General features: G+C 54.6%; 49 protein-coding genes, 3 pseudogenes and 1 riboswitch (1 of these 53 only partly in view). Of the genes and pseudogenes, 31 read left to right on the top strand and 21 right to left on the bottom strand.

Annotated elements, in window-relative coordinates:
* The 5 genes from hscA to sseB form a co-directional block, all read left to right on the top strand.
* Positions 1 to 459, top strand: the 3' end of a protein-coding gene (gene hscA / locus DPA2511_RS14100) for a Fe-S protein assembly chaperone HscA (RefSeq protein WP_015854429.1). 1,392 nt of this gene lie to the left of the window's left edge; the window shows 459 of its 1,851 coding nt (coding positions 1,393-1,851); its start codon lies beyond the left edge, outside the window; it ends in the stop codon at positions 457 to 459.
* A 2-nt stretch (positions 460 to 461) separates the two neighbouring features.
* Positions 462 to 797, top strand: a complete 336-nt coding sequence (gene fdx, locus DPA2511_RS14095; RefSeq protein ID WP_015854428.1) for an ISC system 2Fe-2S type ferredoxin — start codon at positions 462 to 464, stop codon at positions 795 to 797.
* 10 nt (positions 798 to 807) lie between these two features.
* The gene (iscX, locus tag DPA2511_RS14090; protein ID WP_015854427.1) at positions 808 to 1,008 is read left to right on the top strand and encodes a Fe-S cluster assembly protein IscX; all 201 of its coding nucleotides are present in this window, start codon (positions 808 to 810) and stop codon (positions 1,006 to 1,008) included.
* Between the two features lie 92 nt (positions 1,009 to 1,100).
* Positions 1,101 to 2,396, top strand: a complete 1,296-nt coding sequence (gene pepB, locus DPA2511_RS14085) for an aminopeptidase PepB (protein ID WP_015854426.1) — start codon at positions 1,101 to 1,103, stop codon at positions 2,394 to 2,396.
* 179 nt (positions 2,397 to 2,575) lie between these two features.
* Positions 2,576 to 3,370 carry an enhanced serine sensitivity protein SseB gene (sseB, locus tag DPA2511_RS14080; RefSeq protein ID WP_015854425.1) on the top strand — a complete coding sequence of 265 codons (795 nt, stop codon included), beginning with the start codon at positions 2,576 to 2,578 and terminating at the stop codon, positions 3,368 to 3,370.
* A gap of 183 nt (positions 3,371 to 3,553) precedes the next feature.
* Here the strand turns inward: sseB and sseA are convergent, their stop codons facing one another.
* Positions 3,554 to 4,408: a 3-mercaptopyruvate sulfurtransferase gene (gene sseA / locus DPA2511_RS14075; protein ID WP_015854424.1), complete on the bottom strand. Its 855-nt coding sequence runs from the start codon at positions 4,406 to 4,408 to the stop codon at positions 3,554 to 3,556.
* A 431-nt stretch (positions 4,409 to 4,839) separates the two neighbouring features.
* Between sseA and ndk the strand changes: the two genes are divergently transcribed.
* The 10 genes from ndk to DPA2511_RS22920 all read left to right on the top strand — a co-directional run bounded on the left by ndk (position 4,840) and on the right by DPA2511_RS22920 (position 14,897).
* Positions 4,840 to 5,271 (top strand): nucleoside-diphosphate kinase, encoded by a 432-nt coding sequence (gene ndk / locus DPA2511_RS14070; protein ID WP_015854423.1) that lies wholly within the window; start codon positions 4,840 to 4,842, stop codon positions 5,269 to 5,271.
* Between the two features lie 159 nt (positions 5,272 to 5,430).
* Positions 5,431 to 6,612, top strand: coding sequence for a bifunctional tRNA (adenosine(37)-C2)-methyltransferase TrmG/ribosomal RNA large subunit methyltransferase RlmN (locus DPA2511_RS14065; RefSeq protein WP_015854422.1), 1,182 nt, complete (start codon positions 5,431 to 5,433; stop codon positions 6,610 to 6,612).
* A gap of 177 nt (positions 6,613 to 6,789) precedes the next feature.
* On the top strand, positions 6,790 to 7,536 hold the full coding sequence (gene pilW / locus DPA2511_RS14060; RefSeq protein ID WP_015854421.1) for a type IV pilus biogenesis/stability protein PilW: 747 nt from the start codon (positions 6,790 to 6,792) through the stop codon (positions 7,534 to 7,536).
* Positions 7,526 to 8,497, top strand: a complete 972-nt coding sequence (gene rodZ / locus DPA2511_RS14055) for a cytoskeleton protein RodZ (protein ID WP_015854420.1) — start codon at positions 7,526 to 7,528, stop codon at positions 8,495 to 8,497. The genes pilW and rodZ overlap by 11 nt, the downstream gene beginning before the upstream one ends.
* Positions 8,498 to 8,531: 34 nt before the next feature.
* Positions 8,532 to 9,653 carry a flavodoxin-dependent (E)-4-hydroxy-3-methylbut-2-enyl-diphosphate synthase gene (gene ispG / locus DPA2511_RS14050; RefSeq protein ID WP_015854419.1) on the top strand — a complete coding sequence of 374 codons (1,122 nt, stop codon included), beginning with the start codon at positions 8,532 to 8,534 and terminating at the stop codon, positions 9,651 to 9,653.
* A 128-nt stretch (positions 9,654 to 9,781) separates the two neighbouring features.
* Positions 9,782 to 11,056, top strand: a complete 1,275-nt coding sequence (gene hisS / locus DPA2511_RS14045; RefSeq protein WP_015854418.1) for a histidine--tRNA ligase — start codon at positions 9,782 to 9,784, stop codon at positions 11,054 to 11,056.
* Positions 11,057 to 11,069: 13 nt separating this feature from the next.
* The gene (locus DPA2511_RS14040; RefSeq protein ID WP_015854417.1) at positions 11,070 to 11,696 is read left to right on the top strand and encodes a YfgM family protein; all 627 of its coding nucleotides are present in this window, start codon (positions 11,070 to 11,072) and stop codon (positions 11,694 to 11,696) included.
* Between the two features lie 10 nt (positions 11,697 to 11,706).
* Positions 11,707 to 12,888, top strand: coding sequence for an outer membrane protein assembly factor BamB (gene bamB / locus DPA2511_RS14035; protein ID WP_015854416.1), 1,182 nt, complete (start codon positions 11,707 to 11,709; stop codon positions 12,886 to 12,888).
* Between the two features lie 127 nt (positions 12,889 to 13,015).
* Complete coding sequence (gene der / locus DPA2511_RS14030; protein WP_015854415.1) at positions 13,016 to 14,500, top strand: ribosome biogenesis GTPase Der; 1,485 nt, start codon at positions 13,016 to 13,018, stop codon at positions 14,498 to 14,500.
* A gap of 163 nt (positions 14,501 to 14,663) precedes the next feature.
* Positions 14,664 to 14,897: a zinc ribbon domain-containing protein gene (locus DPA2511_RS22920; RefSeq protein WP_015854414.1), complete on the top strand. Its 234-nt coding sequence runs from the start codon at positions 14,664 to 14,666 to the stop codon at positions 14,895 to 14,897.
* A gap of 64 nt (positions 14,898 to 14,961) precedes the next feature.
* Here DPA2511_RS22920 and DPA2511_RS14025 read toward each other — a convergent pair whose 3' ends face one another.
* Positions 14,962 to 16,035, bottom strand: coding sequence for a M4 family metallopeptidase (locus tag DPA2511_RS14025; protein WP_015854413.1), 1,074 nt, complete (start codon positions 16,033 to 16,035; stop codon positions 14,962 to 14,964).
* Positions 16,036 to 16,190: 155 nt separating this feature from the next.
* Positions 16,191 to 17,588: an exodeoxyribonuclease VII large subunit gene (gene xseA, locus DPA2511_RS14020; protein ID WP_015854412.1), complete on the bottom strand. Its 1,398-nt coding sequence runs from the start codon at positions 17,586 to 17,588 to the stop codon at positions 16,191 to 16,193.
* Positions 17,589 to 17,760: 172 nt separating this feature from the next.
* Here xseA and guaB point away from each other — a divergent pair.
* Together guaB and guaA are read left to right on the top strand one after the other, a co-directional pair.
* Positions 17,761 to 19,225, top strand: a pseudogene (guaB, locus tag DPA2511_RS21850) (IMP dehydrogenase).
* Between the two features lie 93 nt (positions 19,226 to 19,318).
* Positions 19,319 to 20,896: a glutamine-hydrolyzing GMP synthase gene (guaA, locus tag DPA2511_RS14010; protein ID WP_015854410.1), complete on the top strand. Its 1,578-nt coding sequence runs from the start codon at positions 19,319 to 19,321 to the stop codon at positions 20,894 to 20,896.
* Positions 20,897 to 21,102: 206 nt separating this feature from the next.
* Here the strand turns inward: guaA and DPA2511_RS14005 are convergent, their stop codons facing one another.
* From DPA2511_RS14005 to DPA2511_RS13985, 5 genes are all read right to left on the bottom strand, one after another.
* Positions 21,103 to 22,245 carry a response regulator gene (locus DPA2511_RS14005; protein WP_015854409.1) on the bottom strand — a complete coding sequence of 381 codons (1,143 nt, stop codon included), beginning with the start codon at positions 22,243 to 22,245 and terminating at the stop codon, positions 21,103 to 21,105.
* Positions 22,238 to 23,335, bottom strand: a complete 1,098-nt coding sequence (locus DPA2511_RS14000; RefSeq protein WP_015854408.1) for an HDOD domain-containing protein — start codon at positions 23,333 to 23,335, stop codon at positions 22,238 to 22,240. Before DPA2511_RS14000 ends, DPA2511_RS14005 begins: the two co-directional genes overlap by 8 nt.
* Positions 23,326 to 24,402 carry a sensor histidine kinase gene (locus DPA2511_RS13995; protein ID WP_023638401.1) on the bottom strand — a complete coding sequence of 359 codons (1,077 nt, stop codon included), beginning with the start codon at positions 24,400 to 24,402 and terminating at the stop codon, positions 23,326 to 23,328. Before DPA2511_RS13995 ends, DPA2511_RS14000 begins: the two co-directional genes overlap by 10 nt.
* Before the next feature lies 1 nt (position 24,403).
* The gene (locus DPA2511_RS13990) at positions 24,404 to 25,528 is read right to left on the bottom strand and encodes an FIST N-terminal domain-containing protein (RefSeq protein ID WP_015854406.1); all 1,125 of its coding nucleotides are present in this window, start codon (positions 25,526 to 25,528) and stop codon (positions 24,404 to 24,406) included.
* A 207-nt stretch (positions 25,529 to 25,735) separates the two neighbouring features.
* A complete protein-coding gene (locus tag DPA2511_RS13985) occupies positions 25,736 to 26,731 on the bottom strand; it encodes a GlxA family transcriptional regulator (protein WP_015854405.1) in 996 nt (331 codons plus the stop codon).
* Between the two features lie 171 nt (positions 26,732 to 26,902).
* Here DPA2511_RS13985 and DPA2511_RS21845 point away from each other — a divergent pair.
* From DPA2511_RS21845 to DPA2511_RS13955, 6 genes and pseudogenes are all read left to right on the top strand, one after another.
* Positions 26,903 to 27,678 (top strand): annotated as a pseudogene (locus DPA2511_RS21845) (alpha/beta hydrolase).
* Between the two features lie 23 nt (positions 27,679 to 27,701).
* Positions 27,702 to 28,325: an FMN-dependent NADH-azoreductase gene (locus tag DPA2511_RS13975; protein WP_015854403.1), complete on the top strand. Its 624-nt coding sequence runs from the start codon at positions 27,702 to 27,704 to the stop codon at positions 28,323 to 28,325.
* A 20-nt stretch (positions 28,326 to 28,345) separates the two neighbouring features.
* Entirely contained in the window at positions 28,346 to 28,654 is a 309-nt protein-coding gene (locus DPA2511_RS13970; RefSeq protein WP_015854402.1) for a YciI family protein, read from the top strand.
* A gap of 658 nt (positions 28,655 to 29,312) precedes the next feature.
* A complete protein-coding gene (locus DPA2511_RS13965) occupies positions 29,313 to 30,086 on the top strand; it encodes a DUF3750 domain-containing protein (protein WP_015854401.1) in 774 nt (257 codons plus the stop codon).
* Between the two features lie 267 nt (positions 30,087 to 30,353).
* Positions 30,354 to 30,974, top strand: a complete 621-nt coding sequence (locus DPA2511_RS13960; protein WP_015854400.1) for an START domain-containing protein — start codon at positions 30,354 to 30,356, stop codon at positions 30,972 to 30,974.
* A gap of 135 nt (positions 30,975 to 31,109) precedes the next feature.
* Positions 31,110 to 31,931 (top strand): annotated as a pseudogene (locus DPA2511_RS13955) (oxidoreductase); the annotation flags it as partial.
* A gap of 243 nt (positions 31,932 to 32,174) precedes the next feature.
* Here DPA2511_RS13955 and DPA2511_RS23740 read toward each other — a convergent pair.
* Positions 32,175 to 32,603, bottom strand: a complete 429-nt coding sequence (locus DPA2511_RS23740; RefSeq protein ID WP_196805842.1) for a hypothetical protein — start codon at positions 32,601 to 32,603, stop codon at positions 32,175 to 32,177.
* 18 nt (positions 32,604 to 32,621) lie between these two features.
* On the opposite strand from DPA2511_RS23740, the gene DPA2511_RS23735 reads away from it, so the two are divergent.
* The 6 genes from DPA2511_RS23735 (at position 32,622) to psiE (ending at position 37,301) form a co-directional block, all read left to right on the top strand.
* Positions 32,622 to 32,903 carry a hypothetical protein gene (locus tag DPA2511_RS23735; protein ID WP_196805841.1) on the top strand — a complete coding sequence of 94 codons (282 nt, stop codon included), beginning with the start codon at positions 32,622 to 32,624 and terminating at the stop codon, positions 32,901 to 32,903.
* Between the two features lie 363 nt (positions 32,904 to 33,266).
* Positions 33,267 to 34,268 carry a DUF2891 domain-containing protein gene (locus tag DPA2511_RS13945; RefSeq protein WP_015854396.1) on the top strand — a complete coding sequence of 334 codons (1,002 nt, stop codon included), beginning with the start codon at positions 33,267 to 33,269 and terminating at the stop codon, positions 34,266 to 34,268.
* Positions 34,269 to 34,427: 159 nt separating this feature from the next.
* Positions 34,428 to 34,820 (top strand): VOC family protein, encoded by a 393-nt coding sequence (locus DPA2511_RS13935; RefSeq protein WP_015854395.1) that lies wholly within the window; start codon positions 34,428 to 34,430, stop codon positions 34,818 to 34,820.
* A 169-nt stretch (positions 34,821 to 34,989) separates the two neighbouring features.
* A riboswitch (TPP riboswitch) is annotated at positions 34,990 to 35,088 on the top strand.
* A gap of 41 nt (positions 35,089 to 35,129) precedes the next feature.
* Positions 35,130 to 35,918 carry a hydroxyethylthiazole kinase gene (gene thiM / locus DPA2511_RS13930; RefSeq protein ID WP_015854394.1) on the top strand — a complete coding sequence of 263 codons (789 nt, stop codon included), beginning with the start codon at positions 35,130 to 35,132 and terminating at the stop codon, positions 35,916 to 35,918.
* Positions 35,915 to 36,718 carry a bifunctional hydroxymethylpyrimidine kinase/phosphomethylpyrimidine kinase gene (gene thiD / locus DPA2511_RS13925; RefSeq protein ID WP_015854393.1) on the top strand — a complete coding sequence of 268 codons (804 nt, stop codon included), beginning with the start codon at positions 35,915 to 35,917 and terminating at the stop codon, positions 36,716 to 36,718. Before thiM ends, thiD begins: the two co-directional genes overlap by 4 nt.
* A 175-nt stretch (positions 36,719 to 36,893) precedes the next feature.
* Positions 36,894 to 37,301, top strand: a complete 408-nt coding sequence (psiE, locus tag DPA2511_RS13920; RefSeq protein ID WP_015854392.1) for a phosphate-starvation-inducible protein PsiE — start codon at positions 36,894 to 36,896, stop codon at positions 37,299 to 37,301.
* Positions 37,302 to 37,714: 413 nt separating this feature from the next.
* On the opposite strand, the gene trhP is transcribed toward psiE, so the two are convergent.
* From trhP to DPA2511_RS13875, 9 genes are all read right to left on the bottom strand, one after another.
* Positions 37,715 to 39,076, bottom strand: coding sequence for a prephenate-dependent tRNA uridine(34) hydroxylase TrhP (gene trhP / locus DPA2511_RS13915; protein WP_015854391.1), 1,362 nt, complete (start codon positions 39,074 to 39,076; stop codon positions 37,715 to 37,717).
* A gap of 288 nt (positions 39,077 to 39,364) precedes the next feature.
* Positions 39,365 to 40,327 (bottom strand): glutathione S-transferase family protein, encoded by a 963-nt coding sequence (locus DPA2511_RS13910; protein WP_015854390.1) that lies wholly within the window; start codon positions 40,325 to 40,327, stop codon positions 39,365 to 39,367.
* 118 nt (positions 40,328 to 40,445) lie between these two features.
* Positions 40,446 to 41,177, bottom strand: coding sequence for an envelope stress response regulator BaeR (gene baeR / locus DPA2511_RS13905; protein WP_015854389.1), 732 nt, complete (start codon positions 41,175 to 41,177; stop codon positions 40,446 to 40,448).
* A gap of 17 nt (positions 41,178 to 41,194) precedes the next feature.
* Positions 41,195 to 42,556, bottom strand: coding sequence for an envelope stress sensor histidine kinase BaeS (gene baeS / locus DPA2511_RS13900; RefSeq protein WP_015854388.1), 1,362 nt, complete (start codon positions 42,554 to 42,556; stop codon positions 41,195 to 41,197).
* A gap of 8 nt (positions 42,557 to 42,564) precedes the next feature.
* Positions 42,565 to 43,968 carry an MFS transporter gene (gene mdtD / locus DPA2511_RS13895; RefSeq protein WP_015854387.1) on the bottom strand — a complete coding sequence of 468 codons (1,404 nt, stop codon included), beginning with the start codon at positions 43,966 to 43,968 and terminating at the stop codon, positions 42,565 to 42,567.
* Between the two features lie 92 nt (positions 43,969 to 44,060).
* Entirely contained in the window at positions 44,061 to 47,153 is a 3,093-nt protein-coding gene (mdtC, locus tag DPA2511_RS13890; protein WP_015854386.1) for a multidrug efflux RND transporter permease subunit MdtC, read from the bottom strand.
* Complete coding sequence (locus DPA2511_RS13885; protein ID WP_015854385.1) at positions 47,150 to 50,272, bottom strand: MdtB/MuxB family multidrug efflux RND transporter permease subunit; 3,123 nt, start codon at positions 50,270 to 50,272, stop codon at positions 47,150 to 47,152. The genes mdtC and DPA2511_RS13885 overlap by 4 nt, the downstream gene beginning before the upstream one ends.
* Positions 50,272 to 51,507: an MdtA/MuxA family multidrug efflux RND transporter periplasmic adaptor subunit gene (locus DPA2511_RS13880; RefSeq protein ID WP_015854384.1), complete on the bottom strand. Its 1,236-nt coding sequence runs from the start codon at positions 51,505 to 51,507 to the stop codon at positions 50,272 to 50,274. The genes DPA2511_RS13885 and DPA2511_RS13880 overlap by 1 nt, the downstream gene beginning before the upstream one ends.
* 206 nt (positions 51,508 to 51,713) lie before the next feature.
* Complete coding sequence (locus DPA2511_RS13875) at positions 51,714 to 52,898, bottom strand: NupC/NupG family nucleoside CNT transporter (protein ID WP_015854383.1); 1,185 nt, start codon at positions 52,896 to 52,898, stop codon at positions 51,714 to 51,716.
* A gap of 242 nt (positions 52,899 to 53,140) precedes the next feature.
* On the opposite strand from DPA2511_RS13875, the gene DPA2511_RS13870 reads away from it, so the two are divergent.
* Positions 53,141 to 54,106, top strand: a complete 966-nt coding sequence (locus DPA2511_RS13870) for an aldo/keto reductase (protein WP_015854382.1) — start codon at positions 53,141 to 53,143, stop codon at positions 54,104 to 54,106.
* 344 nt (positions 54,107 to 54,450) lie between these two features.
* Here the strand turns inward: DPA2511_RS13870 and ompA are convergent, their stop codons facing one another.
* Positions 54,451 to 55,515 (bottom strand): porin OmpA, encoded by a 1,065-nt coding sequence (gene ompA, locus DPA2511_RS13860; RefSeq protein WP_015854380.1) that lies wholly within the window; start codon positions 55,513 to 55,515, stop codon positions 54,451 to 54,453.
* Between the two features lie 364 nt (positions 55,516 to 55,879).
* Positions 55,880 to 56,374 carry an SOS-induced cell division inhibitor SulA gene (gene sulA / locus DPA2511_RS22915; RefSeq protein WP_015854379.1) on the bottom strand — a complete coding sequence of 165 codons (495 nt, stop codon included), beginning with the start codon at positions 56,372 to 56,374 and terminating at the stop codon, positions 55,880 to 55,882.
* Positions 56,375 to 56,592: 218 nt separating this feature from the next.
* On the opposite strand from sulA, the gene DPA2511_RS13855 reads away from it, so the two are divergent.
* The gene (locus DPA2511_RS13855) at positions 56,593 to 57,219 is read left to right on the top strand and encodes a TfoX/Sxy family DNA transformation protein (RefSeq protein WP_015854378.1); all 627 of its coding nucleotides are present in this window, start codon (positions 56,593 to 56,595) and stop codon (positions 57,217 to 57,219) included.
* Between the two features lie 129 nt (positions 57,220 to 57,348).
* On the opposite strand, the gene DPA2511_RS13850 is transcribed toward DPA2511_RS13855, so the two are convergent.
* Positions 57,349 to 57,671, bottom strand: a 323-nt coding sequence (locus DPA2511_RS13850) for an integrase core domain-containing protein (RefSeq protein WP_155961693.1), incomplete at its 5' end; no start/stop codon positions are given.

Here is a 57,671-nt window from a genome sequence, read left to right as displayed (position 1 = left end):
GGCGGTGCGCATATTCGTGTGACGTTTCAGGTGGATGCGGACGGTTTGTTGAGCGTAACCGCAATGGAGAAATCTACCGGCATTGAGGCGTCCATCCAGGTGAAGCCGTCCTACGGTCTGAGCGACGGTGAGATTGCCACGATGATCAAGGATTCCATGCTGAATGCACAGGGCGATATCGCCGCCCGTATGCTGGCGGAGCAAAAAGTGGAAGCCGCTCGGGTGTTGGAAAGCCTTCATGGCGCGCTGGCTGCAGACGCAGCATTGCTGAGCGAACAAGAACGAGCGGATATCGATACGGCTTACCGGCATCTTGAGCAGATGGCTCAAGGAGAGGATGCAGCGGCTATCGAATCTGCAATTAAAATATTGGATCAACAAACACAGGAATTCGCCGCCCGACGGATGGATGCATCCATTCGCCGCGCGTTGGCCGGTCATTCCGTGGACGAGGTATAACCATGCCAAAGATTGTTTTTCTTCCACATCAGGATCTTTGCCCGGAAGGCGCCGTATTGGAAGCTCAAACGGGTGAAACCATTCTGGATGTGGCGCTGCGAAATGGCATAGAAATTGAACATGCCTGCGAGAAATCCTGCGCCTGCACGACCTGCCATTGTATTGTCCGTGAAGGATTCGACTCTCTGGTGGAAAGTACGGAGGACGAAGACGATATGCTGGATAAAGCCTGGGGGCTGGAGCCTGAAAGCCGTCTGGGGTGTCAGGCTCGCATTGCGGATGAGGATTTGGTGATAGAAATTCCTCGCTACACCATCAACCATGCGCGTGAGCACTAAGGGGCGAGTCATGGGATTGAAATGGACGGACAGCCGTGAGATTGGCGAAGCGTTGTACGATCTTTATCCTGACGTTGATCCTAAAACGGTACGTTTCACGGATTTGCATCGTTGGATTTGCGAACTGGATGATTTCGACGATGAACCCGCGGCATCTAATGAAAAAATGCTGGAAGCCATTCTGCTGGTCTGGTTGGATGAAGCGGCATAGATAATGCTATGACGGGCTGCCTGCGGGGAGCCCGTTTTTCTTTTTCAAGTAGTTGATAATGGGCAAAAGAGTTGCCCGTTTGGAGTACGAACATGACAACAGAGGCAATGCTGATCAGCCTTTCACAACAGCCTGCGGATGCCCGTTGGGGAGATAAGGCTTCGTTAACTGTTAATGAACAGGGCTTTACCATTCATCTGTCCGGTGATAAGCCGCTGATGATTATCCAAAAGGCAGCCCGCAAGATAGACGGGCAGGGCATCAAACACGTCAAATTATCTGGCGAAGGCTGGGATCTGGAGAACAGTTGGGCATTCTGGCAGGGGTATCGCGGGCCCAAAGGCAAACGTCAGATCGAATGGGCTGAACTGCCGGAGGAACAGCGGCAAGAGCTGAACCGCCGTCTACAGATTGTCGATTGGGTGCGGGACACCATCAATCTACCGGCGGAAGATCTGGGGCCGGAACAGTTGGCTACACGCGCCGTCGACTTGATGTGCGCGGTAGCGGGCGACGCCATCGCCTACCGGATAACCAAAGGCGAAGACCTGCGTGAGCAGCAGTATCTGGGGCTGCATACCGTTGGCCGTGGTTCCGAACGCCCGCCGGTGCTGCTGGCGTTGGATTATAATCCGACCGGAAAGGCGGATGCGCCGGTGCTTGCTTGCCTGGTAGGCAAAGGGATTACCTTCGACAGCGGTGGTTACAGCCTGAAAGGCAGCAGTTTTATGGACTCCATGAAATCCGACATGGGTGGTGCGGCGTTGGTTACGGGGGCGCTGGCGATGGCGGCTTCCCGCGGTTTGAAACAGCGCGTAAAACTCTACCTGTGTTGCGCGGATAACATGGTCAGCGGCGATGCGTTCCGTCTGGGCGATATCATTCGGTATCGCAACGGTAAGAGCGTGGAAGTGATGAATACCGATGCGGAAGGCCGTTTGGTATTGGCGGATGGGTTGATCGATGCATCAAATCAGAATCCTGAATGGCTCATCGATTGCGCTACGTTGACCGGTGCGGCGAAGACTGCGTTGGGTAATGACTATCATGCACTGTTCAGCTTTGACGACGATATGGTGGCTGCATTGCAGGAAAGCGCTTGCCGTGAAGGTGAAGCGTTCTGGCGTTTGCCGTTGGAAGAGTTCCATCGCCAGCATTTACCGTCCAATTTCGCTGATCTGAACAATGTGGCTGGCGCCGCGCATACCGCAGGCGCCAGTTCAGCGGCGGCGTTTCTATCACATTTCGTGACGCGCTATCAGCAGGGGTGGCTGCATATTGATTGTTCCGCGACTTATCGTAAATCTGCGGTTGAACAGTGGTCGGCGGGCGCTACCGGATTGGGTGTTCGCACGTTGGCTGATTTTCTGTTGAGTAAGTCGGAATAAGCGTAGTCAGGGGGGGTTCCTGCGGGGATAAGCCAACATAAGTGAAACAGGGAACGGTGATAAAATCACACGTTCCCTGTTTCGTTATGGCACATTTAAAGATATAGCACAATGTGTTCAAAACGCCATCGGCGCGACCAAAGAAAAACACAGAATGACGATGACCGCTGAGGAGATGTATGGAATTTCTACCACAAAACAGGTTGGAACATGTGCTGATGAACGCAGCGACGGAGCCTGCGTATCGGCCGGAATTTTTTAACGTTCTGCTGGAGTCCACTGTGTATGTTTTGGGACGCAGCGAAGGCGGTGATCTGGACGCCGCTTCTCTGGCAACGGGCGTGGATGTTGACCTTCAGCATTGGGAGCGGACGGATGGCGACTCTGCGATCCCATTTTTCTCGTCACTCGATGCTTTACAGCAAGTTGTCAAGGAAGAACAAGGGTTTCTGGCATTGCCTGCCCGAACGTTGTTTGAAATTACGCAAGGCGCGACTCTGTTTCTGAATCCCAGGCTGCCGTATGGCAAAGAGTTTCTGCCACAGGAAATTGCGCATCTGCTGTCCGATGAGGGCGGCAGCCTGGTTGAGCAGCATATTATTGATGGGGAAGGTGAAATCAGTATTAGTGCTGTGGAGCATGCGCCATCGCAGATGGTTGATTCGCTGACTCAGTTGTTTAAACAGCATCATCAGGTACACCGTGCTTACCTGGCTCAGATTAAGGAAACGGGCGATGAAGCGCCGCATTGGTTGATTGGGCTTGATGCCGTCGGCGATGATATTGAGGCGATCATCCAGTCTGCGGGGGCAGTCGCGATGGATACACAGCCGGAGGCGTATCCGGTTGATATTTGTCTGGTGGATAACGACGAGCCCGGCGTCAGCCATTTTTTGATTCGGCACACCACGCCTTTTTATGAGCGGAAATGGGGCAGTTTCCTGCGTGATTTCAAAAACGCGGACAGCGCCTGACGGCCGTTGCGAATGCGCCGACGGAAAAGGAATATTCCACCGGCGCTAGTGTTACCGGCAGCGGCAGCATACATAGTGGATGGTATCGCCATAATACGGGAATGCCGATTGGCGATGACCTTCCGTCTCAGATGCGTCACACTCTGCCTGATGACGTTTTGAGGTCATGATTTCGCCCAATGATCAGACGCCGACGGCGATAGGGACATCATCACGGCTGCCCCATTCACTCCATGAACCGTCGTAAAGCGAAACGTTAGGGACGTCCAGTAGCGTCAATGCCAACACGATAACTGCCGCCGTGACGCCGGAACCGCAACTGGCGACGATAGGCCGACCGAATTCTACCCCGGCTTTGTGCAAAATGGTGGCGAGCTCGGCGTTCGGTTTCATGGCGCCGTTGGCGACCAGTGCATCCCAAGGGACATTCAGACTGCCGGGAATATGACCGCGATGCAGGCCTGGACGCGGTTCGTCGACGTCGCCAAGGTAACGGGGGGCGGAGCGGGCATCGATAATCTGTTCGGAGCGGTCGCGACAAATGGCAAGTACATCATCACGATGGCGGATAACGGATGCATCCAGCACGGCATTAAATGTGACGGAAGGTCGTGTAACATCGCCTTGTTCTAGCGGATAGCCTTGATGTTTCCATTCCGCTAACCCACCGGAGAGGATGACGATATGTTTCGCACCAAAGGTTTTCAGCATCCACCATGCGCGCGGCGCAGAAAACAAGTTGCCTGAGTCATAGATAACTAATTGCTGCCGTTCACTGATCCCGAGCCGGGCCATCGCTTGCGCAAAGACGTCAGGCGTCGGCATCATATGGGGCAGAGACGTGTTTGAGTCGGACAGTGCTTCGATATCAAAAAAAACGGCCCCTGGAATGTGTTCGGCGCGGTATTCAGCCGTAACGTCCCGGTTCGTTGCTCCTACAGGCAACATTCGTGCATCGATCAAAGTGATATCGTCGGTATTGAGTCGTTCAGCGAGCCAGGCGGCGGAAACAAACAGCGATGAAGATGATGCAGACATAAAATCCCCCCACGTAAGGGCAATGCCGGGTAGCGGAACAGCAAGGGCCCGGTAGATTGTGAACTCTTTTTGGGATTCCCTGATGACTGAACGACACAGGCACCACCGTGACGAAGCGCGATATTGCGCTTTGAGTAACAATGGCGGGTATTGTCAGTGATTTTACCGACGCCGACAAGCACCGTAACTGCACGGCGTTATCCTGCCAGACCATGGTATCAGCCGGTCTGTGTTCTGCATGGCGGGAGGGTTGAGGAAAAGAAACGGCGCGGGCAGATGTTCGAGAAATTTATACGTTTTTTTAAAATAAATGTTACATGGCGGTAGGCAATGCTGAATCACCATCCTATAATCTGCGCCGCTATAACCGGGCTGCCGGTATTATAATTATCTAACCGGTTGTTATCTGAATACTATTGGGTGAGGTCAATATGACGGTAGAACGTACCTTTTCGATTATCAAACCAAATGCCGTAGCCAAGAATGTCATCGGCGCCATTTACGCACGTTTCGAGAGCGCCGGATTCAAGATTGTCGCTGCTAAAATGCTGCATTTGACACGCGATCAGGCGGAAGGTTTTTATGCCGAGCATCAGGGCAAACCGTTCTTCGACGGTTTGGTTTCCTTTATGACCTCCGGACCTGTGGTGGTACAGGTGCTGGAAGGGGAAAACGCGGTACAGCGCCATCGCGATATTATGGGCGCGACCAATCCCGCTAATGCACTGGCTGGCACGCTCCGCGCCGATTACGCAGACAGTTTTACTGAAAATGCCGTTCACGGTTCGGATTCCGTCGCGTCCGCCGAGCGTGAAATCGCCTATTTCTTCAGCGCCGACGAGATTTGTCCGCGTACCCGCTAAGCGATGTTTCGTCGCCGAGAAAAAATGCGGCTTCGGTAGCATCGCTGTTTTAAACTTTGTACAATGCCGCGCCCCGGATGAGCGCCTGCTCGCCTGGGGCGTTTTTTTATATCATTTCTTTTCGCGCCATAACGTGTAGCAACGAGGCCATGAGTGACTATGTCTGAACACATCGTATCCCCCGCCGTCATGGCGTCTGAAACCGCCATCGTTAATGAAAAAACAGATGGAAAAATCAACCTGTTGGATCTCAATCGTCAGCAGATGCGCGCCTTTTTCGCCGCGTTGGGAGAAAAACCCTTTCGTGCCGATCAGGTGATGAAGTGGATCTATCACTACTGTTGCGACGATTTTAACCAGATGACCGACATCAATAAGGCGCTGCGTACCCGATTGCAGGCGATTGCGGAAATTCGCGCGCCTGATGTGGTGGACGAACAGCGCTCGTCCGATGGCACCATCAAGTGGGCTATTCTGGTCGACGGGCAGCGGGTGGAGACGGTTTATATTCCGGAAGACGATCGTGCGACGTTGTGTGTTTCTTCGCAGGTTGGATGCGCGTTGGAATGCAAATTCTGTTCTACCGCGCAACAGGGGTTCAACCGTAATCTGCGTGTTTCGGAAATCATCGGTCAGGTATGGCGCGCGGCAAAAATTATTGGCGCGGCCAAGGTGACTGGACAGCGACCTATCACCAACGTGGTCATGATGGGCATGGGCGAACCTTTGTTGAATTTGACCAATGTTGTGCCGGCGATGGAAATCATGCTGGATGATTTTGGTTTCGGCCTGTCTAAGCGGCGCGTCACGCTGTCCACGTCCGGCGTGGTGCCGGCGCTGGATAAGTTAGGGGACATGATCGACGTGGCGCTGGCGATTTCCCTGCATGCGCCGACGGATGAAATCCGTAATGAAATCATGCCGATCAACAAGAAGTATGATATTGAAACCTTCCTGGCGGCAGTTCGGCGTTATCTGGATAAGTCCAATGCGAATCAAGGGCGTGTGACGGTGGAGTATGTCATGCTGGATCATATCAATGACGGTACGGAACATGCCCATCAGTTGGCCGAATGCCTGAAGGATACACCCTGCAAAATCAACCTAATCCCCTGGAATCCGTTCCCCGGCGCACCTTACGGCCGCAGTTCCAACAGCCGTGTCGATCGTTTTTCCAAAGTGCTGATGGAATATGGCTTCACGACCATTGTACGCAAGACGCGCGGCGACGATATTGATGCGGCCTGCGGGCAGTTGGCGGGGGAGGTCGTTGACCGTACCAAACGCACACTGAAGAAAAAAATGGCCGAAGGAAGCACGATCGCTGTGAAAAGCATCTAAAAACGATGCAATAACTACCTGAATCTCCGGTCAGGCAGGTGATAAATATGCGAACGAGGCATATGATACAGGGCTGTGTTCTGCCGTTGATGAACGGCGAAACGTACCCGGTTTGTTCAGGTGCGTATGATGATTAACGCTTAGCCAGGATGGCTGTGAGACAAGGAATGTTCAGGGATGAAAGGGATATATGGGCGGCTGTGGGCCGCTGTTGTCGTGTTGCTTGCGGGGTGCACCCATTCGCCGCCGCAGACAGCCGCAACGGCGCTGTCACAAACGCGACTCCAGCTCGGAATGGAGTATCTGGCTCGTAATAATCTGGCGGCGGCGCGGGATAATCTGCAGAAGGCGGAGCAGGTCGCGCCGGACGATTATCGAATTCAACTGGGCATGGCGCTTTACGAGCGGCGAATTGGCGAGAATCAGGCCGCAGAGCGGCGTTATCGGCACTTGCTGCAACGGATGCCTGAGAATGGCAGCGTCCTGAATAATTACGGTGCGTTTCTCTGTAGTTTAGGGCAGTATGTTGAAGCGCAGAGGCAGTTCGTCGCTGTATTGCAACTTTCTGATTACAATCAGGTTGCTGAGGCGACTGAGAATGCAGGATACTGCTTCCTCAATGCCGGCCATCCTGATGAGGCCCGCAGGTGGCTCGGCCAGGCGCTAAAGCGTGATCCGTCAAAAGGCACCCGGTTGTTGGCTGAAGCGGAAAGCCGACTCGACGCCGGGCAACACGAGCAGGCGCTACTGCTCTTGAAGGTTTATCAGGCTGGGCTTTCGGCTACCGAAGAAAGTCTATGGCTGCAAATCCGTTTCGCCGCGCTGGCGAATCATCATGACGAGGTAAAACGTTATGGCGCATTGCTGGCGCGAAGTTTTCCACAATCCAAACAGTACCAGCAGTTTTTAGCTAATGAATACTGAAGCCACTCAAGATAATACTGCGTCAACCACAGTAACTCCCGGTGAACGTCTGCGTCAGGCCCGTGAGCAGTTAGGGCTCACTCAACAGGTTGTTGCCGAGCGCCTGTGTCTCAAATTGACCACCGTCCGTGAAATCGAAGACAACAACACGCCTGCTGGCCTTGCGCCGACTTTCCTTCGCGGTTATATCCGTTCTTACGCCAAACTGGTGCATATTCCGGAAGAGGAATTGTTGCCCATGTTGGAAAAGCATGTGGTGCCTAGCCGAACCTCGACTGTCGCGGCCATGCCCGGTACTGCACTGGGTAAGACGCGCAAGAAGCGTGATGGCTGGTTGATGATGTTCACCTGGCTGATTCTGTTAGGGGTACTCGGGTTGACGGTCGCCTGGTGGTGGCAAAACCATCAGGCTCAGCAGCGTGAAATTAACTCCATGGTCGAGCACGCCAACGCGCCTCAGTCCGGGAAAATGGTGCAGGATACTGATGGTACGAGTGATCCTGAACCGGTAGATACCGAAGATAACAATGCTGGTGATACGGCCAGTCGTATACCTGAGACGTCTGTTGCAGCGGCCGGCATGCCCGTTCAGCCGGCGGCAGGCGACACAAGCGCTCGTGCAGTTGTCGCACCCAGCCAAGCGTCGGTTCAACCATTGCTCAGCCCGGCCGCAGTTGCGCCAGCTACGGCAACGGCTACGGACGCGGCGGCGCCAAATAGCGTCATCATGCGTTTTTCTGCCGATTGCTGGCTGGAAGTCGTGGATGCGACGGGCAAAAAACTGTTCAGCGGCGTTCAGCGCAGCGGCGGGGTACTGAATCTGGTAGGTCAACCGCCCTATCGTTTGAAAATTGGCGCGCCAGGTGCCGTCCAGGTTGAATTTCAGGGCAAGCCGGTAGATCTGAGTCGTTTTGTCAAAAGCCATCAGGTTGCTCGTATCACGCTGTCGGAACAGCAGTAATTCCGCGCTATCAGAGTCATGTGGAGAAGATGTAATGCATAACCCAGCACCCATCGTCCGTCGCAAATCAAAGCGGATTTACGTCGGTAAGGTGCCTGTCGGTGATGGGGCGCCGATTGCCGTGCAGTCGATGACCAATACCCGTACCACCGATGTTGAGGCTACGGTTAAACAGATCCGGTCGCTGGAGCGTGTGGGCGTTGATATCGTCCGTGTTTCCGTTCCCACGATGGATGCGGCGGAAGCATTTAAACTGATCAAACAGCAGGTCGATGTGCCTCTGGTGGCGGACATCCACTTTGACTATCGCATTGCGCTGAAAGTGGCGGAGTACGGCGTTGATTGCCTGCGCATCAACCCCGGCAATATCGGCAATGAAGAACGTATCCGTTCTGTGGTGGACTGCGCTCGCGACAAAAATATTCCCATCCGTATCGGCGTAAACGCCGGCTCTTTGGAAAAGGATTTGCAAGAAAAGTACGGCGAGCCGACGCCTGAGGCGCTGTTGGAGTCCGCCATGCGTCATGTGGACATTCTGGATCGCCTGAATTTCGATACGTTTAAAGTCAGTGTAAAAGCGTCGGACGTTTTTCTGGCGGTACAGTCCTATCGTTTATTGGCTTCCCGTATTGACCAGCCTTTACACCTCGGGATTACCGAAGCGGGCGGCGCTCGCAGCGGTGCGGTGAAATCGGCGATCGGCCTCGGTATGTTGTTGTCGGAAGGTATCGGCGATACGCTGCGGGTTTCTCTGGCGGCTGATCCGGTTGAAGAAGTAAAAGTCGGGTTCGACATTCTTAAATCGCTTCGTATCCGTTCCCGCGGCATCAATTTCATTGCTTGTCCAACCTGCTCCCGTCAGGAATTTGACGTGATTGGTACGGTCAACGCGCTGGAACAGCGCCTGGAAGACATTATCACGCCGATGGATGTTTCCATCATCGGCTGTGTAGTGAATGGGCCGGGAGAAGCGCTGGTCTCTACGCTGGGCGTGACCGGCGGCAACAGGAAAAGCGGCTTTTACGAAGACGGCGTGCGCCAGAGAGAACGTTTTGATAACGAGCAGATGATCGAGCAGCTGGAAGCTAAAATCCGTGCGAAGGCCGCCATGCTGGATGAAAAACAGCGCATCGAAGTGAATGTCGTGGATAAATAAACGGCGGTGGAGCTGCGTGTGAACCGGCTCCCGATGTGAGACCCGGCGTTATAGGCGGCATAACGTTGAAGCGATTGCGCCGTTCCTCCTATAATCGAACCTATTTTAAAAACGCATAGAGAACTGACGTGGCAAAGAATATCCAGGCCATTCGCGGTATGAACGACTACCTGCCCGCCGATACGGCGTTGTGGCAGCGTATTGAAGATAGTTTGAAACAGGTTCTCCGCAACTACGGCTATAGTGAAATCCGTACTCCTCTCGTCGAGCAGACCCCGCTGTTCAAACGTGCCATCGGCGAAGTGACCGATGTGGTGGAAAAAGAGATGTACACCTTTGACGATCGCAATGACGAGAGTCTAACCCTGCGCCCAGAGGGAACCGCGGGGTGCGTTCGCGCCGGGATTGAACACGGGATTTTGTACAATCAGGAACAGCGTCTGTGGTATCTCGGCCCCATGTTCCGTTATGAACGTCCGCAGAAAGGGCGGTATCGCCAGTTTCATCAGATGGGCTGTGAAGTGTTCGGCCTGAAAGGCCCGGATATTGATGCGGAACTCATCCTGCTGACTGCCCGCTGGTGGCGAGTGCTGGGTATCGACCAGCATGTCAGTCTGGAGCTCAACTCCATTGGTTCTTTGGAAGCGAGGGCTCGCTATCGTGATGCGCTGATTGCGTTCCTTGAACAACACAAGGAGCAGTTGGACGAGGACTGTCTGCGCCGTATGTATACCAATCCGCTGCGGGTGTTGGATTCCAAAAACCCGCAAGTGCAGGCTTTGCTCGATGGCGCGCCGGTGATGGTCGATTATTTGGATGAGGAATCCAGAGAACATTTCAATGGCTTATGTGAACTTTTAACGCAGTCTGGCATCACATATACGATTAATCCGCGTCTGGTGCGTGGGTTGGACTATTACAACCGCACCGTTTTCGAATGGGTGACGTCTAGCCTGGGTTCCCAGGGGACGGTGTGCGGTGGTGGTCGTTACGACGGCATGGTGGAGCAACTGGGTGGCGCTGCTACGCCGGCGGTAGGCTTTGCGATGGGCATGGAGCGTCTGGTGCTATTGGTGCAGACCATCAATCCTGCATTCACCGTGCAGTCAGGCGTTGATGCGTATCTGATCTCTTCGGGAGCAGGAACGCAGCAGGCGGCCATTCGGCTGGCGGAAGAATTGCGCGATGCTCTGCCCTGGCTGAAATTGATGACCAACTACGGCGGTGGTAATTTCAAAAAACAATTTGCCCGTGCGGATAAGAGCGGTGCCCGGGTGGCGCTGGTGCTGGGTGAAAATGAGGTCGCCGCCGGGCAAGTGGTGGTGAAGAATCTGACCAGTGGTGAACAGGAAGCCCTGGCACAGTCGGATGTCGTTGCACGTCTGGCTGCATTACTGGAGTGAGGAGAAGGGCAGCGTGGAAGTCTATACCACTGAAAGTGAACAGATTGATGCAGTTCGCCGGTTCCTTGTCGAGAATGGCAAGGCTCTGGCGGTTGGCGTCGTGCTGGGCGTCGGCGCTCTGGTGGGGTGGCGTTTCTGGCAAAACCATCAGGAAAGTACGGCAATGGCTTCTTCCATGGCCTATCAGCAGGCGATGGATACGCTGACTGCGGCTGCGGGCAAGCCGGAAGGTATTGCCGGAATTCAACAATTCGCTGCAGAAGAGCATGGCAGTTATAGCGCGCTGGCATCGCTGTCTTTGGCGCGCCAGTATGCCGATCAGAATGATTTTCCTAAAGCTGAACAGCAACTGCGTCAGGCGTTGAGCCAGACCAAAGATGCTGACTTGCAGACGATTGTGAATCTGCGTTTGGCTCGCGTCTTGTTGCAGCAGAAAAAGGCGGATGATGCTCTGAAAACGCTGGATGCGGTTAAATCCGCCGGCTGGCTCGCCATGGCGGCGGATGTCCGCGGCGATGCGCTGGTCAGCAAGGGTGATACTCAGGGCGCGCGCGATGCCTATAATCAGGGCATTGCCTCTAATCCGCCGCAGGGGCTGCAATCCATATTGCGTATGAAACTGAATAACCTGTCCAGCTAAGAGGGACTCCATGCAATTGCGTAAAACACTTTTGGTCGGGCTGGTTTCTGTGATGCTGCTGAGCGGCTGTTCCCTGTTTGATAACGAAGAAGACGTAGTCAAAATGTCTCCGTTGCCGCAAGTGACCAGTCAGTTCACGCCTACCAAGGTCTGGAGCCGTTCAGTTGGAAACGGTACCGGTGAATTCTATTCGAATCTCCGCCCAGCCTGGCAGGACAACCGTGTTTATGCGGCCGATCGTCGCGGCACGGTAAAAGCCATGGATCTCAATAGCGGCGAAGAAAAATGGCGCGCCGATCTGTCAGAAAAAACCGGGCTATTGGCGAGCAACCGTTCGGCATTGTTGTCCGGCGGCGTCTCTGTTTCCGGCAACCATGTTTATGTCGGTAGTGAACGCGCTCAGATCTTTGCTTTGAATGCGGATGATGGCTCTCAGGTATGGCAGACCAAGGTTGCGGGGGAAGTGCTGTCCCGTCCGGTGGTCAGCGATGGTGTGGTGTTGATCCATACCAGCAACGGCATGCTGCAAGCGTTGAGTGAAACGGATGGCACTATCAAGTGGACGGCGAATCTGGATATGCCGTCGTTGTCGTTACGCGGCGAGTCTTCTCCGGTTGCCGCTTTTGGCGCGGCGATTGTCGGTGGCGACAACGGTCGGGTCAGCGCGGTGATGATCAATCAGGGGCAGATGATTTGGCAACAACGTATCTCCCAGCCGGGCGGCGCGACGGAAATATCTCGTCTGAATGATGTGGATACTACGCCGGTAGTGGCTGGCGATGTGGTATACGCGCTGGGTTACAACGGCAATATGACTGCGCTCGATCTGCGTTCCGGTCAAGTGACCTGGAAGCGCGAAATGGGTTCAGTAAATGATTTTATTGTGGACGGTTCCCGCATTTATCTGGTGGATCAGGATGATCGCGTGGTTGCACTCAATACCAGCGGCGGCGTGGTGGTCTGGAAACAGGGTGATCTGTTGCACCGCAATCTGACGGCGCCTGCGTTGTATAACGGCTATCTGGTGGTCGGCGATGCGGAAGGGTATCTCCACTGGATTGATACCACCGATGGTCGTTTTGTCGCACAGCAGAAAGTGGACAGTTCCGGTCTGCAGAGTAAGCCGATTGTCGCCAGCGATAAACTGGTGGTTCAGTCCAAAAGCGGTGAGGTTTACGCATTCACTCGCTGATCTTGGCGTATAAGTGATTTGCGCCCGTTTAACGGCTCCTGATGGTATCAGGGGCCGTTTCGTCTTTTATCATCAGCAACGAAAATTTGCTGTAACAAACTGAAATATAAGCAATGAGGTTGTAAGAATGATACCTGTCGTCGCGCTGGTCGGGCGCCCGAATGTGGGGAAATCCACACTATTTAACCGCTTGACTCGTACCCGGGATGCATTAGTGGCGGATTTCCCAGGGCTGACACGTGACCGCAAGTATGGTCGTGCCGAAGTGGAGGGCCACGAGTTCATTATCATCGATACCGGCGGTATTGATGGGAGTGAAGACGGCGTGGAGACACGTATGGCCGAGCAATCTCTACAAGCGATTGAAGAAGCTGATATTGTGCTGTTTTTGGTCGATGCGCGCGATGGTCTGATGCCTGCCGATCACGCCATTGCCCAGCATTTACGCACGCGCGAGAAAGCGACATTTCTGGTCGCCAATAAAGTTGACGGTATTGATATCGATACCGGGATTGCCGATTTCTATTCATTAGGATTTGGTGACGTCTATCCGATCGCGGCTTCGCATGGCCGTGGGGTAACGTCGCTGCTGGAAAGTGCGCTGCTGCCGTTTGTCGATGCGGGGGAACCTGAACGCGAACTGACTGAAGAAGAAGAGAATGCGGCCTACTGGGCGGAGCAACTCGGCGAAGAAGAGGGGGAATCCGAAGAGGAAGACGCATTCCCAGTGCCCGCCGATCAGCCGATTAAATTGGCGATTGTCGGACGTCCGAATGTGGGCAAATCCACGCTGACCAACCGTATCCTTGGCGAGGATCGTGTGGTGGTTTATGACATGCCCGGTACGACACGCGATAGCATTTATATCCCGATGGAGCGCGATGAGCGGGAATACATCCTGATCGACACCGCCGGGGTGCGTAAACGCGGCAAGATTACCGATGCAGTGGAAAAGTTCTCGGTTATCAAAACATTGCAGGCTATTGAAGATGCCAATGTCGTGCTGCTGGTGATCGATGCCCGCGAGGGGATCTCGGATCAGGATCTGTCGCTGCTGGGTTTCATCCTCAATTCCGGTCGTTCGTTGGTGATTGTGGTGAACAAGTGGGACGGCTTGTCGCAGGAGATCAAAGAGCAGGTTAAGGAAACGCTGGATCTGCGGCTGGGTTTCATTGATTTTGCCCGTATCCATTTCATTTCAGCCTTGCATGGCAGCGGTGTCGGTAATCTGTTCGAATCGGTAGATGAAGCCTATGAATGCTCTACCCGCCGCGTAGGTACAGCAATGCTGACCCGCATTATGCAAATGGCGGTGGATGATCATCAGCCGCCGTTGGTGCGTGGGCGTCGGGTGAAGCTGAAGTACGCTCATGCCGGTGGTTACAACCCACCGATTGTGGTGATCCACGGCAATCAGGTGAAGGACTTGCCGGATTCTTACAAGCGTTACCTGATGAATTATTACCGTCGTTCGCTTGATGTGATGGGAACGCCTATCCGTATTCAATTCAAGGAAGGGGAAAACCCCTATGCCGGCAAGCGCAATACGCTAACAGCCAGCCAGCAGCGAAAACGTAAACGCCTGATTCAACACATCAAGAAAGGCAAATAAGACAGACCGGGGTTGGTGCTACCACCCCGTTTTTTATGAACTACATCCCTATGGTCTGCATGGCGTGTTGCCGAAAACGTATCGGATGTTTTTTTATGCCGTGCGCGTCGGTATTGCAACAGGTTCGGCGTTTATTCGGTATGACGAAAAGCGGAGTCGTGATATGGAGGCATATTGCCCAGAGTGTCGGCAATCCATGCAGTGGCGTAACGCAGAGCGGTTCTATTGCGTTTCCTGCGAGCGGTCGTTTGAGCGCCTGGCGTTGTGTCCGGAGTGCCGGTTACTGCTGCAGAGACTAAAAGCCTGTGGGGCAGACAGTTATCTCTGTCAGCATGGTCATGGGCTGATATCCCGCTCCCGCGTTATTTTTTGTTATCAGCCAGTGCCGTCGGAGTGAATAGCGTAGAACAGTAACAGGCGCCAGCGTGTGATCGGCTGGCGCACCTACCGACGAGCGGTGGTTACTGCTTTTCAAGTTTGTCGTAATAGTCGTGTTCGTTCAGGATACCGGTGTCAACGCCGACCTGATGCCAGGCTTGCAATACGATATCAGCCACCACTTTGTTGAATAACTGCTCGGCGTGTTCGACGGTTAGCCTGGCGAAAATGGAAAAATCCGCATTGGCAGGCAGGTTGCTGTCGCACATGGCGGCATACCAGATTTGTCCCGCCTTTTCCCAGGAATGCCCGCCGAGCGCCATCGCCACCAGATAGAAAGCCCGATTGGGAATACCGGCGTTAAGGTGTACGCCGCCGTTATCTTCACGAGTGTTGACGAAATCGCGCATGTGGGCGGGTTGTGGATCCGTACCGATCAGCAGGTCGTCATAGGCAGTTCCCGGGCGGGCCAACGAACGTAGCCCCTTGCCGTCGATATCCTCGGTAAACAAACCGGCGCCAATGATCCAGTCGGCCTGTTGCACGGTTTGTTTCAATTGGAACTGTTTGATCATCGATCCGAAAATATCAGACAGTGATTCATTCAACGCCCCTGACTGACGGGAGTAAATCAGACTGGTTTCATGGTCTATAAGCCCGTGCACCAGTTCATGGCCGACGATATCCACAGCGATGGTAAAGCGATTGAAGATCTCGCCGTCGCCGTCACCAAACACCATCTGGCGCCCATCCCAGAATGCGTTTTGGTAGTTTTTGCCGTAATGAACGATTCCTTTTAATGCCAATCCTTTGTTATCCAATGAATTTCGTCCAAAAACTTGCCAAAAGAAGTCATAGGTAGCACCAAGATGGCTATAAGCCTCTTCGACGGCAATATCACCGTTGCCGGATTGCCCTTCCGCACGGATTAATGTGCCGATCGGTGGTTGCAGGCTCTGATTGCCGGCATTGAGGATTGTGCGCTGAGGCTTACCGCCCAAACGTTCTTCGTGATCAGGATATGGCGTCGCTGGCTCGACCATCAGTGACTGAACGTGCATCAGAGTCCGCTGGGCGCAATAGCGCTGTTCGTCAGAACCATTGTTGATAATCCGGTGCAGTATGTAGGGCGGAATGATGCTACGGACAGACTTCATTCGTGATCTCCTTATGCATGACTAAGTATGGCTCGTAACAGATTATCGACAGGGGTCTATTACTTCGCTTAGGTAGTAAGTATAGACAGAATAATTAGCGCTGTCCCTTATCAGGCCTTGCCTGTAGCCGGACTGTCACGATGTTTCGGCGTATTTCAGTCAGTCGTTTTTCGTGTTTTGGAACGGCGTTTTGGCGCAATGCTGGAAGATAACGCCTGCACGTCGGTTATCCGGCTTTCAACCCACCCATCCTGTAAGCGGGTTTTCAACGTATCGCCGAGACTGGCCTGTCGAGTTTGGGTCAAGACTTGGCCGTCAGCCGCTGTTGTCACGCTATAACCACGAGCCAGCGTTGCCAGCGGGCTGACCGCTTCCAGATGGGAACATAATTCGCCAAAACGCTGTTTCTGCTGGCCTAATTGTTTTTCCAACAGAGATTGCAACCGATAACGAAGTTGTTGTAGTTGCTGGTGGGCGCGATGTAATCGCGGTTGTGGTTGTTGTTGCATCAGACGCTGAAAGGCGCGTTCCTGACGGCGCTGCGTCTGGCGTAGCTGTTGTTGCATTGCTTCATCCAACCGTTGGCTCAGGCGGATTAGCTGTGTTTGCTGGCGGGCCAGGCGCAACTGGGGGTGTTGCTGTTGCAGGCGGTGATGCAATCGGGAAAAACGCTGTTGGCATTGGGCAAGGTAGTAATCCATCGCCATATCGAGCCGTTGGCGCTGAGTCTGCAGCCTGCGCAGCAATTCCGTCTGGTCGCGACTGACCAGTTCTGCTGCGGCGGACGGCGTTGGGGCGCGCAGATCGGCGACAAAATCGGCAATGGTGACGTCAATTTCGTGCCCGACAGCACTGACGATCGGGATGTTGCTGGCGAAGATGGCGCGGGCGACACGCTCGTCGTTAAAGCTCCATAGATCTTCCAGTGAACCGCCGCCACGGCCAACGATCAAAACGTCGCACTCCTGCCGTTGGTTGGCCAATTCAATGGCGCGGACAATCTGCAATGGCGCTTCAACCCCCTGTACTGCCGTAGGGTAAACCACCACTGGCAGCGAGGGATCGCGTCGCTGCAAAACCTGCAAAATATCATGCAGGGCTGCACCGCTGGCGGAGGTGATGACACCGATTCGGTACGCCGGTTTGGGTAAAGGTTGTTTATGTTGTTGATCAAACAGCCCTTCGGCGGACAACCGTTGCTTCAAGTGTTCAAACTGCTGTTGCAGTAGGCCATCACCCGCCGGATGCATACTGTCCGCCAGCAGCTGATAATCCCCCCGGGGTTCGTAAAGCGTTACGCTGGCGCGGATCAACACTTGCTGACCATTCTGTGGTCGAAAAACCACCCGACGGTTGCTGGTGCGGAACATGGCGCAGCGCACCTGAGCGCGTTCATCTTTCAGGGTGAAATACCAGTGTCCAGAAGCCGGTTGGGAGAAGTTGGATATTTCGCCGGAAAGCCAGATCAGGCCCATTTCGCTTTCCAGCAGCTGTTTTACCGTTTGATTCAGACGGCTGACAGTAAAAATAGCGGACAAGGGAAGTTGAGACATTGTGAGCTAGATCAAAAATTTAAATGAAGGTTAATCTGTCAATACTACTAGTCGTAAGGAGGTTCGCAAGCATTTTTATAAAATAGTGCTGGAGGCAATCGATTTCGGCCTGTATAATTCCACGGCAATATTTTATCTAACCCCCAACCAAAATTTTGGTGAGATATTGCCCATGTTACGTATCGCTAAAGAAGCATTGACCTTCGACGACGTCCTTCTTGTTCCTGCCCATTCTACTGTTCTGCCTAATACTGCTGATCTGAGCACACAATTGACTCAGCGTATTCGCCTGAATGTCCCTATGTTGTCCGCTGCTATGGATACAGTCACTGAGTCCGATCTGGCGATCGCGCTGGCTCAGGAAGGCGGTATTGGCTTCATTCACAAAAATATGCCCATCGAGCGCCAGGCGGAAGAAGTCAGCCGGGTAAAACGCCATGAAAGCGGCGTCGTGGTCGATCCCCAAACCGTCACGCCGGAAACGACGCTGCGCCAGGTCAGGGAACTGACCGAACGTAATGGGTTTGCCGGTTATCCGGTAGTGACTGAACACAATGAGCTGGTGGGGATTATCACCGGTCGTGATGTGCGTTTTGTTACCGATCTGGATCGCCCTGTCAGTGCCGTCATGACGCCGAAAGAGCGTCTGGTGACGGTAAAAGAAGGTGAGGCCCGTGAGGTGGTGCTGCAAAAAATGCATGAGCGCCGCATCGAAAAAGCGTTGGTGGTCGACGGCCAGTTTCATTTGGTTGGCATGATCACCGTTAAAGATTTCCAGAAAGCCGAACGTAAGCCGAATGCTTGTAAAGACGAACATGGGCGTCTGCGTGTGGGGGCGGCGGTGGGCGCCGGTGCGGGCAATGAAGAGCGTATCGACGCGCTGGTGGCGGCCGGCGTCGATGTGTTGCTGATCGACTCTTCTCACGGTCATTCCGAAGGCGTGTTGCAGCGCATCCGTGAAACTCGCGCCAAATACCCGGATTTGCAAATCATCGGCGGTAACGTGGCGACCGGCGCTGGCGCGCGCGCGTTGGCCGAAGCCGGCGTGAGTGCGGTGAAAGTCGGTATCGGCCCTGGCTCAATCTGTACGACTCGCATCGTAACCGGCGTGGGCGTACCGCAGATTACGGCGATTTCCGATGCGGTCGAAGCACTCGAAGGTACCGGAATTCCGGTGATCGCCGACGGCGGCATCCGTTTCTCCGGCGACATCGCCAAAGCACTGGCGGCGGGAGCTTCCTGCGTCATGGTCGGTTCGATGTTGGCGGGTACCGAAGAATCTCCGGGAGAGATCGAACTGTATCAGGGCCGGGCGTTCAAGTCCTATCGCGGCATGGGGTCGCTGGGCGCGATGTCCAAAGGCTCGTCCGATCGTTACTTCCAGTCTGATAACGCGGCGGACAAACTGGTGCCGGAAGGCATCGAAGGCCGCGTGGCTTATAAGGGCCGTCTGAAAGAGATCGTGCACCAGCAGATGGGGGGGGTTGCGCTCCTGCATGGGCTTGACCGGTTGCCCGACCATTGAAGCGTTGCGCACCAAAGCGGAATTTGTTCGCATCAGCGGCGCGGGTATTCAGGAAAGCCACGTACACGACGTCACCATTACCAAAGAGTCGCCGAATTACCGCATGGGCTAAGGGTAACGGCAGGCTGATTTATGTCACCGAACCCGGTAAACTTGCCGGGTTCAATTTTTCTTTCGCTTCAATCCGTAGTGGAATACGCCTCTCATGACAGAAAACATTCATCAACACCGCATTCTTATTCTTGATTTCGGTTCGCAATACACGCAACTGGTAGCACGCCGGGTGCGTGAGCTGGGGGTGTACTGTGAACTGTGGGCGTGGGATGTGACCGAAGCGCAGATCCGCGAATTTAACCCGAACGGCATCATCCTTTCCGGCGGCCCGGAAAGTACGACCGAGTTCAATAGTCCGCGTGCGCCGGAATATGTTTTCCAGGCCGGCGTGCCGGTACTGGGCGTATGTTACGGCATGCAGACCATGGCGATGCAACTGGGCGGTCAGGTTGAAGGTTCCAGTGAGCGTGAATTCGGGTATGCGCAGGTGGAAATCAAAACACCAAGCGCGCTGATTCGCGACATTCAGGATGAAGTCAGCGCCAGCGGCGCACCGCTGTTGGATGTGTGGATGAGCCACGGCGATAAAGTCACCGCTATTCCGGCTGATTTTGTTACCGTCGCCAGCACCGACACCTGCCCGTATGCCATCATGGCTAATGAAGAAAAACGCTTCTACGGCGTACAGTTCCATCCGGAAGTCACCCATACCCGTCAGGGTCAGCGGATGTTAGAGCGTTTTGTCCGTGATATCTGCCAGTGTGAAGCGCTGTGGACCCCGGCCAAAATCATCGATGACGCGATTGCCCGTATCCGTGAGCAGGTGGGCGCAGACAAAGTGATCCTTGGTCTGTCCGGCGGTGTTGATTCATCCGTCACCGCGTTATTGTTGCACCGTGCGATTGGCGATCGCCTGACTTGCGTGTTTGTCGATAACGGCCTGTTGCGTTTGAACGAAGCCGAGCAGGTGATGGAGATGTTCGGCGATCAGTTCGGTCTGAACATTGTCCATGTCCCGGCGGAAGAGCGTTTCCTGTCGGCGCTGGCCGGTATTGCCGACCCGGAAGCCAAACGCAAAACCATCGGCCGGGTATTCGTTGACGTGTTTGATGAAGAAGCGGGCAAGTTGACTGACGTGAAATGGCTGGCGCAAGGCACCATCTATCCGGATGTGATCGAGTCCGCCGCTTCCGCCACCGGCAAGGCGCATGTCATCAAATCGCACCACAACGTCGGTGGTTTGCCGGACGACATGGCGCTGGGGCTGGTTGAGCCGCTGAAAGAGCTGTTCAAAGATGAAGTGCGCAAAATAGGTCTGGAACTGGGCCTGCCGTACAACATGCTGTACCGTCATCCGTTCCCGGGGCCGGGGCTTGGCGTGCGAGTGCTGGGTGAGGTGAAGAAAGAGTATTGCGACCTGCTGCGTCGCGCCGATGCCATCTTCATTGAAGAACTGCACAAGGCTGAGCTGTACGATAAGGTCAGCCAGGCGTTCACCGTATTCCTGCCGGTACGTTCCGTCGGCGTCATGGGCGATGGCCGTAAATATGATTGGGTCGTCTCGCTGCGTGCGGTCGAAACTATCGACTTCATGACCGCGCACTGGGCGCACCTGCCGTATGATTTCCTTGGCCGTGTGTCCAACCGCATCATCAACGAAGTGGACGGTATCTCTCGCGTGGTGTACGACGTATCGGGTAAGCCACCGGCGACGATCGAGTGGGAGTGATCTACTACTAACGTAGTACCATCATTTTTATTCAGCGCTTAACCCCTCCTGTACCGTCAGGGGGGGCTTTATGGCGCGTTAAGCCGGTTCACACTATCTCACCCTCACCCTCACCCTCACCCTCACCATTGGGCAGTATCGGCTGCGGCATTGCTTGAAGCCTATTCGTCCTGTTACTGAATCACCACCGTCAGGTCTGTTAAATGTCACGATGATGCCGGGGTATCCGGAAGTCCACGTACCCGGATCGGTTCTTTGACGGCGTTGGCGGCAAGGAGGCGTTGAAGTGCAGAGATAGCGGTATCGGTGAGTTCATGACCTTTGGTAAGTACCATTAAGTCGTTGGTGGTGCGTATGTCTTCATCTATCACCCAGCCAGGCTTCAATTCGCAAATGCGCACAGTGCGGACACCGGCTGTGTTGGTGCGGAAATCAGTCAGGGTTTTGATAATGTACTCAGGGATCGGCGGTCGTAACGCACGCAGGATTTCCCCTGGATGTTCCAGTGCCTGTCCCCGCGATGCGTGGCGCTCGAGTTCGAGGGCGCCGCGCAAGAGGTGTGAACCGCGGATAACCTCGGTGGGGGCGCTGGACGGGGCAATCTTGTCCTGGTGGCGGATGATCTCGGCCACCAGCTCGAGGCGGGGGATGTGTGCCACCAATCGCGCGGCGACATCTGGGTGTTCCTTGAGGAGTTTTTTCTCTCCCTCGGTGAGTTCGCGCTGGGCCGCATCGGCTTGGACGATATCGGCGGGAATGCCGACGCAGCCGATTTGGCTCAAGGACGCGGCGATGGTGTATATCCACCCATCAGGCCATTCTAGCTTGGTCAGCGCATGGTGGACACAGGACTGGGCAAACGCCGCCCGTTGAAAAGCCCACGGTGCGACCATGGCGAGTACTTCAGTCAGCGTTTTGACCGAAGCGGTGAGGGTGGTTGCCAGCAATTCCTTTTCTGCACAAATGAGACGGTACTGGCTGACGGCGTCATTAAGTGCCGAAACCAGATCTTCTTTCGGACACGGTTTGCAGAGGTAACGGAAGATGGCTCCCTTGTTGATGGCGGCGATGGAGGATTCCACGTCAGCCTGACCGGTAAGCAGGATACGCACGCTGTCGGGGGAGAGTTCGCGGGCTTTGGCGAGGAAGGTGGCGCCATCCATGTTGGGCATACGCATGTCGGACATAATCACGGCAAAACGTTTGCCCCAGCGAATGGCATCCAGGCCGGCTTCCCCGCTAGGAGCCACCACAACGTCGAATTCGCCAAACAGGTTACGCTCCATTGCGGCAAGTACATTGGATTCGTCATCTACGCACAATACGCGGGGCAAGGCAGTTTCAGTCATCGCGAGTTTCCTGTATGTGGGCGAGCATCTCCTGCCACTGGGGCAGTTTGTTCAGTACGCCGGTTTGTTCGAGATAGTCCAGATCGAGGACGCCGTTATTGACGAGGGTGACCGCGACATGAACGATGCCGATCGTGCCGAAGACTTTTTCGGCAGAATGGGAAGGTCGCACATGACATGCCACTGCTTCCACGATATCCATGGGTAATCCCCACAAGGCCAGCAGATACGCGCCCACTGCGGCGAGCATGGGGACGTTGTCGAGCGCTGTGAAGGCCTTGCCGTCAGATTCCCTCAGTTCGGGGATGAGCCATGCAATGTTGGCGAGCAGGGCGGCAGTCGGCTCCAACCCCTGGTGGCTGGAAATACGGGCGGCTAGAGTGGCGGCGAGCAGGGCGTTTCGCTGTAACCGTTCCACACAATGGTCTGTCTTCGCGTCAGCAAAGACTTGAGAAGCCAGGACGAGCTGTCTCACCTGATCCAGACCCAAATGGGTAATGGCGTTTCCTATATCGTTGATGTGACCACCTCTGGCGAAATAGGTCGAATTCGCAAGCTGCATAATCTTGGCGCTCAGCGCCGGGTCACTGCCCAGAAGTTCGGCGATGTGTCGGGTATCGCTGCCGGGATCGTTAAGGAGGCGGCATACTGCGGTGAACACTTTGGGGGCGGCGGGCAACCGGTTGACGCCGCCGACTATCTCGATCACGGCCGGGTTCCGGAACATGTCGCGCAGGGTCAGTGCGCTTTCTATCATAGTCAGCAGTACCGTGCTGTCGCAGGGTTTAGAGACAAACCGGTGAGCCACGTCCAACATGCGCAAGGTAGCCGCGGGCTCAGAGTAGCCGGACAGAATAATACGTATGGTGCCAGGCCAGCGGTTGCGTACCTGCGCCAGTAATTCAGCGCCATCCATAAAGGGCATACGCATGTCGGACACCACTACGTCGGCCGGTTTTTCCTCCAGCATAGCCAGTGCTTCCTGACCGCTACTGGCGAAGCGGTATTCCCATCCGGTGTCCTGCATCATGAGTGCCCGCTCAATGCCGGAAAGCACCCGGCTTTCGTCATCGACGAACATCACTTGCATGCGGGGCATTCCTCTTTATGGCAGTGAAGCGGTAAGCGCAGGATGAATGTCGTACCCACACCTTCTTCCGATTCGCAACGGATCTGCCCGCAATGTTTGTCCACCACGGTCGAATAGACAATGGCGAGACCTTGCCCCGTGCCTTTACCTACGGCTTTGGTCGTGAAAAACGGATCGAAAATACGGTCGCGAATCCTCGCGGGGATGCCGCTTCCGTCGTCTTTGATCCTGATCTCCATATGCTCGCCGTCCCGTGCCGCGGAGATGATGATAAGGCCTTTTTCTTTGATGCCTTCCTTAATGGTGTCTGCGATGGCATGGGCGGCGTTCACCACCAGGTTGAGAATGGCCTGACCGATCATATCGCGCAAACACGGCAATTGCGGCAACTCATCCTCGAAATGGGTCTCCAGTTCCGCTACGTATTTCCATTCGTTGCGGGCGACGGTTGCCGTGGTGTTGATGATTTCGCGCACATCCACCAGCGCTTTCTCGTTTTGTGAGGGATGGGAGAATTCCTTCATGGCGGACACAATCTTGGCGATATGGCCCAGGCCCTCCAGCGATTCATCTAATGCGCTTGGGATCTGGCGGCGTAAGAACTCCACTTTCACGCGCTTGAGGGCCGCGTCGAATTCCGCCACGATAGGTTCTTCGGCCATTTTTCCCCGTGCGGCCTCTGCCAGCGCGAGGGCGGAGTCCAGCAGGCTTAGCAGAGAGGCGGCAGCGGTTTTAACAAATCCCACATTGTCGGAGACATACTGAGTCGGCGTGTTGATCTCGTGGGCGATGCCGGCGGCGAGCTGTCCAATGGATTCCATCTTCTGCGCCTGCAGCAACTGAGCTTGGGTGAAACGCAACTCGGTCAGGGCTTTTTCCAACTCATGCCGTTCGTTTTCCAACTCAAGGGTCTTGCGGGCGACCACCTTCTCCAGCCCCACGTTCTGTTCCAGGATGGCAAAAGGCGTAGCGTGGCTGTGTCTGGCTTCTTGCGCGATGCGGCGCTTGAGTACATCGATGGTTTTATCCCGGGCAGCGAGTTTGCGCTCATAGTCGGCGGCGGACATTTCAGTCACTGTGTTGCCCTCCAATAGCGACGCCCGTAAAGGTTTGGTTCACGTGCAATCCGTTGAACTGCTCGCCATAGGTGGAGAAACCCACGACCCGGTTTTGTGTCATCACGTTGCCAATCTGCTCTTCGAGCCCCTCTTGTTCGAACTGGAGACGGCGCAGAATGCAATCGCAGCCGATGATGACTACGGGGTTCGGAATCGTTTCTCGGACTTTGACGAAAGCCTGTTTAAAGGTTTGGATCGGATCCTCCGCTTTGCCGATGGCGACGATCAGCCCTTCCTCTATGGCGCAGTAGCAGGTGAGAGAGAGGTCGTCGTTCCATTTCTGGATGGAGCGGACGTAGGGTTCGTCACCGAAGGAGAGCACCAGCGGGTGGCGGGAGAATACCGTCGGCGTCAATTCGTGCACCGTGAGACCCAGAGCCTCTGCGTAAACCTGAGCGGCAGGCTCACCGTTTATTTCCAGGATGAGCCGCTTTTCCGGATCGGCTTCGGTGATGACTAACTCCACTTCACTGGGTTCGAAATGCTGGACTTTGAAGGTGGCGATGGGCGCATCGGTCTCGATGACGGCGAATATTGCTGCGTCGGAAACGAATCGTCCATGTCCATCGTAGACGTGGGTTTTCTCGAAACGCAGGTCATCGCCGGCGGAACCGCCAATGATTGGAACGTTGCCGATCTGTTGGTAGAGATTCGCAGCCAGGCGCTCTTCGGCCATAGAGAGGCCGTCTATCAGCAGTAGACCGAAGCGCTGTAGATTTGGCCTTGCCTCGGTATCGCGGCGAATAGCCTCGGCGATGTCGGCCACTGCCGCGCTATAGTCGATCAATGGTTGAATCATGAAGGAGTGGGTACGAAAGTTTTTGCCCAATCCAAGGCCCAACAGCCCGGAGTATTGAAAGCCTTCGGTGCCAATCTGGCCCGAAGAGGTGCAACCAATGCAAGGGCAGGAAAATGCGTTCTTCAACTCCCGCCCCAGGATGTCCAGGTCGTAGTTTGGAGAACAGAAGAAAATGACGGTATCGATGCCTTCATGACCGAGCTTGTTGGCAAACTCGGCGACGGCCTGGCCCGGGTCTAACGACTCGCTACTGGCGTACTTTAGTTGGACATTCATGACGAGTCTCTCCCGATTCTAAGCAGAAGCTTTCATCTGCAATCCTGTGCTCGTTTGATTCAACATGTTGCCTGTTATTCCTATGAAAATAGATTAGGTGCCGATGGTACAAATGGCAAATAGGGGGAATTTTATCTTATGAATTACGTGGTTCAGGCTGGTCGAAATCTACGATATGCCGGCGATTGACCTCGACATGCCGGCATATCAGGTTCTTAATGAGGCCCACTTTCGGTATTGCGTTGGCGTCATTCCCATCAATTGGGAAAAGGCGCGTCTGAAAGCCGTATCTTCACTGTAACCACACTCTTCTGCGACCTGTTTGATGCTGGCCGCCGGATTTTCAAGCAGCATGCACGCCGTTTCGATTCTGACGCGAGTAATAAAATTTTTAGGGCTTTCGTTCGTGAGCTCTTTCAGTTTTCGATGCAGAGTCCGGTCACTAAAATTAAGCGCGCTGGCCAAATCTTCCGCCGTCATTGATGGGTTCTGATACCGAATCAGATGTTCAGCGCGCAGCAGTAGCGGATCGACAGTATTCATGAACCCCTGTGGGGCATAAATACGCTGAGACAGCGGCTGGCTATCGGCGACTGCGATGTCCGCCGCTAATTTGGCGATGTCCGATCCTGCGCTACGCCGGATAATGTGCAGGGCCAGCTCAACCCAGGACAACGGGCCGCCTGTCGTAATGACGCCATCCTGTTCTTCCAGCGCTTTGCCCCACACAGGTTTTGCCTTGGGATACTGTTGTTTAAAAATATGGTAAAGCCACCATGTTGTGCTGCAAAACCGTCCATCCAGCAACCCAGCTTCCCCCAGAATAAAACTTCCTGCGCAGGCGCCGCCTATCAGTGAGCCACGCTGGAATTGTTCTTTGAGCCAGCGCGCCGATGCATTTACAGGCCCGGTCGCCATAGGCAGCTTATTGGGGCCGAGCACCATTCCCGTTGCCAGAACGATATCTGGTGTGCCGACTGTTTCAAATGAATGGTCTACATGGATGAGTCTTCCCTGCGCATCGGGTACCGGCTTGCCGTCGGCGCTGATAATCGATGTTTCAAAAGAGCGCTCGGCAGGGGGCTGCTGATGCGCTTCGTCCAGCCGCGTTATCAGCGCCTGATTGACGATCCAAAATATATCGGCGAGCCCCGATATCGCTGACGACATACTGCCCGGCAATGCCAGGATGGCGATACGCATGGTGTGTTCTCTCATCATGGAATGTTGGCGAATTTTGCATGAATAATGTCAACTTTGCCACCTTACCAGGGGGCCGCCATGCAGGCTAAACTTTCCTCACTCCCTCTTGTAGGAATAATCAGCGCGTTTGAAAAAACGGTGAATAGCAACCCCACTGTTAACGGTGAACTTATGATGGATTCTCGTATTAATTGGCTGAGTAATCTGATGATTGCAGTAAGTTTGGTTTTTGTTCTTACCGTTCAGAACTTCGCGGAGGCGGCAACAATTAAAAATATCGTTTTAGTGCATGGGGCATTTACGGATGGCTCCAGCTGGGCGTCGGTGACGGCCAAATTGCAGAATATGGGATACCATGTTACCGCGGTTCAAAATCCACTGACGTCTTTAGCCGATGATGTCAGGGCGACAGAGCAGGTTTTGCAAAGACAGCAAGGCGAGGTATTACTGGTCGGTCATTCATGGGCCGGCGCTGTAATTACCCAGGCGGGGAATTATCCCAACGTGCGCGGTATCGTTTATTTGTCGGCATTAGTTCCGGATAGCGGGGAATCAGTCGCTGATTTATTACAGCGCCTGAATGCGCCGATGGATGGTATGGCACCGGATGCCCATGGGTTAATTTGGCTGGATAATCCAGAAAAATATCATGAAATAATGGCTGGGGACGTGCCGTTAAAAAAATGTTGGCATTAACCGCCGTGCAGCAGCCGATCGCGGCCAGCGCATTTGGCGATAAAGTTCAGCACGCTGCCTGGAAAGACAAACCGACATGGTATTTGCTAACCCGTAATGACAAGGCATTAGATCCATCCGTGCAGAGAAAAATTTCCGACCAGATAGGGGCGAAAGTTATGTCAATTTCATCCAGTCATATGTCTCTCGTCTCTCATCCTGAAGATGTCGCGAGATTTATTGATAACGCAGCCAAGGCTATCAAGTTGTAAATCCTAACAGAGAGAGTATTTTGATGAATATATTACATATAGATTCCAGTATTCTTGAAGATGACTCCGTCACACGACAAATTTCCGCTGAGGTGATGACCGGTCTGGTTGAAAAATATCCTGATGCAACGGTGCATTATCGCGATGTGGTTAAAAATGAAATACGCCATCTCACGGGGGCCATCGCCGCCGGGTTTCGTCCAATGGCGTCAGCCCCGGCAGACAATGACATGGTGCAAGAACACCAGCTTTCCGAGCAACTGGTCTCAGAATTTCTGGCTAGCGACATCATTGTTATTGGCGCGCCAATGTACAATTTTTCGGTGCCCAGCCAGTTAAAATCATGGCTGGACAGGTTGGCTCAGGCCGGGAAAACCTTTAAATATACGGAAAAAGGGCCGGTAGGCCTGTCCGGCGGGCGAACCGTTATCGTTGTCTCCGCGCGCGGGGGCTTTTATGTTGATCAGCCTATTGCCGATATGGATTTTCAGGAGCGATATCTCCAGACTTTCTTCAAATTTTTGGGCATTACCGATATTCATTTCGTTCGTGCTGAAGGGGCATCAAAAGGCGATGAAATAAAAAATCGTGAAATCAAAAATGCTAAATCATCTATCCATACGGTTATCGACGCTATTGCTGGCTAATTATTTTCAAGGTGGTCTTTATGTTACACGCAATTACACTTGAGTATACCAGCCCTAAATATGAGTTTGAAAAGCATATGGATGCGCATAAAAAGTGGCTGGCAGATAATATCCGCGGTGGTCATATTATTTTTGCCGGGCCGTTGGAGAATGGAACGGGAGGGTTTATTCTGGCTTCCGGTATCAATGCTGCGGAAATCGGCATGTTGCTATCTGACGATCCGTTTGTGATTTTTAAATTGGTCAAGGTAGATATAAAAACGATTGAGCCAACGATTTGTTCTGGTAGTTTTCACTCAGGGTGGGCGAGCGGTGCGACGTTTTTATAATATAACCTCGACATATGGAAAATAAGTCGGATTATTTCTGCGAAGAGAATGAATTTTATTATTATCCTGTGGTGATATATTGCGTATTTAAATATCATTAATAATGGTATTTCTATGTGGGACGGTGACATTTTTTATTTTGAAGTTAGAACAATACAGGTGTCGATTGCATCAGAGTGTTATAACGAATTAGCCGCTCTATTTAACTTTGAATAAAGGACTAGCGTTAGTTTAATGATGTCAACGGTGCCGGATGTTAATGTGGCGCTGGTTATAATTGTCATCATTGATGGAAAGTGTAGCGGCTAATTTATTTTGTTGAATATCATTGACTCCAATGTTCGCCAGCCATGTTTTACTGGCGAATTTTTTATTCTGGATATCACCGCATTTCGCTGAATTCAGTTTTTATCGTCGATGGTTCGGACGGCGAAAAATTTTCATTCGCTCAGAGCCTATCCAATTTCGGGCAACTCACTGGCCATGTTGGTTCTGGGCAGCGCTCGCAACCCTCACGCACTCTGTATAGGCTCCGGTTTACTCGCTGCGCGCGCCCGTTGACAGTACACTGGCTGAATGGCGGTTATCTGAACGGAATGCGGCGTGATTACCCACGTTCCTATCCTGTTTGCTCCTTTTCCACGGAGGTTATCTCTGGATGAACTACCTCAAGATGCTGGGCATCGGTTTTATCAGCGTATTAATCCTGTCATTGGGGCAAAGTCTGGCGCAGGCGACGCGCAATGACGAAAACCTTAAGGGGCAAAGTTGGCAGTCGGCGCGACGCGATTCTGCCGGCGTGGCGCCGGATCCGGTCAGGAATGGCGATATCGCCATTGTGCAGGTGTATGCGGCGCCGACTTACGGCTGGCGCGGCCTGCTGGCGGTGCACCCCTGGATTATCTTCAAAAGGGCGGGTGAAACCCGCTATAGCCGCTATGAGGTGATCGGCTGGGGCGGGGATAACGTTGTCCGGCGCGACTACACCGTTCCTGATGGGTTTTGGTTCGGTTCGACGCCGCGATTATTGGTGGAACATCGCGGTGCGGGCGCGGAAACGATGATCCCGAAAATTGAAGCTGCAATCAAAAGCTACCCCTGGCCGCACACGTATCACGCCTGGCCTGGGCCGAACAGTAACACCTTTATGGCGCATATCGGCCGGGAAGTGCCGGCGTTGGCGTTGGATATGCCGGCCAATGCGATTGGTAAAGATTTCCGCGCGATTACGCGCCCGGTGGGGTTATCGCCGTCGGGCAGCGGCGTGCAGGTATCGTTGCTGGGCGTAGTGGGCGTTACGTTGGGCGTGGAAGAGGGGGTTGAGGTCAATATCCTCGGCGCCAGCATGGGGATCGATCTGAACCCTCCGGCACTGCGTTTGCCCTTTATCGGCCGGCTGGGGTACGACAATGCGAAGCGGGATGAGGGGTAAGTCTGCGTGTTGCAGCATCGGAACCCGGCCTTTACTCACGAGACGAAGCCCGCCCTGATGGGGGGCTGAGGTTGCTGATCAATACGCCATTCCGTAGCCGGTGGTACAGGCGCCGGCTTCGAAGTTCAGGTGTTACAGACGGGAGCGAGACCGCATTTCGTCAGGTTTAGGCTGGCGCCGATCGCTGTTCATCTGGCGCATTTGGCTAGTTCACCGTGGGGCGTGGCCCTTTATGGTGAAGGCCTCTTCACTCGATGAGGTTTCGCCATGAACGTCCACCGCTATTTTCTTCCCGTAACCCTGCTGGCCGGTCTGTTGATCAGCCAGTCAGCTTTAGCACAGAACGAGCACGACTGGTCGCTGGCCAAGGATGCTGATGGCATCAAGGTTTATGTGCGCAACGTTGATGGATCGCCGCTGCGCGAATTCCGCGGCGAGGTGCAGATCAACGCTAGCCCCGATGATGTGGTCAAGGTATTACGTAACGCCGATGCCTACCGTCAGTGGATGCCTGACGTGGCTGTGTCTACATTACTTAAAGCGACTGCCACCGAACAGTTCCATTACCTGGACAATAAGGCACCCTGGCCGGTGTCTAACCGCGACGGTATCTACCACTTCACCTACGCGAAGTCGGGCGACGGCGCAGTGACTGTGCGAGTGGAAGCCGTTCCCGACTATTTGCCGTTGCGCGAGGGGAAAGTCCGCATTCCCCAGGCCAAAGGGCAGTGGATGTTAGTACCTGATGCAGCAGGTGTGAAGGTGACTTATCAGATGCATGCATCCCCTGGCGGCTCCATTCCCAGCTGGTTGGCTAACCAGACCGTAGTGGACACGCCCTACGGGACGCTCAAGGCGTTGCGAAGCCGTGTGCAGGTAGTTCACTGAAGTTCACTGATGGCCAGAGAGGCCGGTGTCGTAGTGCAAAGAGCAACGGTATTGGCGCATGTCGCGAGATGGAACCTCGGCGTTTCCTGAAAGACTCGCGGCTACTCAACAAAAAATGAGGTGTAACATGTTTACCAAGGAAAAAAAACGGCTCTGGTCACTGGCGCATCGTCAGGTATGGGCAAGGCCATAGCTCAGCGTCTGATCAAGGATGGCTACCAGGTCTACGTGGCGGCGCGTAGCGTCGACAAAATGGCCGATCTGGCCGCACTGGGTGCTCAACCTTTGCGTATGGACGTCTCCAGGGACGAGGAGATTGTCGCTGGCGTCGAGACCATCCTTTCCCAGACGGGCGGTGTGGACGTGCTGGTCAACAATGCAGGCTTCGGCTTGTATGGGCCGGTCGAAGAAATCAGCATCGACGAAGCGCGCTACCAGTTTGAGGTCAATCTCTTCGGCGCCGCCCGGCTCACGCAGCTGCTACTGCCCGCCATGCGGGCCAAAAATTCCGGACACATCGTCAATATCACCTCAATGGGCGGCAAGATGTACAGCATCCTGGGCGCCTGGTACCACGCGACCAAACATGCGCTGGAGGGATGGTCGGATTGCCTGCGCCTGGAGGTCGGTGAGTTCGGCATCAAGGTTGTGATCGTCGAGCCTGGCGTGATCGAGACGGGGTTCGGTGATGCCGCCACGGACAGCATCGTCAAGCGCTCGGCCAGCGGCCCATATGGCCGGCTGGTGCAGATGGTGGCCAAGTCTATCAAAAACACCTACGGGCATGGCACGGGTAGCGATCCGAGCGTGATCGCAAACGTGGTTTCCAGGGCGGTGTCCAGTAACAATCCTCGCACGCGCTATGCTGCCGGTAAGTTCGCAAAAATGCTGATCCGCATGCGCGTCTGGTTAGGCGACCGCATGTTCGACCGCATCATTCTGAGCCAGACTCGCTGATAGGCGCCGTGTAAGGAGAACTAAGGAGAACATTGTGGCTTGCTTCACTGGCAACCCGGTCTTCCGCCGGCGAACCCCGTGGAGCCGCCCACATTGTGGTAGCGGGGGCGGGGCACGCCCGACACTGTCGTGGCCCATGCCGCGAGGATATTGCTGTGCATCGGCGCTGAACTGGCTGTGCCGCAGAACCGTCAGGACAGCGCGGGTGCCGTCATCGCCGGATGCGACAGCATGCATCAGGTCTCAAGTCCTGTTTTTTTGCCGTGCCAGCCTGATGATTTCTTTGCAGTCATTTAAATGCAGAATTTGATGCCGGGTGATTGGCATCATCAGTAGGCCGCCCACATTCTTTTTCCCCCAGAAATCAAGGAGCCAGATAGCGTCAGGATCAGCGAGTACGCTTCGTTCGGCCACCAAACGCGCTAATTGGCCGGCGGTTGGTTTTCTGGCGATATCGGGTTTACTCAGCCCAGCGAGGATTTTGCGGGTCTGAACCGCGACCTGATTGCGGTAAGCAAATAACGCGGCGCCGTCGATGTTGTGGCTAAAGGCCGCCATTTCGCTTTCTGTCATCGAATTGCCGGTATCTATGCGATCGATGCGCATTTTCTGCATCCAGTCACCTTGCATGATGACCTGCGTACCATTGTCGATGAGAATATTGGCGCACATATCTTCGATTCGGGTGATATGGAAGAGGTAAAACGCGAGTGTGCGATATCCCTGATATTTGGGGCTTCTGACGGCCCGAAACGCCGACTCGTCGAGATCGCTCAGGATTTCATCCTGAAAAGTGGGAGTCTTGTTTTGGGTGACAGCGCCGCTGTGTACCAGACCGTGCAGCGTCAGCGCGGTCTCGATGATTTGCGTCAGATCCCTGTTTTTGATGCTGTCCTTGAGGTTTTTTTGCAACGGATTCCAGTCATGATTCACGCTGAGCATAGTTCTGCCGTTAACCAAACGTTTGAGTGAAGGGCAGCGGTATGAGCATCTCCTTATCGCCGCAATGTATTACAGCCTAGTGCCTGATTGGGCCTATGTATTGCGGCATATCAAAAGAGCCGGTTTTTTATCCGCAACGACCAGGCAGGTACGGGCGCTGGCTTCCCTCCGTGATCGCTTTTCTTTATGCAAAATGGCGGTTCGACCTTCCGTTCAACATCCTCGGGTAGGGCATTGTCATCCCCTGAAATGCATTGATTTTCCTGAAACGCATAAACCGATTGACGCATAAATCCGGCTGGGATAGTTGTGAGTCATATAATCTTAAACCGTTACTTTTTATGGCGTTCGGGACGCACGGCGATGCGGCTATGGGCGTACTAAGGAACCGAGATGCAACTGACACCCCACCTGGCGGATGCGTTCGCCCGTATGCCGTTGACCTACCTACGGCAGGAATACCCCAATCACATTATGCACCTGATGAATAGCGATGCCGATGCGTTGCCGCCGCGTGAGTTACACCCGGTATTCTACGGCTGTTTCGACTGGCATTCCGCCGTGCATGGCTACTGGCTACTGCTGCGTAGTCTCCGCGAGTTTCCCGAACTGCCTTGTTACGACGACATTACCCGGCTGTTTGACGAGCATTTCACGCGGGATAACATGGCGCGTGAGGCTGCGTATTTTCAGGCGCCGATGCGTGCCTCCTTTGAACGGCCTTACGGTTATGGCTGGTTGCTGGCGTTGGCGGGAGAGCTCGCGCAATCGCGGCACCCTGCCGCGGCCAGTTGGTTGGATGCACTGCGGCCGCTGGTGCAGGATATCCGGCAACGGTTGCTCGACTATCTGGACAAACTGACCTACCCCATCCGGGTCGGCACTCATTTCAATACCGCTTTCGCGCTGAGTCTGTCGCTCGACTATGCACGCATCGTGGCGGACAGCAAACTGGAGACCGCCATTACCCAGGCGGCCATGTGTTATTTTGTCGATGACATCGCCTATCCCGCGCATTACGAACCGGGCGGGGACGAATTTTTGTCCGGTGCCTTGACCGAAGGGTTATTGATGAGCCAGGTGTTGGGAGCGGCATTTCCTTCCTGGTTTGATGCGTTTTTACCGACGATGTCTGTGTGCAATACGTTGCTCCATCCGGCACGGGTGAGTGACAGGGCCGATACGAAAATCGCGCATCTGGATGGGTTAAACCTCAGCCGGGCCTGGTGTATGCGCCATATCACAGAACAACTGCCGGCATCGGCCGCCTCGCGGTCGGTCTTGCTGGATGCCGCCGAGCGGCATCTTGACGCCAGCGTTGGATACGTGGTGGGCAGCCACTACAGCGGCGGACACTGGCTGGCGAGTTTCGCCATGCTGGCGCTGGTGTGCTGACCCTCACGGTTGCCCAACATGGGTGTCGGGCAATCATCCGTGGCGTTTTCCATGCCATTACGCATTATTCTCTTTGCCGATCACGATCATGTTTCCCGCTAAACGGTGGGGGTATGGTGGCGCGATATCATCCATAACGACCATCAGCAAGGAGAGATTATGCTGGATCATCTGAGTATTCCGGTGACGGATATAACCCGTAGTCGACAGTTTTATGAGGCTGCGCTCAGGCCGTTGGGTTATCGCCTGATTAAGGATATGTCGTTCGCCGTCAGCTTCGCGGTGACGGAAGGGTACGGGCAAGCCAGCGATCCGGGCGGCGAACTCTGGTTTTATCAGGCGGAGGCAGGAGCTTGCCCGGCGGTGCACTTTGCGTTCAGTACCGCATCGCGTGAGCGGGTCGACGCTTTCTTTGCCGCAGCTATCGCTGCGGGGGGCCGGGATAATGGGGCGCCGGGGCTGCGTCCAAACTACCACCCGAATTACTACGCAGCCTTTGTGTACGACCCCGATGGGTACAATATTGAGGCGGTGTATCACCGTGCACCCTGAAGTGACGGCATTCTGCCGGAGCTGCCGACACCATGATTTAGCACGCGGATGTAATGAGGTGCTATTGCGGTTGCATTGATGGATGCGGCGGTGTAGCCGTTAATGGACTGACTCCTGGGATCAGGAAACCGTAGCGATTGATCTTTTCCCAAACGCTCTGAATAATACCGCTGTTGACTCGGGGTGCCCTTCTGAAAGGCGGGGCTGAGAAATACCCGTATTACCTGAACTGGATAATGCCAGCGTAGGAAAGTCACGGTATCCCGCCGGTTGCCGTCTTCTTCCACGCCGGTCGGGAGGTTTATGAAAATGCAAGCAACACCTTTCCCTACTGCCTCTGTCGCGGATTCCCTCACTTTGTTTCACCAGCGTGCTCCGTTGGTTCATTGTCTCACTAATGACGTGGTGCAAAGTTTTACCGCTAATGTACTGCTCGCGTTGGGCGCCTCTCCCGCGATGGTGGTGGATCCGGGCGAAGCGGCGCAATTCAGCGCACTCGCTGATGCACTGCTGATCAATATTGGAACGCTAGAAGTATCCCGGGCGGATGCCATGCTGGCGGCGATCGCCAGTGCGACACAGGCAGGCACGCCCTGGGTACTGGATCCGGTTGCTGTCGGCGGGCTGACATACCGCACGGCATTTGCTCAGCAACTGCTCACGATGAAACCGGCCGCCATTCGCGGCAATGCCTCGGAAATTCTGGCGCTGGCCGGGGAAGGTTCCGCCGGGCGCGGCGTCGACAGCGGCAACGATTCATGGTTCGCGCTTCCCGCCGCTCGCTCGCTGGCGCAACGTTGGTCGACCTGCGTCGCCGTCACCGGTGAGGTGGATTACGTCACCGATGGTCAGCGTGATTGGGCGGTGAGCGGTGGCGATCCGTTAATGACGCGAGTGGTGGGCACTGGCTGCGCGTTGTCGGCCGTGGTGGCTGGGTTCTGCGCACTGGAGGGGGATCGCCTGGCCCATGTGGCGGCGGCTTGTGCCGTCATGTCGCGTTGCGGTGCGCGGGCCGCTCAGCAGGCATCGGGGCCGGGCAGCTTTATTCCCGGGTTTCTGGATGCGCTGTATGCCGAACGCGGAGGGGTGACGGTATGAAACGCATTAACGCATTAACCATCGCCGGTACCGATCCCAGCGGCGGCGCGGGGATTCAGGCTGATCTTAAAACGTTTTCCGCGTTGGGGGCTTATGGCACCAGCGTGATTACCGCATTGGTGGCGCAGAACACGCGCGGGGTGCAGTCGGTATACCGGATCGAACCGGCATTTGTCGCCGCGCAGCTGGATTCCGTGTTGAGCGACGTGCGCATTGATTGCGCCAAGATCGGCATGCTGGCGCAGACGGACATCGTAGAGGCGGTGGCAGAACGACTGCAACGTTACCCAGTGCCGCATGTGGTGCTGGATACGGTGATGCTGGCGAAAAGCGGCGACCCGCTGCTGGCACCCGAGGCGGTGGAGGCGGTGCGTCAACTGTTATTGCCGCGCGTGTCGTTGATTACCCCCAATCTGCCGGAAGCCGCGGCGTTGTTGCAGTGCGCGCCAGCGGTCGATGAGGCGGAAATGCGGCAACAGGGCGAGCGGTTGTTGGCGATGGGGTGCCAGGCTGTACTGATGAAAGGCGGGCATCTGAGCGACCGGGAAAGCCCGGACTGGTTGTTTACGACGCATTGTGCGCCGGTACGCTTCAGTACGCCGCGTGTCGTGACCCGTCACACTCACGGTACCGGCTGTACGCTCTCCGCGGCGCTGGCGGCGTTGCGTCCACGTCATGCCGACTGGCAGGAGACGTTGCCCGCCGCGAAGAATTACCTGCAGGGCGCGTTGGAGCAAGCGGATTCGTTGCAGGTCGGCGGAGGGATCGGCCCAGTGCACCATTTTTATCGCTGGTGGTGATTGGGTCTTAAGGGATAAGAAAATCAGATAAATAGCAGAAAAATATTGCATGGACAGCTCGCCCGCTACCCGTTAATTTTGTGATCTGTGTCAGATTATTGTCAGCGTGGCGACATCTGCGGACAGTAGTCTGGCGGTCACGGTTGTGTCGATGAGTGGACTTAAGGAGGGGCTCATGGCGGGTTCAATACGTGCGGTAATGATTGCCCGGGGACTACAGACGATCCTCAATGTCGGGCTGCTGGCACTGGCGGTGATGCTGGTCATCTTTCTTGTCAAGGAGACTGCGCATCTGTCGACGGTACTGTTTGTCAGCAATGAGAAGGAATCTTCCTACATGCTGATCGAGAGCCTGGTGATCTATTTTTTATATTTCGAATTTATTGCATTGATTGTGAAGTATTTTTCGTCTGGATATCACTTTCCGCTACGCTATTTCATCTATATCGGTATTACCGCCATCATTCGGCTAATCATCGTCGATCACAAAAATCCGATCGATACCCTGACCTATGCCGGCGCCATCCTGATTTTGGTGGTGACGCTCTATCTGGCCAACAGCCCGCGCCTGAAACGCGAATAAGCGACGGGCAGGTGTGTCATGTTGGTCAATTAACACCCGGCGTCGGCGGGTGTTAATTGCTCTGGAACATCATTCTGTGTTTCGGCTCCGTCATCACGCTTAACAACACGGCATTACGACACACCATGTCTTTTAGACCGGGGTTGCGTCCGGGCCGGCATTGGCGTAGCCGCAGCCGGTTGACGAGGGTGAGCATAAACCGCAGGTTGTAGGGAAAAAAGAGTTTAGAATCAAAAAGAAAAAGCCAGCCCAAGGGAGATTGGGCCGGCCAAGGAGGTGGTTCCTAGTAGTATAACTACGCTTGTTTTCGTTCTGTATTTTCTCAGCGCTGCAATAGTAACCAGTTGTCGCCGTCATTGATGTGATCGGATTCTAAAAATACGACAACTGGCGGCTATTGTGCTGTATTCCGCTTATTTCAGGTGAGGATTACGGGTGTTGGTGCCCGGCAGGTTACGCAACAGCAGAGCGTAATCCAGCGCGATATCTTCCGGCACCGGCAAATAGACGGTGTGCCCGTCGCCCGGCGCGACATCAATCGCTTCCCCTTTGCGGTTTTGCATCAGCGTAATGGTGAACTGCACATTACCGCCCGGCGTCATCATTTCTACGCTGTCGCCGACTGAGAATTTGTTTTTGACCGCGACGGCCGCCAGCCCGTTCAGACGTTCGCCGGTGAACTCGCCGACAAACTGCTGACGGTCGGAAACCGAATAGCCGTAGTCGTAGTTTTGATAATCCTCATGGACATGGCGGCGCAGAAAGCCTTCGGTGTAGCCGCGGTGCGCCAGCCCTTCCAGCGTTTGCAGCAGCGTGGGATCGAACGGTTTACCGGCGGCGGCGTCGTCAATGGCGCGGCGATAAACCTGCGCGGTGCGGGCGCAGTAGTAGAAGGATTTGGTGCGGCCTTCGATCTTCAGCGAATGCACCTGCATCTGGGTCAGGCGTTCGACATGCTGGATGGCACGCAGATCGCGCGAGTTCATGATGTAGGTGCCGTGTTCGTCTTCAAACGCGCTCATGTATTCGCCCGGACGCTGGCTCTCTTCCAGCATGAAGACCTTATCGGTCGGCGCGCCGATACCCAGCGTCGGATCGACCTGGGTGACGGCGATAGGCTCATGGATGTGCACAATGTTGCCGACGTCGTCTTCCTTGCCTTCCTGCACCTTGTATTCCCAACGGCAGGCATTGGTGCAGGTGCCCTGATTGGGGTCGCGTTTGTTGATGTAGCCGGACAGCAGGCAGCGGCCGGAATAGGCCATGCACAGTGCGCCGTGGACGAACACTTCCAGTTCCATTTCCGGTACCTGGGTGCGAATTTCTTCGATTTCTTCCAGCGACAGCTCGCGGGACAGGATCACGCGGCTCAGCCCCATCTGTTGCCAGAATTTAACGGTGGCCCAGTTGACGGCATTGGCTTGAACGGAGAGGTGGATCGGCATCTGCGGGAAGTTTTCCCGTACCAGCATGATCAACCCCGGGTCGGACATGATCAGCGCATCCGGATTCATTTCCACGACTGGTTGCAGATCGCGCAGGAAGGTTTTCAGCTTGGCGTTGTGGGGCGCGATATTGACCACCACGTAGAATTTTTTCCCCAGTTCATGGGCTTCGGCGATCGCCTGAGCCAGCGTCTGGTGGTTGAACTCGTTATTGCGCACGCGCAGGCTGTAACGGGGTTGGCCGGCATAAATCGCGTCGGCGCCGTAGGCAAAGGCGTAACGCATATTTTTCAGGGTGCCGGCCGGAGACAGTAATTCCGGTTTAAACATGGTATCTCTCAATGTCTGATCGCAGGTCAGGCTGCTCCCGAACGGAAGCAGTAAAGGCGGGCGATTCTAACGCCAACGGCGGGAAAAATCAGTAGTTCGCCGAGGAAAAGTACCGCTACCGGCTATGCCGGGCACGGGTGACGCGGCGCAGGCATTGAATTGCCGCCAAAGGCGACGGTGCCAGGCGGATTGACGCTCGGGCGGAAAGACACGTCAGGAAAAGGGGCGGTGGCCGTGCCGCCGCTTTATCCCGGGATACCGGCATAAAGCGGCGGGGCGTCGAGGGTGTCAGCGGGAGAGAATGCCGGCGGAAGGGCCGACGCGATCGCGCAGGTGGGGACGGGTGAAGTCCACCGTCGGGCCTTTCGGTACGATCCCGGTGGGATTCAGCCAGCGGATGCTGTAATAACCCGCCTTGATGTGCGGTAAATTGACCGTTTCGCTGATGCCCGGCCACTGGTACAGCTCGCGCAGGTAGCCCGAGAGGTGCGGATAATCCTCCAGACGGCGGATGTTGCATTTGAAGGCGCCGTGATAAGCGGTATCGAAACGCACCAGGGTTACAAACAGGCGCCAGTCGGCTTCGGTCAGCGTATCGCCGGCCAGATAGCGGTGCGTCGCCAGGTGGGCTTCGACGGTATCCAGTGCGTTGAACAGCGCAGTGACGGCGGCGTCGTAATGCTCCTGGGTTTTGGCAAAGCCGGTTTTATACACGCCGTTGTTGATATTGTCGTAAATCAATGTGTTCCAGCGGTCGATGTCTGCCTGGCGTTCGGTGGGGTAGAGATCCAGCCGGTTGCCGGTCAGCGCATCGAACGCCTGATTGAGGATACGGATAATGTCCGAGGATTCATTGTTAACGATGCGGCCGGTGTTGCGATCCCAGAGCACCGGCACGGAAACCTTGCCGGTGTAGTGGGCATCGCTGGCGGTGTAGAGCTGGTGCACGTAACGCACCGGTTCGAGACGTTCCCCGGCGTCTTGCGGGGTACGGAATTCCCAGCCTTGTTCGCCAATCGTGGGTTCAGCAACGGAGACGGCGACGATGGATTCCAGCCCCTTCAACGCACGGAAAATCAGTGTCCGCGACGCCCAGGGGCAGAGGTAGGAAACAAAAAGCTGATAACGCCCGGCTTCCGGGACTAATGCCGTCTCCCGGAATCGGGTCTCCTGGCGGTGAAACGCACCGTTTTTGATCTCCTCCGCCGCGACATCGCCATCCACCCATTTTCCGTTTACCAAACCCGACATGTTCGACCTCGTTACTGTGATATTTGCCCGTCGACTATGTTAGCGAGCGGGGTTGGGCAGTCCTATCGTAAATTTTTAACGAAGTTGAACAGTTTCTTTGACGCCACCACGGATAGGGTTACACCTCCTGACTGGCGGCCGCTTCCCAGCGGTAGCCGATACCGTAGACGGTGCGGATAAATGACGTTTCCTGATCGAACTGCTCCAGTTTGCGACGCAGATTCTTGATGTGGCTGTCGATGGTGCGATCGGTGACGACGCGGTAGTCGTCGTACAGGTTGTCCAGCAACTGTTCGCGGGAAAATACCCGATTAGGCTCGGCGGAGAGAATTCTCAGTAACCGGAATTCGGCGGGCGTTAAATCGAGATTGCGGCCCAGATAGCTGGCCTGATAACGGTATTGGTCGATCAACAATGCAGGGCGATCGGTGACGGCGGTAGGCTCCGATTGCCAATGGCAGCGGCGCAACAGGGTTTTGACTCTGGCCACCACTTCGCGCGGGCTGTAGGGTTTACAGATATAGTCGTCAGCGCCGATCTCCAGCCCCAGCAAGCGATCGATCTCTTCCGTCCGTGCCGTGACCATGATGATGGGCACATTGGAGAAACCGCGTATCGCCTGACACAAAGACAGCCCATCGCGGCCGGGCAGCATCAGATCCAGCAGCACCAGGCGGCAAGGATGCGCCCTGACCCAGGGCTCGACATCATTACCCTGGGTCAACCAGTGTGTCGCATAGCCGGATGCCTGTAGGTAATCCACCAGCAACTGGCCAAGTTTGGGTTCATCTTCCACGATCAGTACCGGCAATGTGTCATCGGTGGCTGGAGCGGCGGATGTCGCAGTCATTACGATACCTCTTGTATTCAGCGCGTATGCAACGGAAGTTCGACGGTAATTTGTACGCCGCCGAGCGGTGAGTGTGCGGCGTAAAGCCGGCCGTTATGCGCCTCGACGATATTGGCGCAGATGGCGAGCCCCAGCCCTGAGCCGCCGCTGGCGCGGTTACGGGAGTTTTCCGCACGATAAAAACGTTCAAAAATCAGCGATAGCTGCTCGTCGGTGATACCGGGTGCGCTGTCGCGCCAGTGGATCATCAACCGCTGAGGATGCCATTCTGTTTCCACTTCCAGCCGACCGTGATCGTCAGTATAGCGCAGGCTGTTTTCCAGCAGATTGTTGAACAACTGACTGAGCCGATCCGGATCACCGAATACGGTGTTCTCGTCGACGCCGAAACGTGTCGTCAGCGTGATGCCCTTGTGCTGAAAACGCTCCCGGTAGAGCGCCACGGATTGCTGCAACAAGTCGATGGCCGCCACCGGCATTTTGCGGTAGGCCAGCGCACCCAGATCAGACAACGACAGTTGATGCAGGTCATTCACCAGTTTGGTCAGGATTTCCACTTCCATCTGCAACGAATGAAACGCGGAGGCGTCGGGTCGTCGGACACCGTCCTGCAGCGCTTCCAGCTCACCGCGCAATACTGCCAGCGGCGTGCGCAACTCATGGGAGACATCCGCCATGAACGCCCGGCGCGACTGCTCGTTTTTTTCCAGTGCAGACGCCAGTTGGTTAAAATCCTGTGCCAGACGTCCCAATTCATCGCGGCCGCTGGCGGTCACTCGGGCGCTGAAATTCCCCCCCGCCAATTGATGGATGCCGTCCACCAGCCGTTTTACCGGTGCCAACAGACCGCGAGACATCAGCCAGGTGACGACGATGGCCAGCAGTGTGGAGAAGCCGACAATCAACCAACTGGTACGTTGTTGCTGACTATCAAAGCTGATATCCGCATTGCGGGTCAGGCCATCGATCGGCGCGCTGACCATCCAGCCGACGATCTGATTTTTGTAACGGAAGGGTTGCCAACTGCTGCCTGCCGGAATCGCTATCGGCGGCCCAAGCAGACGCTGGTCATTGGTGTCCATGACCCAAAATCGGGTTCGCCAACCATGTAGCGCCCCATCGTTGCTTTGTTCCAGCGAGCGGATCATGGAAAAAATGCCGCGTTCATTATTCCGCAAAAACTCCCAACTGCCGTGTTGCTGATACTGTTCTTCCACTAACCCTTTAAGCTGCGTGATGCGCTGCTCGTTGCTGCGGCGGATATAGTCGATGAAGCCTTTTTCAAAACTTATCCGCACGCCAAAATGCATGATGATCAGCACCAGCATGCTGGTGATGAAGATAGCGAGAAACTGTCTGGCGGCGATTCCGAATTTCATGGCGGGCCTCATGAACGACGCGGCAATGTTGCCTGTTGCAGAATGTCGGCGGGCGCCCGGCTGAATATCAACGCCGGAAACGCCATGACGGCCGCCATACACAGATAGGTATAGAGGAAGATGATATTGGTTTCCGCCGTTCCGGCGACCAGATGCTGGTGCGCGAACAGCCCCAACAGCAGGCCGGCGATACTGACCCCCATGCTGGTGGACAACTGCATCGACATCGACAGCAGGCTGTTGCCGCCGCTGGCAAGGTCATCCGGCAGGTCTTTCAGCGTCAGGGTATTCATGGTGGAGAAACGAATGCCGTTGACCATACCGACTATAAACAGCACGCAAGGCATCAGCCAGCGCCAGTTCATCATCGCCACCAGCGCGAACAGGAGGGACGCGATCGCCAACATCAGCGTCGAGGCGATCAGCACGTTGCGATACCCGAAACGGTTGACGATCTTCACCACCAGTCGTTTCATCCCCATATTGCCCATCACCAGCGGGATCATCATCAGGCCGGCATGGAACGGCGAGTAACCCAGGCCGAGTTGCAGGAAGACCGGCGTCATAAAGGGCAACATGCCGCTGCCGATGCGCGCCAGCCAGCCGCCGAACAACCCGATGGTAAAGCTGTGAGTGTTGAACAGCCGCAGGTTGAACAGCGCCTGTTCGTTGTGTCTGGCGTGCAGCCAGTAACCCGCCAGCGCCAGGCTGCCGGTGCCGATCAGCGCGGTGATCATCGCGGGCGAAAAACCCAGGCTTTTTTGCCCATCCAACGCCAGCGTCAAGGTCGCCATACAGACGACTAAACAGAAAAAACCACGCAGGTCGAAGCGTCGGGCGGGCATGGTGAAATTGGGCATCAGCAGCCCGGTGGCGATGGCGCCGATAATGCCCACCGGAATATTGATCAGGAAGATCCAGTGCCAGCTGGCGTACTGCACCAGAAAACCGCCGAGCGACGGCCCCATCAACGGGCCGATCTGCCCTGGTAGGGTCACGAAGGTCATCGCCGCCATGTACTGATCTCTGGGCACCAGTTTCATCACGGTCAACCGGCCGATGGGCACCATCATCGCGCCGCCGATCCCCTGCGCCACGCGCGATAGCAACAGTTCGTTGAGGGTTTCCGAACGGGCGCACAGCAGCGAGCCGAGGCTGAACAACAGGATGGCGGATAAAAATACATTGCGCACACCGAGTCTATCCGCCAGCCAACCGCTGGCGGGCAGCACCATGGCGACGGTCAGCACATAGGCGACAATCACCGCGTGCATATGTAGCGGACTTTCGTTCAGGCTGACCGCCATCGACGGTAATGCCGTGTTGACGATGGTGGTATCCAGTGTCTGCATGAAAAAGCCGAAGGCCACGATCCACAGTTGCCAGCGAACGGCAGCAGGCGAGTCGGTCATGGATGGGAATACTCCTTGGGTCATGTCATTCATGGTAAACAGACGCCGGGCAATCCCGGCGTCTGTGCTGGCGGCTAATGGCCCTTAGCTCGCTATTCGCCGGGCTCGGCCTGGGTGAGCCCGGTTTCGGTCTGTGTGCCGGAACGCCGACGCAGGCGATCGAAAAACAGATAGACCACCGGCGTCGTATACAGCGTCAGCAGCTGGCTCATCACCAGCCCACCGACAATCGTGATTCCCAGCGGCTGCCGCAGTTCCGCGCCGTCGCCGCTGCCCAGAACCAGTGGCAGTGCGCCGAACAGCGCCGCCATGGTGGTCATCATGATTGGCCGGAAACGCAACATGCAGGCGCGGAAAATCGCCTCCTGCGCCGACAGTTTTCCCTCACGCTGCGCCACCTGAGCAAAATCCACCATCATGATGGCGTTCTTCTTCACAATCCCGATCAGCAGCATGATACCGATGAGCGCAATCAGGCTGAACGGTTTGCCGAACAGCTCCAGCGCCATCAGCGCGCCCACGCCGGCGGAGGGCAGGGTGGAGAGGATCGTCAGCGGATGGACGTAGTTTTCGTACAGAATCCCCAGCACGATATACACCGTAATGATCGCGGCGATGATCAGGATCACCTGAGAATGCTGCGACTGCTGGAACGCCAGCGCGGTACCGGCGAATTGACCACGGATCGAAGAGGGCACCCCCAGCGCGGTCATGGTGCGCTGGATGGCGTCGGTCGCGTCCGACAGGCTGGCGCCGTCCGGCAGGTTGAAGGCGATGGTGGCCGCCGCCGACAACCCTTGATGGTTCACCGCCAGCGGCGTGTTGGCCGGCCGCCAGTGGGCGAAAAACGACAGCGGTATCGGTTTGCCATCACTGTTGATCACAAACATTTTTTCCAGTGATGACGGATCCTGGGTGTAGGCGGAATCCACCTCCATCACCACTTTGTACTGGTTCATCGGCTGGTAAATGGTGGAGATCTGGCGCTGGCCGAAGGCGTCATTCAATAAGGCGTTGACGCTGGCAACGCTGATGCCGAGACGTGCGATGGCGTCACGATCGTATTCCAGCATCATTTCCGCCCCTTTATCCTGCTGATCGGAACTGACGTCGGCCAATTGCGGCAACTTACTCAGTGCGTCGCGAATTTTAGGCTCCCAACTGCGCAGCACCGCCAGATCATCGGACAACAGGGAATATTGATAGCCGGCGTTGGCTTCGCGGCCGCCGATACGTACATCCTGTACCGCCATCAGATACAGGTTGGCGCCCGGTTCTTTCGAGAGTTTTTCGCGTAGACGGGTAATCACCTGCTGGGCGGTGACGTCGCGTTCGGACAAGGGCTTGAGACTGATAAACATCGAGCCGCTATTGGTACGCATCCCGCCGGTAAAGCCGGTGACATTATCTACCGCCGGATCGTCCCGCACGATTTTCATAAAGTCCTGCAACTTGCCCTTCATCGCCTGGAACGAAATGCTCTGATCCGCCTGGATGAACCCCATCAGGCGCCCGGTGTCCTGCTCCGGGAAGAAGGTCTTGGGAATGCTGATGTACAGCCAGACACTCAGAGCGATGGTACCCAGCAGCACCATCAGAACCCAGCGCGAGTGATTCAATACCCATCGCAGCGAACGGCCATAGCCTTGCTGCACGCTCAGCAGCACGCGGTTGAAACCGCGCTTGCGCGGCTGGCTGCGCACCGGGTGGGCACGCAGCAGACGGGAGCACATCATGGGCGTCAGGGTGATGGACACCAGCAGAGAGATCAGGATCGCGACCGACAGCGTGACGGAAAATTCGCGAAACAGGCGCCCCGGCAGCCCACTCATCAGCAGCAGCGGAATAAACACTGCGATCAGCGACAGACTCATGGACACCACGGTAAAACCCACTTCCCGCACCCCTTGCAGTGAGGCCTGCAACGGTTTCATACCGGCTTCGATGTGGCGGGAAATGTTTTCCAGCACGACGATAGCGTCATCCACCACAAAGCCGGTGGCGACGGTCAGCGCCATCAGCGATAAGTTGTTGAGGCTGAAACCGCAGAGATACATGGCGGCAAATGTACCGATCAGCGACACCGGCACGGCGATGGCCGGTATCAGCGTGGCGCGGCCGGAACGCAGGAACAGAAACACCACCAGAATCACCAGCGAAACGGCGATCGTCAGCGAGCGCTCCACATCACGTAGTGACGCACGAATCGTGGGGGAGCGATCCTGTGCGACCTCCATGTTGATGGACGCGGGCAACAGTGTGCGTAATTCCGGCAATGAGGCGCGGATATTATCGACGGTGGAGATGATATTGGCGTCCGGCGCGCGTCGGATCAGGATCAACACCGCCGGTTTGGCGTTGGTCATCCCGGCGTTCAGGACGTTCTGTACCGAATCCCTGACGCCGGCGACATCGCTGAGACGTACCGGCGCGCCGTTGTTGTAATGAACAATCAACGAACGATAGGCATCGGCGGTCTTCAATTCATCGTTGGTCTGAATCTGGTAGTGGATGTCGCCGTTGTCCAGACTCCCCACCGGCTGACGCACGTTGGCCTGAGCGATGGACTGGCGGACTTCGTCCAGCGATACCCCCTGATTGAATAACGCCTGTGGGTTCAGCGATACCCGAACGGCGGGCAGGGAACTGCCGCCGATGGTGACATCACCCACCCCTTCGATTTGCGAGACGCGCTGGGCGATTTGGGTGGAGGCGTAGTCATAGAGCTGGCCTGGGCCGTAGGTATCGGAGGTCAGCGTCAGAATCACGATCGGCGCGTCGGATGGATTGACCTTGCGATAATAGGGGCGGCTCGCCATGTTGCTGGGCAATAAGCTTTGCGCGGCGTTGATGGCGGCCTGGACATCGCGGGCGGCGCCGTTGATATCGCGATCCAGGGCAAATTGCAGAATGATGCGGGTACTGCCCAGCGAACTCATGGAGGTCATTTCATTGATGCCGGCAATACGTCCCAGCGATCGTTCCAGCGGGGTCGCCACCGATGACGCCATGGTTTCCGGCGAGGCGCCCGACAGGGTTGCCGTCACTGCGATAACCGGAAAATCCACCTGAGGCAGCGGCGATACCGGCAATAGCCGGTAGCCAAGCACGCCGCACAGGGTAATCGCCAGCGCCAACAGCGTGGTGGCGACCGGCCGTTGGATGAACAGTGCGAAGAACTTCACTGCGCCTCTCCTTCCTGCGGACGGGGACGGCGTAGACGATGCGCCAGGCGATCAAACAGCAGATAGATCACCGGCGTCGTGAACAATGTCAGCACCTGGCTCATCACCAACCCGCCGACCATACAGATCCCCAACGGACGCCGCAGTTCGGCGCCGACGCCGGTGCTGAACATCAAGGGTACGGCGCTGAGCAGTGCCGCCATGGTGGTCATCAGAATCGGGCGGAAACGCAACAGACACGCCTGATAGATCGCCTGATACGGACTCATGCCGTGCTCACGCTCGGCGGCCAGCGCAAAATCGATCATCATGATGGCGTTTTTCTTCACGATACCGATCAGCAAAATAATGCCGATGATGGCGATGATGTTCAGATCGCTGCCCGAGATCATCAGCGCCAGCAAGGCGCCGACGCCCGCAGTGGGCAGCGTGGACAGGATAGTGACCGGATGGATAAAGCTTTCGTACAAGACGCCCAAGACGATGTACATCGCCACGATCGCCGCCACTACCAGCCAGATGGTGCTGGTCAGCGCAGCCTGGAACGCCAGCGTGCTGCCCTGGAAGCGGGTGATGATATCCGACGGCAACTGCATCTGCTGCTGGGTGGTTTCAATCGCCTTGACGGCATCACCCAGCGCGTAACCCGGCGCGACGTTGAAAGAGATGGTGCTGGACGGGAACTGGTCGATATGGTTGACCGCCAACGTACCGTTGCGCTCTTCAATCGTTGCAATGCTATCCAACGGTACGACGCCGCCGGTACTGTTCACCAACCGGATATCGTGCAACGGATCCAACCCGGTTTTGTTGGGTGAGTGCTGTTCCAGAACCACGCGATATTGGTTGGATTGGGTATAGATGGTGGAAATTAGCCGCTGGCCGAAGGCGTTATACAGGGCGCTGTCGATCTGCGACATGGTAATGCCCAGCCGGCTGGCGTTGTCGCGGTCAACCTTGACGTAAGCTACCGCGGCGCCGTCCTGCCAGTCGCTGCTGACATCCTGCAATTGCGGCAGTTTTTGTAGCTCGGCGGTCAGCTTGGGTACCCAGACGCCCAATTCATCCAGCGACATGGTTTGCAAGGTGAACTGATATTGGGTGCGGCTGACCTGGGTGTCGATAGTCAGGTCTTGTACCGGTTGCAGGTAGAGTTGAACGCCGGGAATCGCCGCGGCTTGCTGTTGCAATCGATCGATGATGGTTTGTACGCGCTCACTGCGTTCGCTGAACGGCTTGAGGTTAATCTGCAAGCGACCACTATTGAGCGATGGGTTGGTGCCATCAACGCCGATGAATGACGAGACGCTCTCGACGGTCGGATCTTTCAGGATGGCGTCGGTGACTTGATGTTGCTTGTCCACCATGCTGTTAAACGAGATCGTCTGCGCCGCCTGCACTGTCCCCTGGATGATACCGTTGTCCTGAATCGGGAAAAATCCTTTGGGGATGACGATATACAGCAGAACGGTTAATACCAGCGTGCCGATAGCCACGCTAAGCGTTATCCACGGATGGCTGAGTACCCGTGTCAGGCCGCGACCGTAAGCGGCAATCACCCAGTCGAAGAAACGTTCACTGGCACGAGTAAACCTGTTTTGATGAGCAAGCGCTTCATGATTGAGTAAGCGAGCGCACATCATGGGCGTCAACGTCAGCGAAACGATCGCGGAGATCAGAATCGAGACGGCCAGGGTGACGGCGAATTCACGAAACAGTCGGCCGATGATATCGCCCATGAACAGCAGCGGAATCAGCACTGCGATCAGCGAGAAGGTCAGTGAAATAATCGTAAAGCCAATCTCTCCGGCGCCTTTCAGCGCCGCATCCAGCGGTTTTTCGCCTTTTTCGATATAACGGGCGATGTTCTCGATCACCACGATCGCATCATCCACCACGAAGCCGGTGGCGATGGTCAGCGCCATTAACGTCAGGTTATTAACGGAAAACCCGAGGAAGTACATGGCGGCAAAGGTGCCCACCAGCGACAGCGGCACGGCGATGCTGGGGATCAGCGTCGCTACCGCATTGCGCAGAAACAGGTAAATCACCATCACCACCAGCGCGATCGCCAACAACAGCTCGAATTGAACATCGTCTACCGAGGCGCGAATGGTGGTTGTGCGATCCGCCAGCAGCGTGACGTTGACGGATTTGGGTAAGCTGGCTTGCAAGGTCGGCAACAGATTACGGATATGATCCGCGGTGGCGATAACGTTGGCGCCCGGCTGCCGTTGAATATTGAGAATGATGGCCTGATTTTGATTAGCCCAGGCCGCCAGTTTGGTGTTTTCCGGCGCCTGTTCGACGGTGGCGACATCCTGTAGCCGTACCGGGGCGTTGTTCTTCCAGGTGATAATCAACTGGCGGTAGTCATCCACCGAACGAATTTGGTCGTTGGCGGACAACGTGACCGAACGGGTCGGGCCATCAAAACTGCCTTTCGGCGTGTTGACGTTGGCGGCGGTGATGGCGGTACGCACCGATTCGCTGCTCAGCCCGAAGGAAGCCAGCGCGCCCGCATTCAACTTCACCCGTACTGACGGCCGTTGGCCGCCCGCCAGTGTCACCAGACCTACCCCTTCGACCTGGGAGATTTTCTGCGCGATGCGGGTTTCAAGCATATCCTGCACCTGCGTCATGGGCATGGCGGTGGACGTGACCGCCAGCGTCATGATCGGTGGATCCGCCGGGTTGACTTTGTTGTAAGTCGGCGGGAAGGGCAGGTCGGTCGGCAGCAGATTGGTGGCGGCATTGATCGCCGCCTGCACATCCTGCTCCGCGACGTCCAGCGACAGGGTAAGCTGGAATTGCAGTGTGATGACGGACGCGCCCGCAGAACTCTGGCTCGACATCTGTTTGAGCCCGGACATGCTGCCGAACTGGTGTTCAAGCGGTGCAGTGACCGACGAGGTCATGACATCCGGGCTGGCGCCTGGATAGAGCGTCACAACCTGGATGGTCGGGTAATCGACTTCGGGCAGCGCGGATACCGGCAGTGCGCGGTACCCCACCAGACCCGCCAGCAGAATGGCGACCATCAGCAGGGTGGTGGCGACCGGCCTGAGGATAAACAGGCGCGACGGGCCGCCGCCGTGAATCGGCGAGCTTTCCTGCATCAGGATTTCTCCGCTTTACGCTGACGTTTTTCACCGCTGGCGGTGGCCTGGGCATCGGGTTTTTCGGGCGACAACACTTCGACGCGCGCCCCTTCGGTCAGTTTGTCGATACCATCCGTCACGACGCGCTCGCCGGCGTTCAGCCCGCTGGTGACGACGGTTTGCTGGCCGTACTGGATGCCGGTAACGATCATGTGTTTGCTGACCTGATCTTTGTCGTTCAGTACCCAGATAAAGCGCCCGTCATTACCCATCTGAATCGCCGACGACGGTGCTACCACCACATTCTGTAAGGTATCCACCTTGATACGGATGTTGACGAACTGGTTGGGAAACAGGGCATCGTCCTGATTGTCGAACCGGGCTTTTAGCTTGATGGTGCCGGTGGTGCTGTCGATCTGGTTGTCCATACTCAGCAGGGATCCCTGCGAGAGCATTTTCTGATTAGCGCGATCCCAGGCTTCAACCGGCACCGGTTGCCCGGATTTCTGCGCTTTCAAGACAGTGGCGATATCCCCTTCCGGCAGCGTGAACACCGTATCGATCGGGTGTGTTTGCGTCAGTACCAGCAAGGTGGTGGTGCTGGTGATGTAGTTACCGACATCGACCTGGCGTAACCCCACCCGGCCGCTGATTGGCGCCGCAATCCGACTGTAGTCCAGTTGCAGTTGGGCACTGGCGACCGACCCCTGATCCGATTTCACGGTGGCTTCATACTGCCGCACCAGCGATTCTTGGGTGTTCAACTGTTGTCCGGAAACCAGACTGGTTTTGGATAGCTGCTGATAGCGCGCCAGATCCTGCCGGGCATTGACCAGCAACGCCTGATCTTTGGCTAACTGCCCTTGGGCCTGAGTCAGTTCAACCTGGAACGGGCGAGGGTCGATTTCGAGCAGGAGTTCCCCCTGCTTGACCTGTTGCCCCTCCTGGAAATGAATGGCCATCAACTGGCCGCTGACCCGGCTGAGTATGGTGACGGTATTGGCGGCATTTACCGTACCCAATGCAGAAAGATAGTGTGGAATCGACGCGGTGGCGGTCATCGCGGCTTGTACCGGCGGCGGCGCCATAGACCCTCGTCTACCACTCCGGTTCTGACTGGAGGACTGTTGAGTGCGGCTGGCTTCTGACGATGCGGATTGTGCGGGTGTCTGATGGAAATAACGCCATGCAAAAAAAGCGGCTGCGATGGCAATGATGACTATCAATAATTTAAGGGAGCGTTTGGCATTCATAGTAATGAAATCATGTCTCCAATGAGCACAGGCCGCTGATAAGCCTATGAAAGCTTGAGGTATGTAACGATACTAGTTTAAACAGCAACCAGCAGAACAAAAATGGAGGAAATATGGAAGATATGTCAGTGTTTGTAGAGAAAAAAAGCCCCGGCGTGGTATTTGCCGGGGCTGATTCAGAGAGCGTCAATCGGAAAAATAATGGGTTACAGTACCAGACCGGCAATAGCGGCGGAGAGCAAGCTCACCAGCGTGGAGCCATACACCAGTTTCAGACCGAAACGGGAAACGGTATTACCCTGTTTTTCATCAAGGCCTTTGATGGCGCCGGCAACAATACCGATCGATGAGAAGTTAGCAAAAGACACCAAGAAAACGGACAGAATACCCACGCTGCGCGGAGACAGTTGGCCTGCTACTTTTTGCAGTTCCATCATGGCGACAAATTCGTTGGAAACCAGCTTGGTGGCCATAATGCCGCCTACCTGTAATGCTTCCTCTTTGGGAATGCCGACGATCCAGGCAAACGGATAGAAGACGTAGCCCAATAGTTCCTGGAAGCTCAGCCCAAGAATGGTGCTGAACAGGGCGTTGACAGCGGAAATCAGCGCGATAAAGCCGATTAGCATAGCAGCGACGATAATCGCCACTTTGAAACCGGCAAGAATGTATTCCCCCAGCATTTCAAAGAAGCTCTGACCTTCATGTAGGTTGCTTAATTGCAATTCCTGTTCTTCGTCCACACGGTAGGGGTTGATCAGCGAAAGCACGACAAAGGTGCTGAACATGTTGAGTACCAGCGCCGCAACTACGTATTTGGCATCCAGCATCGACATGTAGGCGCCCACGATGGACATGGAGACGGTTGACATGGCGGTTGCTGCCATGGTGTACATCCGTTTTTCCGACATCTTGCCCAGTATATCTTTGTAAGCAATGAAGTTTTCAGACTGGCCAAGGATCAACGAGCTGACGGCGTTAAAGGATTCCAGTTTTCCCATGCCGTTGACTTTGGACAGGATGGTTCCGATCAGACGAATGATAAACGGCAGAACCTTGATGTGTTGCAGGATGCCGATCAGCGCGGAGATGAATACGATGGGGCATAGCACTTTCAGGAAAAAGAACGCCAATCCCTGATCACTCATTTTACCGAAGACGAAGTTGGTGCCTTCGCCGGCAAAGCTGAGCAGTTTGTCAAACAGCGATGCGAAGCCTTTTACAAAACCCAAGCCTACGTTGGAATAGAGGAAAAAATACGCTAATAGAATTTCAATAACGAGTAACTGAATAATGAATCTGACACGAATACCTTTTTTGTCACGACACACCAGTAGCGACAAGGCGGCAACAACAGCTAAGGCCAGAACGAAGTGAAGGATATTGGACATTTTTGCTCCAAACATGACTAGGGCCGATTTTTGGTCGTCATTTTATGTAACAGATGCGCCTAAAATGAGATGAACAACGCAAAAGCTGAATTATATCTTGGAAAATAACCTAAACTAAAGCCTTGGTCTCATAGCATTCGCTTTTGTCTGCCGTTTGGTATGAAATTTCATCTAACGGTGCTGATCGGAAGTATACCTGTTTCCCTTTTTTGGGAAATATGGGTTCAACAAGGAGATGGACTATGCCTGTTTCAGATGTATTCCGTGAACTTGGCCATTCGGGGATTTGCGTGCCGGTGTTGACGTTTGGCGGGAATGTGTTCGGCTGGACGGTTGATGAGTCGTCATCGTTTCAGATTCTGGATGCGCTGGTGTCCGAAGGGTTGACGTTTATCGATACGGCAGATGTGTATTCAACCTGGGTGCCGGGAAATAGTGGCGGCGAATCGGAAACCATCATCGGTAACTGGTTGAAAAAACGCGGTAATCGAGACAAGGTTATTATTGCCACCAAAGTCGGTAAAAATATGGGCGAAGGTCGACACGGGCTGTCTGCCGCGTATATTCGTCAGGCGGTTGAAGCGTCGTTGTGTCGTCTGCAAACCGATTATATCGATCTGTATCAATCCCACGAGGATGATAAAGAGACTCCGCTTGAGGAAACGCTCGCAGCATTCGATACGTTAATTCGGGAAGGTAAGGTTCGCGCTATTGGGGCTTCAAATTATGAAGCCGACCGTTTGGCTGAGGCATTGAAAATCAGTCGCGAAAACCATTTAGCGCGTTATGAAACATTGCAGCCTGAATATAATTTATACGACCGTCGGCATTATGAAGAAACATTGTCTCCCATTGTGAAGTCAGAGCAATTAGGCGTGATTGGTTATTATTCTCTCGCCAGTGGGTTTCTCTCCGGAAAATATCGTGTGCCGGAGGATGCGGTGAAAAGCCCGCGTGGCCAGGGCATCATCGCACGTTATTTGAACCCTCGCGGTTTGGCTATCCTGAATGCGCTAGAACAGGTAGCGACGGTACATAAGTCGACAGCTACGCAGGTCGCTTTGGCCTGGTTGATTGCTCGTCCTGAAGTGACTTCGCCGATTGTCAGTGCGACTACGGTCGATCAGGTAAAAGAGTTGGCATCAGCGACGCGACTGACTCTGACTGCACAGGAGATATCGCTGCTTGATGGCGTTAGCGCCTGGTAAGTCAGGTCGAAGCGATCCTTGAATCTCATGCAGTTACACGACGAAGAAAGCAGGAAAGGCAGGATAGGGAAAGCAAATGGAACCGCATGTCTGTCAGTAATGTGTGTGATCAGGTTGCTCTGATTCAGTCGGATAACCGCACGGTGCAGATTGCGTTTTCAGATGATAGACATCATGAATACATAAAGGTGGATGTATTAGGTGGGATTGAGCCGGTAGAGGAATAGAGGCTAATTCATCCATGTTCAGATATAAAAACAGCCCTGATTAAGGGCTGTTTTTATTGGAGGTAAACGAACGGTTGAAAATACTTATTCGTTTACTCGTCGGGTATTGACGAAAACTTAAGCCTGAGGCTGAGTTACAACGTCTTTGATACCTTTAACTTCGATTTCTACGCGACGATCCGGAGCCAGACAATCGATCAGTGCAGCGCGAGCCTTCACGTTAGCACAGGTGGCGCCGCTGACCGGATTCGCTTTACCCATACCGCGAGCAGAGATCTTGTTAGCTGGAACGCCTTTGTGAACCAGATAATCAACAACGCTCTGAGCACGTTTGGTAGACAGTGTCTGGTTGTACTGATCAGAACCCAGACGGTCTGTGAAGCCCAGAACAACTACGGAGCCATCTTTCGGATCGATAGTGCTTAACTGGGTATACAACTGATCCAGAGAACGCTGACCTTCAGGCTTCAGAGTCGCTTTGTTGAAGTTAAACAACACATCAGATTTCAGCGTGAAACGTTTGGTCTGTACAACCGGAGCCGGAGCCGGGGTCGGCGCTGGAGCCGGTGCCGGGGCAACGATCGGTGCCGGAGCTTCCTGACCGAAACGGTAAGAAACACCCACACTCAGCAGGCCATTATCAGGACGACCACCTACAGTGGAAGCATCACCGATATTGTTCACCCACTGGTAATCCAGACGAGTCGCCCAGTTTTTGGTGATAGCGTATTCAACACCCACTGCAGCCAAAGGAGAAACACCGGTGTCGTGACCGCTGTTGCCAGAAACGTCGTCGTGGCTATCCGCGCGCCATACGAAACCACCCAGACGAGTATAAACGTCCAGATCGTCAACAATCGGATAACTCAGCTTAGCGGCTAATTGAACGCCTTGAGCTTTGAAATTGCCACGGTTTACGCCGGTATATTTCATACGGCCAAGCCAATCGTAGCCCATCTCAAAACCTAAATAAGGGTTAGCCTGGTAACCACCGAATACACCAGCACCCAGTTGATTTTCCTGCGCATCGTTGGTGGTCTGATAACCACTGCCGTTCAGGCCTGTATCGTGGAACTGAGACCAGCCCAGTTTACCGCCTGCGTACCAGGTGTTATCGTTCGGTGCGGCTTGCGCTACGGTAGCAAAGCCAGCCACTGCTATCGCGATAGCTGTTTTTTTCATTTTTACGCCTCATTATCATCCAAACTGGCAATTGGTTTTCAGATCCAATGTGCCCTTGGTTAAAATTCTTGTTGGAGGTACTGCCCTTATATTATTACACATCATCAGTAACCTGACGTTATATGAGGAAGGGCAACTCCAGCGTGCTAAAGTCTACAACGTGGTGAGAAAGTTACAAGCGTGATGTGATGTGAGTTCTGAAAAAGCCAGTGGAACATACATATTTATTAACAAATAATAGATAATTTTGGCAGTTTGCGCGGTCTAATTTCTTATTTTTAAAATCCGCAACAAGACTATGAACGCCATTTTGCTGTGAATCTCTTCATTCAAACCTATTCCGATGAGAAAATTCTTAATTTATTCAATGATACAGCCGTGAGTGAATTTTTAGTGTGGAAAATGGTCTTTCAATTGATTTTTCCTCTGAACGAATAATAAATCCATAGGTGTTTCCATGTTGTGCCGCATGACGCAATCGCATTTTTTGTTCATCACTCACTTCAGTATTTAACCAGCACAGCACCACACTGTAATTTCCTGTTATTAGCGCTTTTTCCATGGCATCGACGATATAAGCTGGATCAAGATGATGGAACGCTATCATCTTATTCAGTGGAAGACCTGACTGCTGTAACCAGGGACGACTGAGTTTCTGTTGTGGCGATAACCACAATAACCAGCGAGACTGCATTCCCAACTGCTGCAGTAGAGGTAGCAACAACGGAGCGAATACAGGCTGTTCACCCCCATAAACAATTTCACTGATAACACCGCAGCTTGGTGAAACGGAAGGTATCTGCTGCCCTTGATGGGGTGCCTGAAAAAACGGACGAGAGTGGATGGTTTGCTGGCGCATGATTTTCTGCCTCACAGTGATACTGTATGTGTGTACAGTATCTGTTGTGTGAGCAAAGATCAACCGTAATTTCTGAAAGCGCTTCGCATAATCTGATCGTAACCGTATGAATAACACGTTTTGTATTTGATGTGAGAGTTTTGCTGTGATTAATTAATTGTTAATTTTGTTAATGTTTTTAAAAGGCAGGAATGACCTTTCAGTACAAGGAATAAGTAATGAAAAAGTTATGTGAAAAGCGGATTTTGCAGTCTAAAACGGTGCTTGCACCTTTGGGAAAAATAACATCTCGCTCCCAGTTTGGCGGTTATAGCATCGCGGCTAATCAGGTTATTTTTGCATTGGTGACTCATGGCGAGCTTTATCTGCGAGCCTCAAAGTTAAACGAACACCTATTCCAGGGCCGTCAGATGCCAGGCTTGATTTATACCAAGAGAGGCATTCCTATTCCGCTTAATTACTATTTGGTTGACGAGACTCTGTGGCAAAGCGAGCAAACGTTGCTGGAGTTGGCGCGTTTTTCTCTGCAGGGTGCCAATAACGATAAAATCGCCAAGGTACAGTCTGCCCGTCTAAAGGATTTGCCAAACCTCAACCATGGCCTCGAACGCCTGCTTTGGAAAGCAGGTATTAAAAATATTGACGATCTGCGTCAATTGGGCGCCAAAAGTTGCTATCTGCGGATGAGAGCGGTCAAACAAAATCTCAGCGTCAATATATTGCTGGCTCTGGCCGGAGCGATTTGCGGCATACATCAGGCGGCATTGCCCGCAGTTATGCGACGAGAACTGCTGGAATGGTACGAAAGTAATCAATCTCACTCGAACAAACGGCATAAACACTGATTGTGTCGGCATGATATGCGCTTGCCCACAGGATTCTGGTATTCCTGTGGGCAAGCGCATAGCGTATAAGCTGTATTAGCTCAGATTTGATCTGACAGTTACCGGTTATTTATACAGGTGTCTGTCAGATTACATCTGGCTTAAATTTTTCTCAGCCCAGATGCGTTTTCCATCAAGTAATGTTTCCATCGGCGTCCGCCCACAGCACATTTTTCCCTGATGAGTTCGTTCATTATTGTAATAATGCAACCATTCATCAAGATCCGATTGCAGAGTATCAATGTCTCCGTACAGTTTTTTACGGAATGTCATCTGATAAAACTCCTGCAATATCGTCTTATGGAACCGTTCGCAGATACCGTTGGTTTGTGGCGACATCGCTTTGGTCTTCGTGTGGTCTATATCATTAATCGCCAGATAAAGCTGGTAATCATGATGTTCAATCCGTCCAC

The organism is Musicola paradisiaca NCPPB 2511, from assembly GCF_000400505.1.
GTDB lineage: Bacteria > Pseudomonadota > Gammaproteobacteria > Enterobacterales > Enterobacteriaceae > Musicola > Musicola paradisiaca.
The sequence above is the reverse complement of the archived record's forward strand: the minus strand, read 5'-3'. Positions and strand labels throughout refer to the sequence as shown.

Bases quoted from the DNA above. Each gene is read 5' to 3' on its own strand.
- fdx (WP_015854428.1), top strand. From the start codon at position 462: ATGCCAAAGATTGTTTTTCTTCCACATCAGGATCTTTGCCCGGAAGGC.
- iscX (WP_015854427.1), top strand. From the start codon at position 808: ATGGGATTGAAATGGACGGACAGCCGTGAGATTGGCGAAGCGTTGTAC.
- pepB (WP_015854426.1), top strand. From the start codon at position 1,101: ATGACAACAGAGGCAATGCTGATCAGCCTTTCACAACAGCCTGCGGAT.
- sseB (WP_015854425.1), top strand. From the start codon at position 2,576: ATGGAATTTCTACCACAAAACAGGTTGGAACATGTGCTGATGAACGCA.
- sseA (WP_015854424.1), bottom strand. From the start codon at position 4,408: ATGTCTGCATCATCTTCATCGCTGTTTGTTTCCGCCGCCTGGCTCGCT.
- ndk (WP_015854423.1), top strand. From the start codon at position 4,840: ATGACGGTAGAACGTACCTTTTCGATTATCAAACCAAATGCCGTAGCC.
- DPA2511_RS14065 (WP_015854422.1), top strand. From the start codon at position 5,431: ATGTCTGAACACATCGTATCCCCCGCCGTCATGGCGTCTGAAACCGCC.
- pilW (WP_015854421.1), top strand. From the start codon at position 6,790: ATGAAAGGGATATATGGGCGGCTGTGGGCCGCTGTTGTCGTGTTGCTT.
- rodZ (WP_015854420.1), top strand. From the start codon at position 7,526: ATGAATACTGAAGCCACTCAAGATAATACTGCGTCAACCACAGTAACT.
- ispG (WP_015854419.1), top strand. From the start codon at position 8,532: ATGCATAACCCAGCACCCATCGTCCGTCGCAAATCAAAGCGGATTTAC.
- bamB (WP_015854416.1), top strand. From the start codon at position 11,707: ATGCAATTGCGTAAAACACTTTTGGTCGGGCTGGTTTCTGTGATGCTG.
- der (WP_015854415.1), top strand. From the start codon at position 13,016: ATGATACCTGTCGTCGCGCTGGTCGGGCGCCCGAATGTGGGGAAATCC.
- DPA2511_RS22920 (WP_015854414.1), top strand. From the start codon at position 14,664: ATGGAGGCATATTGCCCAGAGTGTCGGCAATCCATGCAGTGGCGTAAC.
- DPA2511_RS14025 (WP_015854413.1), bottom strand. From the start codon at position 16,035: ATGAAGTCTGTCCGTAGCATCATTCCGCCCTACATACTGCACCGGATT.
- xseA (WP_015854412.1), bottom strand. From the start codon at position 17,588: ATGTCTCAACTTCCCTTGTCCGCTATTTTTACTGTCAGCCGTCTGAAT.
- guaA (WP_015854410.1), top strand. From the start codon at position 19,319: ATGACAGAAAACATTCATCAACACCGCATTCTTATTCTTGATTTCGGT.
- DPA2511_RS14005 (WP_015854409.1), bottom strand. From the start codon at position 22,245: ATGACTGAAACTGCCTTGCCCCGCGTATTGTGCGTAGATGACGAATCC.
- DPA2511_RS14000 (WP_015854408.1), bottom strand. From the start codon at position 23,335: ATGCAAGTGATGTTCGTCGATGACGAAAGCCGGGTGCTTTCCGGCATT.
- DPA2511_RS13995 (WP_023638401.1), bottom strand. From the start codon at position 24,402: ATGTCCGCCGCCGACTATGAGCGCAAACTCGCTGCCCGGGATAAAACC.
- DPA2511_RS13990 (WP_015854406.1), bottom strand. From the start codon at position 25,528: ATGAATGTCCAACTAAAGTACGCCAGTAGCGAGTCGTTAGACCCGGGC.
- DPA2511_RS13985 (WP_015854405.1), bottom strand. From the start codon at position 26,731: ATGCGTATCGCCATCCTGGCATTGCCGGGCAGTATGTCGTCAGCGATA.
- DPA2511_RS13975 (WP_015854403.1), top strand. From the start codon at position 27,702: ATGAATATATTACATATAGATTCCAGTATTCTTGAAGATGACTCCGTC.
- DPA2511_RS13970 (WP_015854402.1), top strand. From the start codon at position 28,346: ATGTTACACGCAATTACACTTGAGTATACCAGCCCTAAATATGAGTTT.
- DPA2511_RS13965 (WP_015854401.1), top strand. From the start codon at position 29,313: ATGAACTACCTCAAGATGCTGGGCATCGGTTTTATCAGCGTATTAATC.
- DPA2511_RS13960 (WP_015854400.1), top strand. From the start codon at position 30,354: ATGAACGTCCACCGCTATTTTCTTCCCGTAACCCTGCTGGCCGGTCTG.
- DPA2511_RS23740 (WP_196805842.1), bottom strand. From the start codon at position 32,603: ATGTGCGCCAATATTCTCATCGACAATGGTACGCAGGTCATCATGCAA.
- DPA2511_RS23735 (WP_196805841.1), top strand. From the start codon at position 32,622: ATGGAAGAGGTAAAACGCGAGTGTGCGATATCCCTGATATTTGGGGCT.
- DPA2511_RS13945 (WP_015854396.1), top strand. From the start codon at position 33,267: ATGCAACTGACACCCCACCTGGCGGATGCGTTCGCCCGTATGCCGTTG.
- DPA2511_RS13935 (WP_015854395.1), top strand. From the start codon at position 34,428: ATGCTGGATCATCTGAGTATTCCGGTGACGGATATAACCCGTAGTCGA.
- thiM (WP_015854394.1), top strand. From the start codon at position 35,130: ATGCAAGCAACACCTTTCCCTACTGCCTCTGTCGCGGATTCCCTCACT.
- thiD (WP_015854393.1), top strand. From the start codon at position 35,915: ATGAAACGCATTAACGCATTAACCATCGCCGGTACCGATCCCAGCGGC.
- psiE (WP_015854392.1), top strand. From the start codon at position 36,894: ATGGCGGGTTCAATACGTGCGGTAATGATTGCCCGGGGACTACAGACG.
- trhP (WP_015854391.1), bottom strand. From the start codon at position 39,076: ATGTTTAAACCGGAATTACTGTCTCCGGCCGGCACCCTGAAAAATATG.
- DPA2511_RS13910 (WP_015854390.1), bottom strand. From the start codon at position 40,327: ATGTCGGGTTTGGTAAACGGAAAATGGGTGGATGGCGATGTCGCGGCG.
- baeR (WP_015854389.1), bottom strand. From the start codon at position 41,177: ATGACTGCGACATCCGCCGCTCCAGCCACCGATGACACATTGCCGGTA.
- baeS (WP_015854388.1), bottom strand. From the start codon at position 42,556: ATGAAATTCGGAATCGCCGCCAGACAGTTTCTCGCTATCTTCATCACC.
- mdtD (WP_015854387.1), bottom strand. From the start codon at position 43,968: ATGACCGACTCGCCTGCTGCCGTTCGCTGGCAACTGTGGATCGTGGCC.
- DPA2511_RS13885 (WP_015854385.1), bottom strand. From the start codon at position 50,272: ATGCAGGAAAGCTCGCCGATTCACGGCGGCGGCCCGTCGCGCCTGTTT.
- DPA2511_RS13880 (WP_015854384.1), bottom strand. From the start codon at position 51,507: ATGAATGCCAAACGCTCCCTTAAATTATTGATAGTCATCATTGCCATC.
- DPA2511_RS13875 (WP_015854383.1), bottom strand. From the start codon at position 52,898: ATGTCCAATATCCTTCACTTCGTTCTGGCCTTAGCTGTTGTTGCCGCC.
- DPA2511_RS13870 (WP_015854382.1), top strand. From the start codon at position 53,141: ATGCCTGTTTCAGATGTATTCCGTGAACTTGGCCATTCGGGGATTTGC.
- ompA (WP_015854380.1), bottom strand. From the start codon at position 55,515: ATGAAAAAAACAGCTATCGCGATAGCAGTGGCTGGCTTTGCTACCGTA.
- sulA (WP_015854379.1), bottom strand. From the start codon at position 56,374: ATGCGCCAGCAAACCATCCACTCTCGTCCGTTTTTTCAGGCACCCCAT.
- DPA2511_RS13855 (WP_015854378.1), top strand. From the start codon at position 56,593: ATGAAAAAGTTATGTGAAAAGCGGATTTTGCAGTCTAAAACGGTGCTT.